The following is a 56650-nucleotide window of genomic DNA, read 5'->3' on the forward strand; positions in this document are numbered from 1 at the left end:
CCCTGGGGATAACAGGCTTATCTCCCCCAAGAGTCCACATCGACGGGGAGGTTTGGCACCTCGATGTCGGCTCATCGCATCCTGGGGCTGAAGTAGGTCCCAAGGGTTGGGCTGTTCGCCCATTAAAGCGGTACGCGAGCTGGGTTCAGAACGTCGTGAGACAGTTCGGTCCCTATCTGTCGCGGGCGTAGGAAGTTTGAGGAGAGCTGTCCTTAGTACGAGAGGACCGGGATGGACGCACCGCTGGTGCACCAGTTGTCACGCCAGTGGCACAGCTGGGTAGCTATGTGCGGACGGGATAAGCGCTGAAAGCATCTAAGCGTGAAGCCCCCTCCAAGATGAGACTTCCCACAGCGCAAGCTGGTAAGACCCCTCATAGACGATGAGGTTGATAGGTTCGGTGTGGAAGCGTGGTAACACGTGGAGCTGACGAATACTAATCGGTCGAGGACTTATCCACACACTCTTAGCAAACATGCATATTCAGTTTTGAAGGAATGACCTTCAATGTTCCTCGGTAGCTCAGTTGGTAGAGCAATCGGCTGTTAACCGATCGGTCGGCGGTTCGAGTCCGTCCCGAGGAGCCATATTCATGCTCCTGTAGCTCAGTCGGTAGAGCGTTTCCATGGTAAGGAAGAGGTCGCAGGTTCGATTCCTGTCGGGAGCACCATTGTACAAACGTTATGGCCCGTTGGTGAAGCGGTTTAACACAGCAGCCTTTCACGCTGTCATACAGGGGTTCGAATCCCCTACGGGTCACCATCATGGAGGCTTAGCTCAGCTGGGAGAGCATCTGCCTTACAAGCAGAGGGTCGGCGGTTCGATCCCGTCAGCCTCCACCATTTACTTCGTTCCTGGTTCCGGCTTCGGATCTCACCGTTCCGGTTCACCCTCGGAGTAAACTCTTAGGAGATATGCTCGGGTACATCAGATCTTGCTTGCCAGCGTAGGGCATTCGACGCAGTGGCGCAAGTAGGATGCGATCCCGTCAGCCTCCACCATTTAATCAAATATGGGGAGATAGCGAAGTGGCTAAACGCGGCAGACTGTAAATCTGCTCCCTCTGGGTTCGGCGGTTCGAATCCGTCTCTCCCCACCATGTTTTTTCTTTTTTTGCTTATTGGGGTATAGCCAAGCGGTAAGGCAACGGACTTTGACTCCGTCATTCCTAGGTTCAAATCCTAGTACCCCAGCCACTTGCACGAGCCATTAGCTCAGTTGGTAGAGCATCTGACTTTTAATCAGAGGGTCGAAGGTTCGAGTCCTTCATGGCTCACCAGTATTTACCTCCAGTTGGAGTATGACAATAGAATCATGTGCCCTTAGCTCAGCTGGATAGAGCGTTTGACTACGAATCAAAAGGTCGGGAGTTCGAATCTCTCAGGGCACGCATTTATCCTTCGAAAGTCCTGTATGCGCAGGTTTTTCTTGCCATCTGTACTCTTTCGGGATATGATTAATGAATCGGGAAGTAGCTCAGCTTGGTAGAGTACTTGGCTTGGGACCAAGGGGTCGCAGGTTCGAATCCTGTCTTCCCGACCATTTTTTGCGGGTGTAGTTCAATGGTAGAACTCCAGCCTTCCAAGCTGGTCGCGTGGGTTCGATTCCCATCACCCGCTCCATCGTAAAAAAGAAAACGAGTAGCCTACAGCTGCTCGTTTTTTGTTGTTCCATAATCATCCCGAGTAGGTTATTTATGCAAGATCCTGTCGAGTTGAGTCAATTCTCTTTTCGAGGCTACAATAGAACTGTTGAAGTTAGGTTGTAGCTGAGGGAAGGGGGCACGTTTATGAACAAAAACATTAGCATTGTCGGAGTACCCATGGATTTAGGTGCGGACCGGCGTGGAGTAGATATGGGACCGAGCGCTATTCGTTACGCAGGTGTGGTGGCCCGTTTGGAACAGATGGGTATGAACATCCAGGATCGCGGTGATATTCAGGTCGCACGTCCTCATCAATTTTCTGAAACCGAAAATCATAAATATCTGGATGAAGTGGTGGAGGCCAATGCCAAGCTGTCCGGAGTTGTAAGCGAAATCATGCAGGAAGGACGCTTCCCTTTAGTATTGGGCGGAGATCACAGCATCGCGCTCGGCACCATTGCCGGCGTAGCGAAGCACGTGAAAAACCTGGGTGTCATTTGGTTCGATGCTCACGGCGATTTGAACACAGGTGAGACCTCTCCATCTGGCAATATCCACGGAATGCCGCTGGCTGCCAGTCTCGGATTTGGACATGAGCGTCTGGTGAACATCGGTGGCTATGCACCGAAGCTCAAGCCGGAAAATGTGGTCATCATCGGTGCTCGCGATCTGGATGCAGGAGAGCGGGAACTCATCAAGCGCATCGGCATGAAAGTCTTCACCATGCATGAGATCGACAAGCTGGGAATGGCACGAGTCATGGAAGAAGCGATTGCCCATGTGTCCAAAAACACGGACGGCGTGCATCTGAGTCTCGACCTGGACGGTTTGGACCCGCATGATGCACCAGGAGTGGGTACACCAGTCATCGGGGGTATCTCGTACCGTGAAGGCCATGTATCCTTGGAAATGCTGGCGGATGCAGACATTCTGTGTTCTGCGGAGTTTGTGGAAGTGAATCCGATTCTGGATAGCGAAAACCGCACAGCACGCGTGGCAGTTGCTCTGATGAGCTCCGCTTTTGGAGATAAATTGCTGTAGTACCACCCATAACCATAACAAAAGAGAGGCTTTCGCAGCCTCTCTTTTTGTTGTTTCCGTGTCTTTACATTGTTGGAAGAAAACAGTACATTCTAAGGATGGAGATGCAGTTTATTTAGGAGATGGTCTAGCCGCACACTTAGCTCCAACAGCTCTGGAGTGATGGAGGCCTGTGCTTTGTACTGATCATTCAGTTCTTTTCTCAGCCTTTCGATCTGGAGGAGAACATCTTTATTTGTCATCTGGCCCACTCTCCTTTACAGCGTCAGGATAAAAGAGCTACCATCACTAATATATAGAGGGTAAAGGTACGCTTATTCCTGTATTTCCCAACAAATTACCCGCACAAACATGAAAAAGATACGAAACCATTTGCAGTATCATCCGTATATAGGATTACGGTATTGTGGGGAGGATCGCATGGATTTTGTAGAGAAACGGTTGACTCAACGAGCGAAGCGTGGAGATCGTGAAGCCTTTGCCGAGTTGATCGAGATTTATAAGGATAAGATATTCCAGCTAGCGTATCGTATGGTGGGAAACCGCCAGGATGCTGAAGATATCGCGCAGGAGACCTTTCTGCGGGTATATGCCAATTTGCATACGTACGATGAAAGCTACAAGTTCTCCACCTGGATCTACCGTATTGCGACCAATTTATGTATCGACCGTGGCCGTAAGAAGCGGCCGGATTTCTCATTGGACGAAGAAACAGAGCCAGGGCAAGGCTTGGACTGGTACTCACGCTTGTCTTCAAACGAGCGTACGCCGGAGGACAAAGTAGTGACGCAGGAGCTGCAGGAGACCGTACAGGATGCGTTGTCCCATTTGCAGCCGAAGTATCGATCCATTATGATCCTGCGCTATATTGAAGATCTGTCGCTGCAGGAAATCAGCGATATCGTGAAATTGCCTGTGACGACGATCAAAACGCGAATTCACCGGGGAAGAGAAGCACTGCGCAGCAAGTTGCGATTGATGTAAGAAAGGAGAAAAACAAGATGGAATGCCGGGATATGATTATTCTCATCCATGAATATCTGGATGGGGACACTGACGAGCTAACCAATCAGAATTTGCAAACTCATATGAGAACCTGTGTGAGCTGCCGCCAGCACATGCATGAATTACAACGAGCCATTGCCTTTGTGCAGAGCGCTTCTCATATTCATGTCTCCTCTGATTTTACGGCTCGTGTACTGGCCCAATTGCCTGCTGAGACGAAAAAGAACTTGTTTTCGGGCTGGCTTAGGAGGCATCCGTTCCTTACAGCAGCAGCTGTCTTTCTCTTTCTGATGACAGGCAGCTTGTGTGCAAACTGGTTTGATCGGGACAACATCTTGCAGGTTTCCTCGTCCAACATGGATAAATTAAAAATCGACCGAGAAAGAAATGTTGTCGTCGTACCGGCTGGAACCAGCATTGATGGTGATCTGGTCGTGCGAAATGGAAATGTCGAAGTGCAAGGTCAAGTCAAAGGAAACGTGGTTGCAATCGAAGGGAAAGTGTTCGTGGCATCTACGGCACAAGTGGCGGGAAATACAGAATCGATCGAAGCCATCGTGGACTGGATCTGGTATGAGGTGAAAAATATTGGAAATGACTTGCTTCCAGTCTTGCCATAAGAGAAAATAGAGAGTACAGCTATCTACAGCACGGCAGCGCAGCCGTGCTTTTTCCACAGGAGATAGACTGACTTCATTGAGATGGAGCGAGATATGGGGGCTTCGTTATGATATCGTTGGACTATGGGGATTTGCTACGGTATGGAACGGACATTTTACTCGTTACATACGTGATTTATAAAATAATTATGCTCATTCGCGGGACACGCGCAGTACAATTGTTGAAGGGGATCATGGTCATCGTGATCACCTGGCTCCTCAGCAAATATTTTCAGCTCACCACGTTGCACTGGCTGATGTCACAGGCATTTACCTTCGGGGTATTGGCTGTCGTCATCATTTTTCAGCCTGAATTGCGGCGTGCCCTCGAACAATTGGGACGGGGGAAGCTTTTTTCTCGTTCCAGCACCATTCAGGACGACGATGTGGTGAATCGTCTGGTGCAAGAAGTATGCAAATCCGTCACGTATATGGCAAAACGCAGGATTGGCGCCCTGATCGTCATCGAGCGTGAAACAGGTTTGAATGATTACGTAGAGACGGGGATTGCGATCAATGGCCGGGTGAGCTCCGAGCTGTTGATTAATATTTTCATTCCGAATACCCCTCTGCATGACGGGGCGGTCATTATGCGCAAAGACGTCATTTTGGCTGCTGCCTGTTATTTGCCGCTGTCCGAAAACAACTCGATCTCCAAGGAGCTGGGGACGCGCCACCGTGCTGCAATCGGTGTCAGTGAGGTATCCGATGGAATGTCGATCATCGTTTCGGAGGAGACGGGGCAAGTATCTTTTGCCACACATGGCACGATGAACCGGAACTTGACGGAAGAGCAGCTGGCGGAAATGCTGACAGAGCAGCTCCAGCCTCTGTCAAAGGGCAAATCCATGGGAAGTCGTTGGCAATGGAGGCGAAAACATGGATAAATGGTTAAATAGTCATTGGTTTGCTCGCGCAGTCGCGCTACTTTTGGCAGTGATGATGTGGATGGTCGTGAATCTCGAACCGGAGCAGGCGACGACCCCCGAAGCCAGTCAGCCGGTGTTTATTGATGGCGTCAATCTGCATGTCAAATACGATACGGACCGCTATCAGGTGGTCAAGCAGCAGAGGACCGTCAAAGTGGCGCTGGAGAGCAGTAATCCGTTCTACCGCCACAATTTCTTCCCTGCGGATTCGTGGGAAGTCTACGTTGATGCTACGGGACTAGGCAAGGGAACGCATAAAGTCCCTGTCCAATACAAGGGCTTCCCCGATGAAGTGAAGGTGGGAATTATCCCGAACATCGTGGAAATTACCCTGGAAGAGAAAAAGACGGTGGAGCGGGAAGTCAACGTAGAGATGCTGGGAGTCGTCGCGCCCGGGTATACCGCTGGGGAGCCGATCGTAAAGCCTTTCCGCGCGCTTGTGCGCGTACCGGAAAGCCAAGTAGACAAAGTAGCTGCCGTAAAGGCATCCGTCGATCTGGAAGGGGCGACATCCGCCATCAAGACCACCGTACCTTTGAAAGTGGTGGACAAGTCGGGGAATGTGATACAAGGTGCTGATGTGGTGCCTCTCACCGTTGAGGTGAACATCCCTGTCACCAGTCCGTTCGTGAAGGTGCCTGTCAAATTAAACTTGACGAATGAAATGCCAAATGGCTATAGTTTGGCTAGTGTGGATATGAATGTGGACGAAGTGACCGTATATGGGCCGAAGGAAGTCATAGATGCGATGAAAGCAACTACGTACCCTGGCCCGGATATTGATCTGAGCAACATTACATCAGATCGTCTGTTAGAGCTAAAAATACCGGTAATGGATAGTATCGTGAAGGTAGAACCCGAGTATTTAAAAGTTTCACTGAAGGTCGTACCTTCTACCACGAAGCGTATGGAAAAGATCCCGATTCGCATCAGTGGGTTATCAGAAAACCTGCAAGCCAAGGTGCTATCGACGGCAGGCCAGGAGATGTCTACAATTGATTTTGATGCCGTAGGGGCGGCTCAGATCTTGAATCAGCTGAGACCGGAAGACCTGCAAGTCGTAGCCGATGTCAGCAATATGCCGGCTGGAGTGTATGAGATTGCGTTGAACTACATCTTCCAATCCGATTACCTGGGGCCATCAGAAAGCGCACCCAAGAAGGTCACAGTAGAAATCACGAACAAGCAAAGGTAGACATAAGCTGTTGTGTGCACAAGGAAGGAAATGAGGGACAAACATGGGGAAGTATTTCGGAACTGACGGTGTACGCGGTGTGGCAAATGCACAGCTAACACCCGAACTGGCATTTAAAATCGGACGCGTTGGCGGTTATGTTCTCACGAGACACAAACAAGAAGGTAAGCCAAAAGTAGTGATTGGGCGCGATACGCGCATTTCCGGCCAAATGCTGGAAAACTCGCTTTTGGCCGGCCTGCTATCGGTCGGAGCAGAAGTAGTCAGATTGGGTGTCATCTCTACCTCGGGTGTGGCTTACCTCACACGAGCGTTGGGAGCAGATGCGGGTGTCATGATTTCCGCCTCCCACAATCCGTTTCCGGATAACGGCATCAAGTTCTTCGGCAGCAACGGCTTTAAACTGTCCGACGACGTAGAAGCAGAAATCGAACAATACCTGGATGCGACAGAGGACACACTGCCTCGTCCGACAGGTGAAAATATCGGAACGGTACTGGAGTTCTTGGAAGGTGGACAAAAATACCTTTCCCACTTGAAGAGCACAGTATCTGAGCGCTTTGACGGATTGAAGGTCGTTTTGGATTGTGCAAACGGAGCGGTTTCTTCTCTTGCGGCACGTCTGTTTGCGGACGTGGACGCAGAAGTAATCACCATCGGCGCCAATCCGAATGGCGTGAATATCAACGATCAATGCGGCTCTACTCACCCTGAGCGTGTTCAGGAGGAAGTACTGAAGCACAAAGCTGATCTCGGTCTTTCCTTTGACGGTGACGCTGACCGCTGTATCGCGGTGGATGATCAAGGTGAAATCATCGATGGCGACTACATCATGGCGATCTGTGCACGTGCTTTGAAGGCTAAAGGAAAGCTGAACAACAACACGATCGTAACGACCGTCATGGCCAACATGGGCTTTTTCAAAGGTATGGAGGAATGCTCCATCAATACGACCAAGACGGCCGTAGGAGATCGCTATGTCGTGGAGGAGATGCTGCGTGGCGGCTACAACCTCGGTGGCGAGCAGTCCGGACACATCGTTTTCCTGGACTACAATACGACTGGTGATGGCCTGCTGACGGGCTTGCAGCTTCTCAACATCATCAAGGAGTCGGGGAAACCATTGTCCGAGCTCAAAAACGTCATGGTCAAGTACCCGCAACTCTTGGTCAACGTGCGCGTTGAAGACAAGTCCAAGCTGAACGGCAACGAAGCAATCGAACAAGCTATCCGTGCAGTAGAGGAAGAGCTGGCCGGAAATGGTCGCGTGCTGGTGCGCCCGTCTGGAACAGAGCCGATCGTCCGTGTCATGGCAGAAGGCCCGGATGCGGATCAGCTGGAAGGCTTGGTCCATCGGATCGTTGACGTCGTGAAACAGGAACTCGTGTAAATATATGTGAAGGGGAGTGGTGCAGAGCCGCTCCCTTTCGCATATATGTAAATGATAAAGAATGATTGTCGCAATCAGCGAGATGTGTTAAAGTGTTCATGTGCATCTGGCTGTTGCACAATCAAGAGCGGGAGAGGGAGGCGAGCGCGGAACCGACTAACTATCACGAATCGAATGAATACTTGTTGAAAAGCGCCAGCGCTGCGGCAGAACGGAAATGAAGCCCAGTGGACGAGGTGGAGGTTTATCGAAGGTTTCGGCGGATACCTCCCGGGAGCTGTATCACTACCGTGGAGCGCAGGTACAAAATATCAGAGAGATCTGGTGGACAAAAGCCTGTGCATGATACGTCTTTTCTGTCTTTGGACCGTAAACGATGAACGAAAATGTGAATATATAAAATAAATGGAATGGCGGGGGCACACCCCCGTACCATTGGCATTGGGTTGTGTCCCCGCCTTATTTGGAAGGGGATCATCAATTATGTGCGGAATCGTTGGATACATTGGAAATAAACAAGCGCAGGATATTATCATCGGGGGTCTTCGCAAGCTGGAGTATCGTGGATACGACTCGGCTGGAGTAGCAGTCATCAACGAAAAGGGATTGGAGCTGGATAAAGCACAAGGCCGTCTGGCTGTGCTGGAAGAGCGTCTGGAATCTCAGCCGTTGGGTGGTTTCATGGGGATCGGGCATACACGTTGGGCGACGCACGGCAAACCGTCTGACGAGAATTCCCACCCTCACACAGATGCAAAGCATTCCTTTGCTGTCGTTCATAATGGAATCATCGAAAACTTCCTGCCGATCAAAGAAGAGCTGCTGAGCAAAGGCTACACCTTTACCTCCGAGACCGATACAGAAGTCATCGCGCACTTGCTGGCGGACATGTATGATGGCGATATCGTTTCGACTGCACGCAAAGCGGTGAAACGCATGCGTGGTGCATACGCATTGGGAATCATGACCGAGCATGAGCCGGATAAACTGGTGGCAGTTCGTCTGGCAAGCCCACTGGTGGTTGGCGTGGGTGACGGCGAGAGCTTCATCGGCTCCGACATCCCGGCGATCCTGGAGCACACACGTGACGTGTACATTTTGAACGAAGGCGAAATGGCTGTTCTCACCCGCGGCGGCGTCGAGCTGATGGATGCTGAGACAGGTGCAAAAATCGACCGTGAGCTGTTCCATGTAGAGTGGGATCTGGTGCAAGCAGAAAAAGGCGGATACGATTCCTTTATGCTCAAAGAAATCCATGAGCAGCCACAAGCCGTTCGTGAAACCATGGGCGCACGCATCGATCAGGACACCAAGCGCATCGTAATGCCTGAGTTGAAAATGACCGACGCTGAGCTGGCCAAATACGATCGCATCTATATCGTGGCATGCGGTACTTCCATGCACGCAGGTCTGGTAGGGAAAGACGTCATTGAAAAGTGGACTCGTGTCCCTGTAGAAGTAGCTGTTGCATCCGAGTTCCGTTACCGTGATCCGATCTACACGGACAACACCCTGATGATCGTGATCAGCCAATCCGGTGAAACGGCAGATACTTTGGCCGCTCTGCGTGAAGCGAAGAAGAGCAATGTCAAAGTCATGGCCATCACCAACGTGGTAGGCAGCTCGGTAGCACGCGAAGCCGACGAAGTCATCTTCACATGGGCAGGCCCAGAAGTAGCGGTAGCGTCCACGAAGGCGTATACGTCCCAAGTGGTAGCCCTCTATCTGTTCAGCCTCTACCTGGCACAGGTAAAAGGCACAATGGCAGCTGCTGAGGTAGCAGAAGTGGTGGATCATCTGCAAGAAATTCCGGCGCAAATTGCTTCCTTGCTGGAAGACGCTGAGCAGGTTCGTCACTTTGCTGAGAGCACCAAAGGTGTAAACAGCCTGTTCTTTATCGGACGCAGCCTCGACTATGCGGTATCCCTGGAAGGCTCCCTGAAGCTCAAGGAGATCTCTTATATCCATTCGGAGGCGTACCCTGCTGGTGAACTGAAGCATGGTACTCTCGCGCTGATTGAAGATAATGTACCGGTAGTGGCACTGGCTACTCAACCGGATATCTACGAAAAAATGGTGAGCAACATCGTGGAAGTCAAAGCCCGCGGCGCACGCGTACTGGGCTTTGCGATCGAAGGCAACAACGATCTGGCGAAGAGCGTAGACGAAGTCATCTACCTGCCATCCACGCTGCCGATGCTGGCACCGATTTTGACCGTCATTCCATTGCAATTGCTGTCTTACTTCGCATCCGTCGCTCGCGGGCTGGACGTGGATAAACCACGGAACTTGGCGAAGAGCGTGACGGTGGAGTAAGGGAAGTCTGTGTTCACGCAAAATAAAGTTTGTGTTCAATGACATTAGAGTTGGTAAATTTACATTAGAGTTAGTAAGTATTAATTGCATTCGAACAGCCCGATTTTAGTTAGAATCGGGCTGTTTCTTTTTTTGCCAAATAAGTAAAGTGCAAACTAAATATTGGGGTATTGCACTAACGGGCAGAATTGTTTAATTTACCATCCTTCGTTAAATTAAATTTGTATTCTGTCAGGCCAGGACTGTGCACATTAGCAATCCATGAGAAACCGGAAATGCTGTTGGACGATAAAATCTAGACATAAAGGAGGCTGCATATGGAACGTGTAATCTTGATGATGAATGTGCGAGAAAACCAGGGAGGAGAGTCAGTCGCATGGCAAAGATCGTTTTCGCATTGAACCAGTCTCTGGACGGATTCGTCGACCACGACCACACGGCATTTCAGCCCGACCCCGTGCTATTCCGTCATTTCATCGACGACGTGCGCGGCCTGGCGGGCTGCCTGTACGGGCGCTGCATGTACGAGACCATGCGGTATTGGGACGGCGACCATTTTGAATGGGATGCGCCGGAACGGGAATACGCAGAGGCGTGGCAAAGCAAACCGAAGTGGGTGGTGTCGAGGACGTTAAAGTCCGTCGGTCCGAACGCTTCTCTGATCGAGGGCGACCTCGCAGCGGCCATACGTGGGCTGAAGGCTCAGCATGAAGGGGAGATTGAAGTTGCCGGGCCGGAGTTGGCCCACAGTCTAACGGAGCTCGGTCTCGTTGATGAGTATCGACTCTATCTCCATCCAGTCGTGCTGGGTCACGGCAAGCCGTTCTTCGCCGGTCCGCGGCCGCCGCTGCGCCTCGTGGCAAGCGATCGAATTGGCGAGAGGGTGATCAGGTTGACCTACGTTCCAGTTTAGTTGTGCGGTTGATCCAGCGGCCTAAAGGGCACGTTACTTTAATAGGGATTCTCCGGCTGTAGCGACAGTCAGAGGATCCCTTATTCGTTCAGTTATGCGAAATGACATAGTTATTTATGGAATTGACGATTGACCTAACGGGATCGATAGTGGAGCAAACACAAATAGAGGCTGCTGGTGTTAATGCCTGTAGCCTTTGCTTAATTAACGGGCAGAATAGTAACGATATGTGGTATTACATGACTGTGCTAATGTCCGAGTTACTTCAATTAGTACGGGGAGGCCGGACAAGAAAACGGGTGGTTCGTGGACTTTATACCGACAAGCCGAACCTGCTCGTTGCCGTAATGGTGGAACGGATGCAGCAGCGAGACGGAAGCCATTATTTGGCCGCGAAGTTTAAAGCATTGTTTAAAGGAATTACACCACCATTTTAACTTTTTTCCCGAGTCACTTTATGTGAGCTCGGGCTATTTTCTTTTATCCTCCATTTCGTGAGCACTTGCAAGTAAGGAGGTATGACTTCTACGCGAGTTTTTTGTTATGATCAATTCACGACGCTTATTGTTTTCTGCAACCGAATGTTAGGGGAAGTTGGACTTCATGATTACGTTTCACACGGGGTCCCTTTTGCTTTCATAATGAGACGCAGCGAACCGGAAGGAGGAATAAACGGATGACGTATACCGTGAATATCATTCCCAAGCAGGATCAACAAACGAGCCGGTGGTCGGGTGGGACCACGACACAGCTCTCTATTTATCCGAATCATGCCGATTACGGCCAGCGTAACTTCATCTGGAGGCTCAGCTCGGCCGCTGTAGAGATCGAGGAGTCGGAGTTTACCCGGCTTCCGGGTTATTGGCGCCACCTGATGATTTTGGAAGGGGAGCTTGACATTGAGCATGAAGGGCATCATCGTATCCGTCTCAAGCCTTTCGAACAGGATAGCTTCAGCGGAGACTGGTCCACGCGCAGTTTCGGCAAAGTTAAAGATTATAACCTGATGCTGGCGGAAGGCTGCCATGGAAAGCTTGAGGCGATTCGTCTTGAGTCAGGGTCCACCCGTACCATCGAATGCTCTTGGCCCGAAGGATCCCTTGTGCGATGGGAAGCTATCTATGCCGCTGCGGGGCAGATGCGAATTCGGATGAATGGCGGAAGGGAGCTGGACTTGGCGGAAGGTGAATTGCTGCTCGTGACTAGTGACGATCCGAATGAGCACAGCGTCCGGATCGAGTTGGCCGGTGCTGCATCTGCAATCCGAGCGAATTTGTTTATGCTGAGTTAATAGGAATGTAGGACGATTAGGACCCGGGGATGAAGTTTCGGTATTTGTTGATCGGATGCTTTTTTCTACGACTGAATCTCATGAGATATCTACTATCACAAATTGGTTACCCGATAATCTCCGCATGTGCGTCACATCTTGAGTTCAATAATTATTATATGGACTCGAAATGGTCGTTTGTTGAGACGAAAAAGGGAATGAATATTTGGAAGCTTGAACCAGACTTACTTTCTGAGTCGCCCTTTCCAAATTGAGAGCGTCCTGGAAATTATACGGGACGCTATTGGAATATTATGAACGAAAGACTTCCTAACAGAGCCCCAAACATCATGAAATTTAGGGTGCGAGTGGGAATAGGCATTAAAAATTCCTATCCAGCAATATCCCTGTTTGTTCTGCCATGTCACGTGGCGGTACAGGCATTCCATTCTTGAACCACCATTCCACTGCACCCACGATAGCGGCCCCAAAAAATTGAAGAATAACGTCTTCATGTATGCCTTGATTTTTCCCCTCGGTTACATCTACTTCAGCCTTATACTCTTCAACGACTAAACCCAGGAATCGACTACGAAAATAAGCTGCACTTTTCGTATTTAGCATGGTTGAAAAGAACAGATGATTGTCCGCAAAATATTCGAACCAAACATAGTTTCCTTCTTTGAAAGTCATATCAGATGCAGAATGGCAAAGTTCACGGAGATTGCTGATGTGTTCCTCGATAATTTTATCAAGCAAGTCATATTTATCCATGTAGTGGAGATAAATGGTGCCTCGATGAACATTTGCCCTGTCGGAAATATCCCGGATCGTAATGTCATCGAAGTTTTTTTCAACCATCAGTTCAAGAATTGCTTTCTTGATTGCTGTTTGAGATTTGAGTACTCTTCTATCCACTTTAGTCATCCGAATGTCACCCTTCTAAAATAATAGACAAATATGGATGGGGTGTTGATTACTCTACATATTGCGAGGTATTGAACATTGATAGCACGATATTTTTGCTTAGAATTATAAACGTGAGTTGACTAAACGATCAATGTTCATTTTTTAAGAGTTACCGGAAATAGTAAGGCCGATCGTTAGACACTTTTATAGAAAGAGTAGAATTCTATCTCAATATCAAGCTTTAAGGAGGCCGCAATTCATGGGTACATGGTCGAAAGAAGAACGAAACAAGATTTCTGAAGCTGATGACCTACACATCTCGCCGTTCCGTGAAGACGGAGTAACCTACGGCACCCTGACGTGGATTTGGTCCGTTGTAATTGGCGACTCCCTCTATGTACGTGCGTACTTCGGGCAGGACTCCCGTTGGTACCAGGCAGCAGTTAGGCAGAAGGCAGGGCGGATTACTGTCGCTGGCATGACGAAGGAAGTCACTTTTGAACCGATCGATGGGCAGATAAACGACCTCATCGACAATGCGTACCGTGCGAAATACAATGACAGCCCCTATCTGAACTCGATGATCAGCTCGCGAGCTCGTTCTGCGACAGTCAAGGTTTCGCCGAGAGAAACCAATGCCTGATGCATACGTATAAAGTTGCCCATTTGGCCCTTATTTAAGAAAAGTAAGGGAGGAGCAATGAAATGAATGATTAGCAAACTTGGGAAAACTGGCTTGGTGTCTCTATCTGCCGCAAAAAAACAAGCAGGAGGCTTAGGTATGAATCGAGCGGAAAAGAGCCAAGAAATATATAAACAGCTATTTGGTGATGGAGTGCCGGCAGCATATGCTACAGATCCTGATTTTCAGGACAACCTGAGCCAATTCATTTTTGGGGAAGTTTTTGATCAAGGCGACCTGGATATGAAGCAGCGTGAGCTTATTACCCTAGTGGTGCTTGCGACAAATCAAACCTTGCCGCAACTAGGGGCGCATGTACATGCCGCGCTGAACGTTGGACTAACACCGGTGGAAATCAAAGAAGCCATTTACCAATGCGCGCCGTATCTTGGATTCCCCAAAGCACTGAATGCCGTCACTGCGGTCAACGAAGTCTTTAGAGCAAGAAATATTGCATTGCCGCTTGAGAGCCAAAAGCAGGTCGAAGAAGAGAATCGCTTTGACAAGGGGCTTGCGGTGCAAGTAGAAATCTTTGGAGAGGTCATAGCAAAAAATCGGGAGAATGCCCCGATCAATCAAAAGCATATACAGGACTATCTTTCCGCTTTTTGTTTCGGAGACTTCTATACTCGCGGCGGGCTTGATTTGAAAACAAGGGAGCTGCTAACGCTCTGTATCATCAGCGCGTTGGGAGGTGCTGAAGGTCAAGTGAAGGCACATGTGCAGGGCAACGTAAATGTAGGCAATGATAAGGAAACATTGATTACGGCTATTACCCACTGCCTTCCATATATAGGCTTTCCGAGAACGCTGAACGCAATCGCATGCGTTAATGAAATGATTCCTGAAATTTAGGTAAGGTCAAAAAACATAACCATGCAAAGGAGACAAAAACAGTTTAACGAAACCTTCAAATTATCAAATGGTATAGAAATTCCAAAATTGGGCCTTGGTATCTGGCTGCTTGACGATGAACAGGCAGCACAGGCAGTGCGTGATGCGGTATCTATCGGATATCGCCATATTGATACTGCGCAGGCTTATATGAATGAAGCTGGTGTAGGCGAAGGGATCCGTTCCAGCGGTGTCGCTAGAGAAGAACTTTTCATTACGACAAAAGTTGCTGCAAAAGCAAAGAACTATGAGGCAGTTATGCAGTCCATTGATGAGTCTTTAGCAAAAATGGCACTGGATTACATTGACCTTCTGATTATCCACTGCCCACAGCCTTGGAAGGAGTTTCGTGAGGAGAACCGCTACTTCGAGGAAAACAAAGAAGTATGGAAAGCAATGGAGGATGCTTATAAGACAGGAAAAGTAAAGGCAATCGGTCTTTCTAACTTCCTTCAGGATGACATAGAGAATATTCTTGCAAGCTGTGAGATCAAGCCTATGGTAAATCAGATATGATATCCAGCTTGGTCTAGTAGTAATTCCTAAGACGGCAAATCCAGATCACATGAGAATCAATGCAGAGCTTCATTTTGTTATCAGCGATGCGGATATGGAGTCTTTGAAGAATGTAGAACATATCCAGAATTATGGTGAGCATAGCTTCTTTCCCGTATTTGGAGGGAAATTAAAGCAATGAGTGGAGGTTTTCTCCAGCGATTGATCAGACTGAGGATGCAAATAGTGGCTACTTATCGGAGGGGACCAAAATGGCGAAATATGAAGAAGTAAAAAACGGCGTTATATTCCCAGCGGGCGAAAAAAATGAAGCATATGCACACTATTTTGTGGGACAAAGTTATCTTAAAACATTAATTGCTGATCCTAAAGTGAGTGTTGGCGTTGGGAATGTAACCTTTGAACCAGGATGCAGAAATAACTGGCATATTCATCGTGCTGGATTTCAACTTTTATTAGTAACGGGAGGCGAAGGTTGGTACCAAGAAGAAGGAAAACCTGCTCAATTACTAAAAGCCGGTGATGTAATTGTCACCCATGATGGTGTGAAACACTGGCATGGTGCTGCAAAAGACAGCTGGTTTGAACACATTGCGATCACTGCAGGTACCCCAGAATGGTTTGAACCAGTAACAGATGAGGAATATAACAAATTAAAATAATCGTTAAGGATAGGAATGGCCCTGTTATACAGGGCTTTTTTTATTCAGCGATTAATCTCCGCAGCGCTGACCGCAAACCAGCCGCTCAGCAATGTCCTATCCAGATTTCGGCACAGTTTTTACCAACACTCCATTGCAAATTGTCCCATAAGATAGATTTGCAACGATATACCACACATAACAAATCAAAATGTTGACAAAGTAAAAATGTGATGATAAATTTATTTGAAAATACAGAATTTTACGGAGGGATAAGCATGCAACAAACCCAAAGCCATCCTTGGATCAATGCAGGTACACTGACGTCGATCCAAGAGAAGGGGCACAAGTTAATCCACGGCGGGATTGCAGTGTTCTATCATGAGGAGCAGGTATATGCCGTAGACAATCGCTGTCCACACTTGGGATTTCCCCTGCATATGGGTAGCTTGTGCGACGGTATACTGACCTGTCATTGGCATCATGCACGCTTTGACGTCTGCAGCGGTGGAACGTTGGACCCATGGGCGGACGATGTTCCATCCTATGAAGTGAAAATTGAAAATGGAGTAGTGTGGGTGAATCCGCATCCAAAACAGACGAACAGCATCGAGAAATACAAACTTCGGTTACGAGAAGGCCTAGAGCAAAATCTGGGTCTCGTGATTGCCAAAGCTGTCGTCGGATTGGTGGAAGCCGGCGTTCCAGCAGCGGAAGTAGTGGAGGTCGGCATCAAATTCGGCACCGTATACGGAAGAGGCTGGAATTCGGGGCTCACTATCCTTACCGCGATGGCTAATGTGCTGCCGAAGCTAGATAAAGCAGGAACGATCCTTGCTCTTTATCAAGGACTGCTCCATGTTGCTCGCAGCAGTTCCGGTGCTGCTGCGCGGCATTTGCTAAAGCCGCTACCGGGGGCTGATGTTCCGTTCGAGCGGCTCATGGAATGGTACCGCAACTGTATCGAGGTTCGCGACACGCAAGGGGCTGAAAGAGTATTGCTCACGGCAATCCATCAGGGGACTTCCTTGGAGCAGCTTTCGGAGATGATGTTGATAGCGGCGACCGACCACTTTTATCTGGACGGTGGCCATACGTTCGATTTCCACAATAAAGCCTTTGAAGCGATTGGCCTTATCGGCGAAGAGGACACCGAGCAGACGCTGACCTCACTGGTTCGACTCCTCGCCAATCCTACCCGGAGTGAGGAACTTCATCAGTGGCAGTCGCCAGTGAATCTAGTTGCTCCGCTGAAGGAAGCTTTCGCTCAGCTGGAAAGTCTCCCTCTGACAGAGTCTTATACCGAAATTTCCGCCGTAGACGAGAAGAAAATCATGGAACAGCTGTTAAGCGACGAACCACTGGAAACGGTGAAGCTTGTGACAGAGATCTTGAAATCCGGCGCACATCCCGCCCAACTGGCCCAACTAGTTGCTTTGTCTGCAGCGGAGCGGATCGTACGCTTCCATACCCAGAATGATTTCGGGGATTGGATCTCCGTTTTGCATACCTTTACCTATACCCATGCTGTGCATGAGCGTTTGCGTCACTCGACCCATCCTCTGCTCATCAGGGCGATCTATCACGGGATAATCAGCATTTATTTGGAGCGCTTTTTAAATATCCCAGCGGCAAAACGTCCGGATGGATCGACCGTCCCCGCCGTCGACACTACCAATCCGGAGCGGCTGCTGGAAATTTTGGATCAGCGCCAGCAAGTGAACGAAGCGGCGCGCTGGACAGCCGGCTATCTGCACGCCGGCGGCGACCCTAACGCTTTGCTAAATATTTTGGGCCATGCGCTCTTACGCGAAGATGCCGAATTCCATTCGTTTCAAATGTACGAAGCGGCGGTCGCCGAATATGAGCTATGGACAACGCGCAACGACGCCTTTGCCGCTCACGCTGGTGAAACGATGCTTCTGGCTGCGGCCCGCTATTTGGCGGCCCATGCGCCAACCCCACGCGAACAGCCACATATCGCCCGCATTGCCACTCGACTGCACCGGGGCGAGCGACTATTCGAAGAGGCGTAATCCTAAGATAAGCTGTGATTGAAGAGAGGACTTCCTTGTCATCTCATTTGCAGTCAGGAAAGGCGCGCTGCGGCATGATAGAGAACCGAATCGCTGAAATCGGAGTTGAAACAGGTCGTCAAGGTTAGTGGGGGGAAGTACCTTATAAGTTGCAGTTAGCCCCCGGTTGCGCGGGGGCTTTTTCTCTTTCACGATCGACGGGCTCCGTTTCGCCCCGCCAGCATCAATGCCAGCGGCAGGATGAGCGCACTGGCGGCGGCCAGCACATAAAGGCAAATGGTAAACGCGGCGGGATAGGCGGAGACTGAGCCGGTATGGGCTCCGAGAGCGCTAAGCCAAACGATGCCGATCAGGGCAATTCCGATCGTAGTGGCGATCTGAATGCTGGTTGTCATAACACCGGATGCGGAGCCGATGTCCGTCGTGCGGACTTTCGCCAAAACGATATTAGTCAGGGGTGCGGCGACGAAGCCTTGACCGATGCCGAGCACAGCTAGAGCAGGGATCCACACGCCGATATCGGATGAAACCCCGGTCGTTCGGACCGCCCAGCTAAGCAGCAGGTAACCTGCTGTCGTCAAGATGGAACCGACGGTCAGCACATGGGCTCCAAGCTTCGCAGCGACTCGGGAAGAGAACAGCGATGCGAGGAAATAGCCCATTCCCATCGACCCGATTACAAGCCCTGCTTGCAGGGCTGAGAAATGAAGCCCAAGCTGAAGCATGTAGGCGGAGACAAGGAAGAAGGCGCCCTGCGACGACATTAACAGCAACACGACGAGAATACCGAACGTGAACACCTTATGTCTAAATAGCTCGACATTCATAAATGGGAGTCGCCCGTGGCGCAACAGACGTCGTTCGTACCAGGCGAACAAAACCAACACAGGAGCCGACAAGAGCAGACTGACGATGAGGCCTGCTGGCCATCCTTCACGCTGTCCCTGCACGAGCGGATAGACGAGCATCAGCAAGCCGGCAGCGGCGAGTGCTGCTCCAATCCAATCCAGTTTGGCGCGATCCGGCGAGCCGGATTCCGGAATAAACGGAATCAGTACCAATATCAGAGCCCCGAGCAGGACGCTGATCAGGAACACCATTCTCCAATCCAGATCCCACAAATTCATGCGGAGAAGCAGCCCTCCGATTATCTGCCCGGCCGTCGCCGCGATTCCCTGGGTCGCTCCATACATGCCGAAGATCGCACCTCGACGTTCCGGAGTATAATTGGCTTGAATGAGGGACAAAACCTGCGGCATGAACAGAGCGGCGCCGACGCCTTGCAAAACTCGAGACGCAATGAGCATAGTGACGTGGGGAGATAAGCCGCATAACAGAGAAGCGATTGTGAATAAGGCTACTCCGATGAACAGCATTCTCCTGCGTCCAAACCGATCGCCAAGCCGGGCGCCGATAATCAGCAGAACGGCGAACGTAAGAGTATACCCGGTAAGTATGAATTGTACATCGGCGAAGCTGGCCCCAAGCCCTTTCTGGATCGAAGGGGTGGCTACGTTCACAATGAATGCATTCGACACTGCCATAAATACAGGCAAAAGCAGAGCCGGCAGCATCAGACGCGATCTGCGTCCGTCTCCTTTGGAGAGGGAGTCGCGAGTCCGCGCCAACTGGGCGGAAGCGTCCGAAAGTGTATTGGGCATAGAAAGTTCCCCTTTCTCACTACTCGCTCAATTGACAGGAGGCGAGAGGATTATATAAAATGGATGAGACAGGTCTGTCTCTTCTGTTGTATGGAATGATACAGACAGATCTGTCTCGTGTCAATACACTTTTCACCAAACCTTTAGAGACGGGGGTCAGAGATGAATAAAGAATCTGCTAGAGATCGTATCCTGCGGGTCGCCTCCGAATTGTTTTACATGGAGGGAATACGGGCGGTCGGCATCGATCGGATTATCAAAGAATCCGGCGTTGCCAAGGCAAGCTTCTATCGAAGTTTCGCGACGAAAGATGATCTGACGGTTGCTTATCTCGAAGCCAGGGATGAACTAAAAGTAGAAAAACTGGAAAAACTGAGGCAGCTGTATCCGAGCTCCCCTAAGGAACAGCTCGGCGCCCTCATTCGCGATGTGACCGAACAGATGGGGACGCCGGATTACCGGGGGTGTCCGTTCTTGAACGCGGCGGTCGAATTTCCGGATCCGGATCACCCCGCCCACGTCAAATTGCTGGACATTCAGAGGAGCTTCTGGTCTCGGGTTCAAGAGCTTGCAAGGGAAGGCGGGGCACGACAGCCCGAGGAGCTGACCGCGCAGCTGAGGATGTTGTATGAGGGATTCGTCATGAAGAGGTACTTGGATAAGTCCGAACTTGATTCGGAGTATTTCCGAAAGGCTGCGGAGTTGCTCTTGGAGAATCAGCTCGCTGCCGACAATCATCGCGGGTAACGGACGAAATTCATTCCGCGGCCCGTAAGGTAATCGCGATAGCTTACTATGCACCAGAGGCTGCTGGATAAGGTCCGGCAGCCTCGTTAACTCTTTGGCAGGATAGTTGAGAAATTCTTATTTAACACAAGCTCAATTGTGCATAATGAGGGGCTATTGTTTCTCCGATTCGAAGTCTGGAATGCCGGAATCTGGATCAATGACAGAAAAAAGCTTACCCAAGAACAGAGGCAAAGCTTTTGTGTTGATGGGATTTTATGGAAGAGGGTGAAACATTTACATACCCCTTAGCGTTTCATTTATGAATAAGGAGGTATTACCAATGTTAAAAAAGAGCATTCTCGTTACAACAAGCGTAGTCATGTTGTTTCCATGTCTATTCGCTCCATCCATTCAAGCAGCTCAAACAGGGTCAGCCACATACCGAGTGACCTATAAAATGCCTACTGTCAACACGATGGAAGAAGAAGAAGAATTTCAACAAATCTTGAAAGAATCACTTCAAGTCAAAAATCCATATGTGCCCACTATCGTAGAAAAAAACAGGATGAGTGCAATAGAAATCGTATCAGATCTATAGGTAAAACAATAAAACACTTCCTAATCGCATGTAGTCCATATGATTAGGAAGTGTTTTCGTTTAGGAAAATAGGTGTCTGAAAACTTAAAATTTATCCGGAAACTGTTTAACAATGCCTTCTGTCAGGATGTCTGCTAAACGGATCATATGGATCTCGTTTTTGTCCGTTGCAGCAATATCACCTTTCCAATCACCTTTGAGACAAGCAAGGACAATTTCAGTAATCAACTGAAGGTGCGTATAAAGCATATCTTGCAGTGTTTTAAACTGCCAATTCGGGTTCGCAGCACTCAAAAATTTGGCGATTTCATCGGCATTTTTATGCCAATCTGCCTCAAGCCTTTTCACATCCGCCTGATTGCCCGATTTGGCTGCTGCTACAATTTTCACTGCGATCAAGATATGCTCTCTCAAAAGCTCAGCCAGCTTATTCCCTGCTGCTTCTCCGTAATAGGGCTTAATTACATTCCCAATGTCCTGCTGGTTTTGCAAAAGCCGATCCAATACGGCTTGCTGATCTTGGCGATTCGATATGGCGCTGACAATATAGCTCCTGGTCCATATCGTATGGTCGATCCAAACCTTCTGCATATCACCTTTCAGTTGCACCATTTTTGGGCTGAGGCAAGCCGAATCCTTCTTCTCGACTTCCTTGGCTTGAACAGGTGCTACTGCCGGCATCATACAAAAAACGAGCGCTGAGGTTAACAGTAAGGAAAGCATCCATTTGTTTTTCATAATCATCTGCTCCTCTGTACGTTTGGGGATCGATCAGGTCATGCGATTTTTATTATGGTTGAATTATCCGATTTTATGCAGAACTGTAAGAGCCAACCGTTTCATCGGCCAATGTAAATGCGGTAGCGGACGGCGCGGCAAAATTCTGCGTAGCGCTGCTGGCGGAACACATGCTCAGCAGGGAGAGAAAAGCGGAGCTGATTGCCGCAGGGGAAGCAAAATGGCGAGATTCACAAGGGGTTGTTGAACATGACTTCTGTGAAGGGCACAGGCGCTGCTGCAAGGATCTCCTGCAGCTGCTAGCGGGGCTGGGCTTGCTGTGCGGTTTTATCGTGGTCAATGCCGGTCTCGTCTTTCTGCGCCAGCCAAAGCTTGGTCGTCAGGTGCTGCAGACAATGCTGCTGTTCGGAGCCGCGGCATGCATGTTTTTGGCCTATCCGCTAGGCAGCAGCTGGCAGGCGTTTTGGTTGCTCGCGGTCGTGGCGGTTTTTTCGGCAGCCAGCATCTGGTTCATTCCTCGGCCGACTCCTCCACATAAATCCGAAACAACCAAACATACAAGCCAACACTGATGAGCGCAAACACCAAGATGATGCTGAATATCCCCATAGGAGGAACCCAATTGGACAGAGTAACCGTCAGCGGCGCTAAAAATTTGCCAATCGTTCCTTGCAGGCTGTCAGCTCCCATGTATTGTCCTCTGGCATGCTCGGGGGCGTAGCGGGCAATAAAGCTCTGCGTCACCGGAGAGCGTACCATCTCTCCAAAGGTGAAGATGATCGTGACGATAAACAAGAACCAGAAATGAGTGTTCAGCCCGAGGGCGAAGGTTCCCACTCCGGACAAGAGCGAGGAGAGAATGAAGACATTGCGGTCTCTCCAGTGCTGGAGCCATTTCGTAACCGGAAGGATAAACAGGACGAACAAAAGACCGTTAAAGCCCAGCAGCCATCCATAGATCTCTGTGCTGGATAACAGGGGGGAGTCACCATGCCAGGGGAACAGCGGTTGGGCGGGCACGTGGTGGATCACATACACGGATAAGTATAGGTCCAGTTGCATAATGGGAACCAAGGCAAAGATGCCAGCCAACGTATAAATCAGGAATACGTGATCGCGGAAAATGATGCCGTAGCCTTTCCACTGCTCCTTCCATACGTTCGCAATCGTAGTCGAATCAGCCGGGTTTTTTGCCATGGTCATGCGCGGAAAGGTTTCGTGCACGGTGGTGAAAAGCGCAATCGTGTACAGCAGCAGGACGGCAGCGCAGGTCCATAACAGCTCCTGCCGGTAGTGAAAAAAGAAAACGGCTCCCAGCGCTGGCCCGAGTACGGAACCGACGTTATTGGCTGTTACAAACGTCGCGAATACCTCACGACGATGCTGAGTGGGAACCAGATCTGCGACCATGGCGGTGCTTGCAGGCCGATAAAAGGCTCCGCCCAGACCAATGCCGATAAAGGCGGCATAATCGATCCAGTGAGAGGAGGACACGGCGAAAAGGGCAAACATCACCGTTTGGAGTGACGCCCCCAGCAGCATGACGGGGCGCCGTCCTAATCGGTCGGCTAGCGCTCCTCCGAGAAGACTTCCGAGCAGACTGAAGATTGGCGGGATGGCCATCAACATGCCTGCAATGTGGTTGCCTAAAGCGGCACCAAAATAGACGGTGATAAAGGGGAAGTACATCCAAAACAGCATGTTAAACAGCGCTTCCCCGATTAACCGGACCTTTAAATTGTGATTCCATAACCGGATTTGCATGATACCCTCCTTGCTTCTGTTGCTGCCACCCCGGCCGGGTATACCTAACAATAGAGCATGATCCGGTTAAAATATAGACTTAACATTCAGAATCGGTTATACTAATAATATGAAAGCCGAGAATACCCGCGTTTACTTGAAATGTTTCGGAAAAAGAACATATGTTCTGAAATGATAAAGACGCTCCCTTGGGAAGCGTCTTTTTTGATTCCTTGTGTGGTTCGGTTTATGGCTGCATGGCATCTGCCGCAGGGGCAGGATGTGCTTTTAGATACTCAATGGCGCCGTAAATGAGCTCAGCTGCTTCGCTGCGGCTGATCACATCTTTGGGATGCATGTTGCCCTCGGCATCGAGCTTGGCGACACCAAAAGCCAGAGCCCTTTGAATGGCGCCCTGATAGCTTGGATCGAGCGCATCCCCGTCGTTTATTTCTACGGGAACGATGTTGATCATAGGGAGATTCACATGCTGCTCAACGGCTGAGACCAGCTGGTAGATGAATTCTTCGCGTGACCATTCCTTGTCCGGGTCCAAGTCAGCCGGGAGTTTTAATCCATTGTTCGCGGCAATAATCAACGCAGGGGCATACCACGCATCGTTATCGGCCTTTGCGAAATAATTCGTTGCTTTCGGTTCTTGAATGAAGCGAATACCATCGATGTTCAAATCAAGCGCATTGACGATCAGCTGGATGCCTTGGGCCGCTGTAATGGTAGCTTCAGGTTGGAATTGCTGATCCGTTACACCGTGCAGGTAACCCCTTTGCTGCAAAGAGGTGATGATCTCCTTTGAGGCCACTTGACTTACATCTGTAAACGGCGCTGTTGCTGCAAAAGCATGCAGGTTCGTAGAAAGCGCTAGAAATCCAAAGGTAGAGAGAACCAGTACTGTGCGTCTTACATTCATCACATTCACCTCAGCTAGATGTCTGATCGTACATACCTTTTGACGAGCGATCTGGAGGAACGTTTCAAAAGGAATAGATTTTCAGGTAGATGCTATAATGGCCATACTACAATTCCGGGGAGGGGCAGCGCATGGGAAAAGCGAATCAATGGGATGCTGATTGGGAGATCTCTGATGAGCTGGTAGGACAGCTGATCGATAGCCAGTTTCCTGAACTAGGCTCCAAAAGGATCAAGCGTTTGGGCAATGGGTGGGACAATACCGTGTACCAGATCGGAGACGAGTATGTATTTCGGTTTCCGCGCAGAACCATTGCTGTGGATCTGATCAAAATGGAAGGTCAGCTCTTGCCCAAGCTTGCAGAGTATGTGACCATTCCCTATCCCAAGCCACTCTTTTACGGGAAAGAGACGGCCGAGTATCCGGTTCCTTTTCTGGGCTATCACTATGTCACAGGCGAATTTCCTCTCGGTGTGGCCGATGAGCAGCGTGCCCTTTCTGCAGCTGCACTAGGTCGTTTTTTAAAACAGTTGCACAGCTTTCCGACTCAGCTGGCCAGAGAGAGCGGAGCCCCTCATGACCACCGCAGGCTCAGGGATATCGCGACGCGGAAAGAAAAAATGGAGAAGTTTTATTCCGATTTAAGTCCACATATGCGAGAGGAAGAAAGGCGCGCCATGACGGCTTATTTGAATCAGGTGGTGCAGCCAAAGGCATTGCCGCAAAGCGACGTCTTCTTGCATGGAGATCTCCACTTTAAAAATATGCTGGTGGACGAGCGAGGAAGAGTGTCTGGCATCATCGATTGGGGCGATATGAATGTAGGCCATCCTGCCGGTGATGTGAGCGTCGCCTACAGTTTTTTGCCTCCACAGGCCCGTTCGGCATTTTTCGCAGCTTACGGGGAAGTGGACGAAACGACCAAGCAGCTGGCTCGCATGATGGCGATCTACATTCCTATGCTGATTTGGATGCAAGCCATCGATGACGGGGATGAAAAAGTCGCAGAAGAAGCGAGGGCAACGATCAATCGGGCTCTGGCGGACTAACGAAGCGAGATTAAACTGCGAGTTTTGAACCCTTCGTTACTTTCGTGTCATATTACCTAACATCAGGTGTTGAGAGGGACGGAATGGCGTGCTACTATGAAAGAAAGAACAAGGCGTCGCCCGCATCCTATTTTGACTGGAGATGTTTAGACTATGATCAGCCTGATGAGAACCTCTGCCGATCATCCAGACTTTCATGGATTAGTGGAATTGCTGGACAAAGACCTGTGGAACCGATACCCGGAAACGCAGCAATCCTTTGCACCGTTCAACGTCATCAAGCTGGATGCCAAGGTCGTTGTCGCCTATGCCGATCACATTCCGGTAGGGTGCGGCTGCTTTCGGGAAAGGGCAGAGAATGGCGTCGTGGAAATCAAAAGAATGTACATCAAGGAAGAAGCACGCGGAAAAGGGATCGCCAAGCAAATCCTGAGGGAACTGGAGGCGTGGGCGGTGGAGATCGGGAAAGAGCGCGCGATTTTGGAGACAGGAACCAATCAGCCTGAAGCGGTTTCCCTATACGACAGCGTAGGCTATGCCATCATTGATCGATTTGAACCTTATGTGAACAGCGAGGAAAGCATTTGCATGGGCAAGACGCTTTTCAGCAAATAGAAGCTGCACCCCTCGATACTGCCAGATACGCTCTGGCAGTTTTGTTATGGAAAGGGGGGATCCCGTCCTTTGAAAAACAGCGACACGCTTTTTGCAGTCATAAACCGCCGGGGTGAGAAGTAACTAAAAGAGAGGACAACACACCGGATCAAAGGAAGGGATCGGCGCATGCATACGAGCTTGTACGATTATCTGCTCCTGACGCTGACGGGACTCTTGAGCGCTCCTCATTGCATCGGCATGTGCGGAGGTATCATGTCTGCCTGGACTCTCCAGTCCCAATCTTCCATGCTGCAAACGGTCATGGCCTATAATCTGGGCAGGATCGTGACGTATATGGGAGTAGGGGCGTTCATGGGGGTGATCGGCTCGTTCGTGGATGCAGCAGGGGCGATCGTCGGTTTTCAGGGAATCGCGAATGTGGTGGGGGGGCTTTTGATCTTGCTCTGGGTCTTCAAGAAGGTCGCTTTGCCGCTCAGTCAGTGGTCCATTCTGCAGGTGCCTGTCGCACAGAGGTGGCTGGAGGAGCAAAAAGCCCGCCCCGGCGTGCTGCCGGTATTCTTCAGCGGGTTGCTGCTCGGGTTTTTGCCTTGTGGGTTGACCTATACCATGCATATGAAAGCAGCCGCCTCTGGCAGTGTGTTGGAAGGGATTCTCACGCTGGCCTTTTTTGGGATCGGCACATTGCCTGCCCTGCTGCTGATGGGGATCTTTTCCGCCGTGTTATCCAGAGCGCTGCGTTCCAAAATCCTGCTTTTCGCCAATCTGCTCGCGATCTATATCGGAGTGGTCACGATCATGCGCGGACTGGTGATTAATGGCTGGGTTCCGCATGTGAATCCTTGGCTCTGGTAGCCATCAGGGCTCAGCTGCAAAGACATAAGACACCGTAGAGGATTTGTCCTCCTTTTCGAAAGTAATATCAGCTCTCCAATCCCCTACCATTGTAGGGACGATGCTCGCGACAAACTCTCCTGTTTCCTTGTACTCGGCCGTCGCCTGCGTATTTCCATGATCCATGCTCGGCATCGACAAGGTGACCGAGACTTTGGCATTTTTCCATGCGTCCGCCTGATCACTGGGGAGGACGATATGCAATTCGCTCTCTTTGAGAATGTTGGGTGGGTCGGGTTGAACGTACACGTGAATGGGCAAAGAAAATTCCTGCAAGGTCAGCTTCCCTGACTTGGAAGCGGGCGGGGAAGCTTCGGGGTGACCGGAATGAGAAGAGGAGCATGCCGACAGCGACAGAATGGCAGCAAAGAGCAGGACAAGCAGGCGAAAAGCTCGTTTCAAAGGATCACCGCTTTCTCTCCGTAATGCAAGCACCATATCGTATTCGGAAAACGAGCGTTCCATTCGAAATTTCGCCTGGCGGCAGTGCAGATTCGTTTTCATTTCTATTTCCCTTTGGTCACGCATACGTATTACAGCGGGACATGCGGTCGGTACAAAAGGGGTGTTCAATGGATGACCACGAGACAAACCTATCAGGTCACGGGAATGACTTGTGCAGCCTGTGCGAGTCGAATCGAAAAAATACTGACCAAAACAAGTGGAGTCATAGATGTCCAAGTCAGCTTGGCCACGAATAAGGCTCGCGTGTCGTATGATGATCAGCAGCTGGACGATCAAGCGATCATTGCGAAGATCGAAAAGCTAGGCTATCAGGCAAAGCCGGAGGAAGAGGGAAATGCGCATTCAGAAAAGGATGACTTGTTCCGCCGCTTTTTCATTTCTTGCATCCTTACGATTCCGTTTCTGTGGGCAATGGCAGCTCATTTTTCCCTGTCCTCGTTCATCTGGGTGCCTCCTCTCTTTCTCCATCCCTACTTTCAATTAGCGTTGGCGTTCCCCATTCAGTTTTGGATCGGCTATCCGTTTTATGTCGGGGCCTGGAATGCAGTGAAGAATAGGTCGGCCAACATGGATGTTTTAGTGGTCCTGAGCACATCGGCAGCCTTTTTTTATAGTCATTACGTTACTTTCAACGCTTCGTATGCACTCCCCCACCTTTCCCTCTATTACGAGACTTGTGCCGTCATTTTTACCTTCTTATTGCTGGGCAAGTATCTGGAGGCGATGGCCAAGGATCGGAGCAGAAATGCAATCCGGAAGCTGCACCATCTGCAGCCAAAAGTAGCCAACGTGGTGCGTCCGACCGGCATGATGACAGTTCCCGTGTCTCAGCTGGTCGTCGGGGATATCTTTATCGTCAAACCAGGCGAGCGGATTCCCACGGATGGACTCGTCATCGAAGGACAATCGACGGTAGATCAGTCTATCTTTACGGGAGAAAGCTTGCCGGTCGAGAAAGGAAGCGGACAGACGGTCATCGGAGCGACCTTGAACCAGAACGGGTGGCTGAAAGTAAAGACGACCAAGGTAGGCAATGAAACGGCGCTCACGCAAGTCATCAAAACGGTAGAGGAAGCACAGATGTCCAAAGCCCCGATCCAGCGCATGGCAGACGAGATGACGGATATTTTCGTGCCGATCATCATCACGATCGCGGTGATTTCCTTCTTGGCCTGGTACTACCTGTTTACGATGCAGGATTTTGGGCAATCGCTGGAAAAGGCGATTGCCGTACTGATCATCGCGTGCCCATGTGCTCTGGGGCTGGCCACGCCGATGTCCATTCTGGTCGCGTCCGGTCGGGCGGCTCAGCTGGGGATCTTATTCAAGCAGGGGAAGTTCCTGGAGACCCTGCAAAAGGTAGACACCGTCATACTGGACAAAACCGGCACCCTGACAAAAGGCAAGCACGAGGTCATCGACATACACACGGGAAGCTGGCCCAAGGAAGAGTTTATGCGTCTGGTGGCTGCAGCCGAAACCACATCGGAGCATCCCTTGGCCACTGCGATCGTCACCTACATGAAAAATCGAGGGGCGACGATACCTGCTCCGACCGACTTTACCCCATTGCCAGGGTATGGAATCATGGCCAGCGTCCATGGTCATTCTGTCATCGCAGGCTCTGCGAAGCTCATGAAAAGCCATCGCATTGACGTATCGCCTGTGCAGGAACGCATACTGGCACACGCAGCTGAGGGGAAAATCATCATGCTGGTCGCGATCGATAATCAGCTCGCGGGCTACATCGCGCTGTCTGATCCGTTAAAAGAAGATGCCGAGCTCGCGGTCCGTCAATTGAAAAGACTCGGGAAGGACGTCCTCATTATTACGGGGGACAATGAACAGACTGCATCGAGCATTGCCAAGCAAGCAGGAATTCAGCGAGTACATGCCGGAGCGCTGCCTGCAGAAAAGGCGCAAATCATTTTTGAGCTGCAAAAGCGAGGGAGAACGGTCGCTATGGTCGGAGACGGAATCAATGATGCGCCGGCTCTGATGGCTTCCAATATCGGGATTGCGCTGGGGACAGGAGCCGATATTTCCAAAGACTCCGCTGATGTCCTCATTATGCATGGAGAACTGATGGGAATCGTCCAAGCGTTCCTTCTCAGTCAGCAAACGATGAAGAACATCCGTCAAAATTTATTCTGGGCACTCTTGTACAATACTGTGGCGATCCCGGCAACGATGATCGGCTTCTTGGCTCCGTGGGTTGCGGGGATTGCGATGGCGTTTAGCTCGCTATCCGTCGTTCTAAACGCGCTGCGGCTGCGAGGAACTAGACTGTGAGCGGCAAATAGAGGAGGAACCGTTCCTTTTTTACAGGGACCGGTTCTTTTTTGGCCTGCCAGTCAAAATAGAAAAGGAGTGAAAAGCGAAACCATTCCCTTTTTGAGGCGTCTGTAAAAATATGGATACAAAGAGGGGGATGCATATGAAAAAGTTTCTCGCATGGTTCATGGTCTGGGGGCTCCTGCTGGCATGCGCTTTGGATGCGCAAGCGATGGAACAAGCGTCGGCTGCTCCAAAGCATAACGTGCAGCACATGCAAATCATGACCAAAAGCTCGGAGGGCATCATCATCGCAGACACCTGGCAGGACATCCAGCAAAAGCACACCCGAATCGATATCGTCGAATATGTGCTGGCAGACGAAGCTGTAAAGGCAGTCAATCAGCATCGGTCTGTTGTTCTCTACCAAAAAGAAAAGATGTTTGAAGTGTCCCGCAGCCAAGGAAAGGAAGAAGAATTCAACAGGGACATCCTCGACCCGTACAATATACGGAATAATAAAAATCGGCTGTTTGAAGCGACTGTCAGGTGGTACAACGGTGCTCGCTGGGAGCGCACGGGCACGACGATGTTCAATGGCAGACAGGTGAATGCCCTGAAGAGATTGTACAAGACAGGGGACGGTCTGACTGCGGTGAATGTTGGTTACGTTGACCCGAACACAGGTCTGCCGATAAAAGAAGAGTATTACTTCGGAGAAAGCAGCACTCCGACGATCACCAAGATGTATGTATTTGAGGAAATCGATGATCCAGAGGGGGTTCTTTTCACGAGTGCAGCCTCTTCCTTGCTCGAAAAGGATGCAGCCGATTGGCTTTGCGTGGCTTTTGATGCAGTGATGCCATTGGATGATGCTCTCAATTCCAAGATGAAATACATCGCCTGCGACGTGGGCGATCTGCCGGGGCTGGATGCTGCGGCAAAGAATCAAGTGTTCCGTTATTTTGAAAAGTACAAGACAAGGACTCTGGAAGCGTCATTGGAAGAGCTGAGAGAAAAAGGCATGTTCAATCCCGACACAAAAGTGCTCGATGGACCGTTGCTGCGCGTGTATAAAGTGAGGATCTCGGATCAGAAGGCTGTTCTATATACTTCCAAGTACGCTTCAAGCGAAGGGGCTATCGGAGTGGCAGTGACGCTGGAATGGCTGGGAGGGAAATGGCAGGCGACAAATTCAGCTCTAGTGTGGGTCAGTTAACAGTGCGACGCAATCAGCAAAAACTAGCCTCGTATAAAGAGAAAAACCGAGTCGTCCGTCTGGGTGACTCGGTTTTTGGCTATTACATATGGTGTTTGCCTTCCGTATAGAGCTGGAAGGACACTCCGAACTTGTCCGTCACAATTCCATAGGCTGGGCTGAAGAATGTTTCTTGAAGGGGCATGATGACAGTGCCGCCATCTTGCAGAGCATCAAAAAATTGTCTGGATTTTTCAGGAGAATCGGTAGAGAGGCAAATGGTGACCTGATTTCCGATTTGGACAGGCTGACCTGGGAATGTATCCGAGAACATCATCTCGGATTCTCCGATCTTGATCGTTGCATGCGAAACGCGATCGCGGGCTGCTTCTGGCAGAGGAAATTCAGGATTTGGCGGCATTTCTCCAAATGTTTGCTGGAAGAGAACCTGGGCTTCCAGTGCATTTTGGTAAAACGCGATGGCTTCTTTTGCGTTGCCATCCATCATCAGGTAGGGAGTCAGGCGCATTGTCATGATCATTCAGCTCCTTGGCTAATTAAAATGGGTCTTACCGTTCGTTGCGAGAATGGGTCTCTCTCCCAGTGTTGCCCGCAAATTGATTATAAAACTGAGAACGTACGTTTGTAAAAGAAAACCTTGTTTTTTTACCCAACACCGCAATCGAGAAGAAATGTCCTTCTTTATTTCAGGCTAGAATGGGGGAGCTGAAATTTCTGCGTGTTTTTGATATGGGTGGGAAATGCGATCCATTCAACACGGAAAGGGGTACGATTGTGGACACACAGCAGGACTTGAAACATGCGGGAGGGACTTTTGGGAGCAAAGGAAACTTCATGGTGGTCATGGTGATGATTCTGGGCGTGTTCGTGGCGATTCTCAATGAAACGCTTCTGAATGTAGCGTTATCCAAAATCATGGCGGACCTCGGGATTTTGCCCAGCACCGCTCAATGGCTGACTACGGGATATTTGCTCATCATCGGTGTGCTCATCCCCGTAACCGCCTTTTTACTCCAGAGATTCACGACCAGAGCGCTGTTTTTATCAGCCATGGGCTTGTTTACACTCGGAACACTCGTTGCCGCGATTTCACCAAGTTTTTCCCTGCTGGTTTTGGGAAGGATTCTTCAGGCATCCGGTACAGGTCTGCTTTTCCCGCTGCTGACAAATGTGGTGTTTGCCATTGTTCCGCTCGAAAAAAGAGGATCCGCCATGGGGACGATCGGAATTGTCATTACCTTTGCTCCGGCAATTGGTCCGACATTGTCCGGAATCATCGTGGAGCACTTCAGTTGGCGATACCTTTTTTACGGAGTGCTGCCGATCGCTGTCTTCGTGATGATATTTGCCTATTCCAGACTGAAAAACGTGACAGAGACAACGAAGCCCAAGGTCGATCTGGCATCTCTGCTTCTCTCAACCCTGGGATTTGGGGGAATTGTGTACGGATTTAGCAGCGCGAGTGAAGGACATGGAGGGTGGTCAGGCTATGGGGTCCTGCTGCCCATTGCGATCGGGGTCTTGTCGCTTGTCTTCTTTACCTTCAGGCAGTTAAAGATAGCGGAGCCGCTGCTCGACCTGCGTGCATTCCAATACGGGATTTTTCGTATTTCGACGCTGATCATGATCATTGTCATGATGGCGATGTTTTCTGCGATGATGCTATTGCCGATCTTTCTCCAGAATGCCTTGGGCTACAGTCCGTTTGAGGCTGGATTAGTGATGCTGCCGGGCGGAATCATCATGGGCATCATGTCACCCATTACCGGCAGGTTGTTCGATAAATTCGGAGCGAAGTGGCTTGCGATCGTGGGCCTCATCCTGATCGCCAATACTCTCCTGCAATTTGCGTTCATTACCGTGACCATCTCTTACAGCACGATCATGGTGCTCAATACGCTTCTGATGCTGGGCATTTCGATGCTGATGATGCCGGTGATGACCAATGCGCTGAATGAACTCCCTCCACCGATGTACCCGCATGGCACGGCCATCATCGGGACGCTGCAGCAGGTAGCTGGAGCAGTCGGAACAGCACTCTTGGTGACCGTGATGATGAATGGCACCAGTCGCTATATGCAAAATCCCGCACCTGGGCAGGACGATTCAACGCTGCGCATGCTGGCGATGATCGCAGGCATGAAAAGCGCGTTCCTTTTGGCTTTTGCTTTGGTTGTCGTGGCTTTGCTCGCTTCCTTTTTCCTGAAGCGTGCGGTTAAGCCGGAGCAGCACCGCGCTGCAGAGCAAGTATCACCCAACTGAGCTCCAACAAAGACCATCCCGCAAAAATAGCAGGGATGGTCTGTCTTTTCAAAGAATAAAAAGATGCAGTTGACAACGTGGAAAATTCATCATACAATTATCTCGAATTAAAGATAATTTATAAAAGGATCTGGTTCTGTGAGAAGAGACGATGGCCATAACGACGAGCTCTCGTTAAAGCTGTTCGTGATCCTGTCGAGAGCGTATCGCTCCATCAGCGATGTCGTGACGGAGGATATGAAACGATACGGATTAAATCCATCCGAGTTTATGGTGCTGGAACTTTTATATCACAAAGGCGAGCAGCCCATTCAGCACATCGGCAAGAAAATCCTGCTGGCGAGCGGCAGTACGACCTATGTGATCGATAAGCTTGAATCCAAGAAGCTGCTTGCGCGAAGGCAATGCCAGGAGGATCGACGGGTCGTTTTTGCTTCCATCACGGCAAAAGGGAGAGAGCTGATGGATGAGATCTTCCCACAGCATCGCGCCGTTATCCAGATGCTGTTTGAAGGCGTAAGCGAGGATCAAAAAATGACGCTGATCGAGTTATTAAAGGAGACAGGACTTCGAGCAGCTAATTTGAAAAAGTGATTTTTTTTGCTGGTATATCTCAAATTAAAGATATATGATTTCAGGATAATTCACCTATTGGCTTAAAAAGATTGGGAATGATAAGGAAGTCGTGGTAGCAGGATCAGGCTATCCGGACTTATCGGCTTGCGATCAGTAGCCGAGTGGGTGAAAAAAGGACAGCAGTAGCAGCGGGAGCAATCCGATTCACGTGTGGAAGTGTGGAGATTCGCTTCTCCATATTTCCCTAAAATCTCAAAATAAAGATATATGATATCGAGGGGAGATTGTCCCATGAGTGAATTTATGAGCCTGGTGAAACAAAGGCGGTCCGCAACCAAATTTATGCCGAATGTAGAGATATCCGCAGAAGAGCTAGATGAGATTCTCTCACTTGTGAAATTTGCTCCTTCGGCTTTTAACCTGCAGCATGCGCATTACGTCATCGTCACGGATGCAGAAATGAAAAACAGAGTATACGAAGCCGCCCAGAAGCAATATAAAGTGAAAACCTCATCTGCAGTGATCCTGGTGCTGGGCGATACAGAGGCACATCAGCAAGCAGGGAAGATCAATGAAGGGCTCCTTCACTTGGGAGTTATCGATAAACGGGAATACGAGGACACTGTGTCCTCCATCCACCGGTTCTATGAAAAAGGGGGCGAGCCGCTAATGCGGGATGAAGCCATACGATCTGCGAGCCTGTCCGCGATGCTGTTCATGCTGGCAGCGAAGGAGAGGGGGTGGGACACCTGCCCGATGATCGGCTTTGACCCTGAAGCGATTCGCGAGATTTTGAGCATCCCGGATCAGTACGTGCCAGCGATGATGATTACGATCGGAAAAGAGGATCTTTGCAGCCAACGGGTAAGGGGCTATCGCAAGCCGGTAGGAGAGTTTGTCAGCTATAACCAATTTACTTTGAAGTGACCAAATAGGGGAGGAATATACCATGAAACAGCAAACTGCAGGAATTCATCACATCACCGCTTTTGTAAAAAATGCACAGGAGAACGTCGATTTTTATGCCGGCCTGCTCGGGCTGCGCCTCGTAAAAAAAACCATCAATTTTGACGCGCCAGAAGTATATCATCTGTATTTCGGAAACGAAGTGGGCAGTCCGGGAACCGCGATCACCTTCTTTCCTTGGGCGACTTCCCGCAAAGGGCGCATCGGCGGCGGTCAGGTGGGCTATACGACCTTTATGGTTCCGGTGGGCGCCTTGGGCTTCTGGGAAGAGCGACTGAACAAATTTAACGTTTCCTATAACCGAGTCGAGCGTTTTGGGGAGACTTATCTGCAATTCGCGGATCAAGACGGGCTGCAGCTGGAGCTGGTAGAGCGCGAAGGCGGACAGATGAGTAAATGGTCGTTTGGAGGCGTGCCTGCTGACAAAGCGATCAAAGGGTTCGGCGGTGCGATCCTGTATAGCGTCCACCCTGAAAAGACGATGGAAGTGCTCCAAGATCTGATGGGTCTGGAGCGGGTAGGTGAAGAAGGAGGCCTCGTTCGTTTCCGTGCGGTAGGAGATATTGGCAACATCATCGATGTCAACGCCAAACCGATGCTGCGCGGCGCAGGGGGCGCAGGGACCGTCCACCACATCGCCTGGAGAGCGAAAGACGATCGCGATCATCGTCAGTGGCAGGAACATGTGCGCGAGTATGGCCTGCAGCCAACGGATATCGTCGACCGGCAGTATTTCAACGCCGTTTACTTCCGGGAATATGGAGAAATCCTCTTTGAGATCGCGACTGATCCTCCAGGCTTTGAAAAGGATGAGACCTTTGAGGAGCTGGGCGAAAAACTGATGCTTCCGGAATGGTACGAACCGCATCGCGCACAAATTGAGGCTGGCTTGGTGCCAATCACGGTACGTGTGCTGGAGGGGGACAAGTAAATGAAACATGTATTTCGAAAAGGGACTGACCCGAATGCACCTACCTTGCTGCTCTTGCACGGAACAGGTGGGAACGAGAACGATCTTTTGCCGTTAGCTGCGCGGATTCATCCGGGTGCAGCAGTCCTGAGCGTCCGGGGGAACGTGCTGGAAAATGGCATGCCGCGGTTTTTTAGAAGGCTGGCGGAAGGTGTCTTCGATGAGGAGGACCTCATTTTCCGCACCAAGGAGCTTGCTGATTTTCTGGATCAAGCTGCGATCGAATATGAATTTGATCGCGACAATCTGGTAGCTGTCGGCTATTCCAATGGGGCCAATATTGGAGGAAGCCTATTGTTCCACTACCGGGATGCCTTGAGAGGTGCGATCCTCTATCATCCAATGGTGCCGCGCCGAGGCATTCCTCTTCCGGATCTGTCTGGTGTACCGATCTTTGTGAGCGCAGGAACGAATGACCCCATTTGTCCTCCTCAGGAAACGGAAGAACTTCAGCGTTTGTTTGAAGGAGCTGGTGCGTCTGTTTTGGTGCACTGGGCATCGTATGGACACCAGCTCACCGGCATGGAAGTGGATGCTTCATCCGAGTGGTTTCGGAAGACATTCGACCAGGAATAAGGGAGCTGCCGCCCTTCAGTGCAAGCGAACGGGCCCCATGCTTCAAGACTGATGAATAGGTAACAAGCAAAACAGCAGGGATCGAACTGCTGTTTTTTGCGTTGGGAAAGAACAAATCTGTGGCGGCAATGACCCGGAAAAGCCGATGCAGCTCATTTACTTAAACGTTTGTTTAGCAATTCTCCCGGTTTTATAACCGCCCATGTCTGTCGGTATCGCTAGTCTTTATAGCTTTTCCTCGCATTCAACAGATTGTCGGCGCGATCTCGTTAGCAGAGAAAAAGAGAGTGACGGCACTTGCATTTCGGATGGTACTCCGTTTCCATTTGGGTCTTATGAGTTTTTAAGAATGATTTAATAATTCTTTTTATATTTAAAATTATAAAAAAACGAAAGTACAATGTGGAGGTAAGCCAAAACGAATATAGGGGGTATTCATTTGAGCCAACTGGGGACTACTGCAAGCACACAGCCAGGGAAAATGTCAAAAGCAAGATGGATTTACATCGGTTTGCCGCTGCTCATTCTATTCACGGTGTCCATGATCGACAAGTCAAACATCAACGTTTTGCTTGCGAACAAACCTTTTCTCCAAGACCTGGGGATCAAAGATGGTGCAATTAAAGGTTCATTGAGCAGCATCTTCTTGATCACCTATGCCATCGGACAGTTTGGTTGGGGTTTCGTCGTTGACCGTATTGGTGCGTTTAAGAGTGGTCTCATTGGTATATTCTTTTGGGTCGTTGCGATGGTTATGGGTGGGTTGGCTGAATCCGTATCTGCATTGTTCTGGTCCCGTTCCATTCTCGGCTTGAGTGAAGGCGTACTGTACCCAATCGCGCTGACACTGACTGCTAAATGGTTCCCAAGCAATGAACAAGCAAAAGCACAAGCTCTCTGGTTTAATGGTAACTCGCTTGGTCCCGTAATCGGTTTGCCGATTATTGCGATGGTTGCTCAAAGCTATGGCTGGAGAGAGAGTTACCATGCACTTGGTGCCGTATCCCTCCTTTGCTTGATCATGTTCTGGGTGATGGTTCGAAATAGTCCAAGCTCCCACTATGCGGTGAGTCATACGGAAAAAGAATTCATCGAAAATGGCGCGGGAAGCAAGAAAGAGCTTGCCAATACAGGTGAAGTAAAAGCTGTCCTGAAAAACCCTATCTTCTGGATGCTCGTTGCGGTATACGGCTGTATTTCGATTGGTTTCTATGGAATCTCCACGTTCCTGCCTAGCTATTTGACAGAAGCGAAGCAAATCCCGTTTGTTCAATCCGCGTTCATCAATGCAGCTGGTTACGGTTTGGCCATTATCGTGCAAATGAGCTCAGGTTTTTGGTCAGACAAGATCATGAAACGGGCAGTATTCGTTGGTGGTGCAAGCGCTCTTATTATCATCTTCTTGCTTTTGGCGATGTTCACATCTAGTCCAGTGGGTGCACAAGTCTTGACGATCCTGCTGATCAGCGTATTGCTGATGCCTGCTGCATTGACAATGACGATGTTGCACAAGGTGGCGTCTCCGCAAGTAATGGGACGCATTGGTGGTATATTTGGCTGTATTTCGTACGTCTTAGCTGCGATCGGCCCTATGGTGGTGGGGGCAGGTAGCCAGTTGAGCGGTTCGTACACAGGCGGATTCTTGGTGCTCTTGGGCTTTATCGCCGTACCGCTTGTTCTTTGTCTGGTATTGATGCGCAAAGGTTACTAATTAATCAGGAAATGGACAGCATGAGGATAACACGAGGAGGATGCCGACATGTCACGTTTACAAGAGTTTCGGGAAGTGATGAATCAGATCAAGGCAGCTTGGCAGGATGGTCATAAGACCGCACTGCTCATGCTCATGAATGTACAAGGGTCAGCCTACCGATTGCCAGGCACGAAGGTGATGATGGCAGAGGATGGGCGAATCTTTGGCACAATAAGTGGGGGCTGTCTGGAGGGTGATCTGTTCGGCTGGGCTGAAAAGGCCATGCAGTCAGGAGAACCTCGTCTGCAGCGATACGACCTGAGCGAAAGTGAAGTGTGGAGTCTGGGCATCGGCTGCAAGGGCTCGCTGGAGGTCGGCATTCTACCTGTGGATCCGCATGATCGCTTTTGGCAGCAGACGGATGAAGCCCTGCAGCAGAATGAAAGTGTCTCATTGATCATCGAAATCCTGAACGGGGCTCGAGCACTGCTGAAACAGGATGGATCCGTCGCGGGAGAGCTGGACATGCTTCCGAAAGAGGTGCTGGAGCACGCGAGACAGCGCTTCGCTATGCAGACGCGGGCAGAAATATGGGAACTAGGGGAGCGACGATTCTATATTGATGTTGTGAGACCGAGCGAGCACTTAGTGGTGGCTGGCGCTGGACTTGATGCGCGTCCAGTCGTTGAATTGGCGTCACGTATGGGCTTTTCCGTCACCGTTCTGGATCCGCGCAGTGGATTTAATACGCCCGAAGCTTTTCCTGCTGCACGTCATGTTGTCCAGTCAGCAGCAGAGGTCGCCCCCTGTACGCTGCGAGACAGCTGGTGGGTCATCATGAATCATCATCTGGAGCGCGATCAGGCATCGCTGGACCTTGCTTTGCGGTGCGAACCCAAATACATCGGCGTATTGGGCCCACTGACGCGAACAGAAGACATGCTGGCTCAAATCAATCGCGAGCTTTCCAGCGGGCCGATTCATGCGCCGATTGGCCTTGATCTGGGAGCCGAAACCATGGATGAAGTGGCGTTGAGCATCGTCTCGCAGCTGATGGCGGTAAGAAACAGCAGGCAAGCCCTCCCTCTGCACGGAAAGAGCAAGATCCATGCTTAGGGTCGGAGCGATTGTTCTGGCTGCAGGGCAGTCGAGGCGAATGGGCAGTGCGAAACAGTTTTTGCCGCTGCGAGGAAAGCCGCTGTTTCGTCATGCGGTTGAGAGGGCGGCCGCATGTCAGCTGAGCCCCATTCTATTAATTGGTGGAGAGCACAGTGAGAGATTGCGTCAGCTGACAAGGGATTTGCCAGAAGTAGAGGTGCTGGACAACCGTGAGTATGCGACGGGAATGGCCTCCTCATTGCGTAGGGGAATGGAAGCAGTGGCTGGCCGCGTGGATGCGGTGCTTGTCTTTTTGGCTGATCAGCCGTATGTTCCGGATCAGGTCGTGCAGTCGCTGATTCAGACCTACGCTGATCATCGGGCGGAGGGAGTCAAGATCGTCAGACCGATCTATCAGAATACGGCGGGACATCCTGTGCTGTTTGACGCAGCCCTTCTGGGGGAGTTCACCTGTGTGACAGGGGACCAAGGCGGGAAGGACATCATCGACAAGTACAAGTCCCATCTGAAAAAAGTCCGCTTTGCCCGTGCCGATTGGAATCTCGACATCGATACGCCGGATGATTATTGCCGTGTTCAACAAGCAATTCTTGCGGAGCCGTGTGAATAGCAAAAGAAAAAGGATTTATCCCGGGATGCCTCCATGGGTAAATCCTTTTTTGCTGCGAGAAGAAAGCGCTTCCGATATTCGCGTTAAAAAGTGGGAATTTTTTGGAAAATCTCTACATGGATTCTTTGTTGAGTTCTTCGAAGTAACGAATGGTGTAATCTCGCAATTCTCTCGCAGCCATGGTCAGATAGCGAGCTTTGACCCAAGACAGACCGACGACGCGTTTGGAGTAGTGATCCACGATCGGCAAGTAGACAGGGGTTTCCCGTTTTTCGGGCGAGTTGGCCGACCAGTGATCAGGATGGGCCCACCAATGCTCGGGAACGAGGGCGACACCCAGTCCGTTGTGCACCATTCGCAAAATCACTTCGGCATCGTTGCATTCAAAGGCTATGTTTGGAGTAAATCCGGCTTGCAGGCACATGTTCGTAGTGGTTTCAGTCAGTTCGTAGGTTTTCGTCAGGCTGATAAATGTTTCCCCGGCGACCTCGCTGAGAGAGACGTTCGTTTTATCGGCCAGCCGATGATCTGGCGGTACGGCGAGAAACATGTTCTCGGTTAACAACGAAACGCTTTGCACCCTTTCCTCCTGAATCAATGGATGGGTGATGGCGAGATCCACTTCTCCTCGTTCCAGAAGATTTTGACATTCTTGCGTAGTGCCTTGCAGCAATTTGACATTGACGTGAGGATGGCGCTTGAGAAAGGAACTGAGCAGCTCAGGCAACAGGCGGCCAGTAGCCGCTGCCAGGTAAACTTGTCCGCGCTCCAAGCCTGTGAGGTCAGCCAGTTCATGCTGGCCTTCTTCGAGCTCAGCGAATACTCGCTCGACACGTTTGAGGAAGGCTTGTCCAAAGCGGTTCAGACGGATTTGTTTCCCGTGACGGTCGAACAGAGGGACCCCCAGGTGCTTTTCCAGTCGGCTGATCATTTTGCTTAGGGAAGGCTGGGAAATATGAAGTTCCTCTGAGGCACGCGTCATATGTTCTAAGCGAGCGACGACTTGAAAATACCTTAATTGAAGCAGATCCACAGGCATCCCACTTTCATATGTCGATTTGTCTATTGATTTATAAATGATTATGTATTTTTAAATATATAAAATCAAGGCTAAACTGTAGGAAACGGCAACATGGTGCCAGCGGGGAGTGAAAACGATGAATTTAGCAGGTGAGGCGAAGTTTAAAGAATCGAGTCAGAATATTTGGGATGCTTTGCATAATCCGGAAATTTTGAAGGGCGCGATTCCCGGCTGCGAAGGATTGATTCTCAAGGAAAACGGCGAATACGATGTCGTTTTGAAGCTTGGTGTAGCGGCTGTAAAAGGTGAATATATCGGACAAGTAAAGCTGGAGGATGTCGAGGAAGGCTCTCACTACATCCTGCTGGCAGAAGGCAGTGGCTCTCCAGGGCACGTCAGAGCAAAAATGGACTGCAAACTGGTGCAAACAGATAAAGGCTGTACGCTGATTTGGGATTGTGACGCCGAGGTAGGCGGCATGATCGCGAGCGTGGGTAGCCGTGTATTGGGCGGCATCGCCAAGTTTATGGCAGGTCAGTTTTTCAAAGCGATCGAAAAACAAATCAAGAGTGAGGGAGCGTAAATGAAACCAGCCGCGTTTGAATACCTGCGCCCGTCGAGCTTGCAGGAAGCGCTTCAATTTCTCGCCGATCTGGGCGAAGATGCGAAGATCATCTCAGGTGGACAAAGCCTGATTCCGGTTTTGAACATGAGACTTTCGACTCCAAAGTATCTGATTGATATTGGCAGAATCGAAGAACTGTCCTATATACGCGAAGAAGATGGATACCTCGTCATTGGCGCATTGACCAAGCACCGCGACGTGGAATTTTCTCCATTGGTCCAAAAGTTGTGTCCGCTATTGGCGGAGGCGGTTCGCTGGATCGGTCACCCGCAGATTCGCCAAAGAGGAACGATCGGCGGAAGCATCGCCCATGCGGACCCATCGGGAGAGCTTCCCTGTGTGATCGCGGCCCTGCGAGGAGAGATTGTCATTGCGCATGCTGATGGCGAAGAGACCGTAACACCGGAAGAGTTCTTCCTGACGTACCTCCTGACATCCCTTCAGCCTGATCAAATGGTAAAAGAGCTGCGTTTCCCGATTCTCCCCGAAACGAGCGGGTATGAATTTACCGAAGTCGCACGCCGTCACGGTGACTTTGCTCTGGTAGAAATCGCAGCTGTCGTCGATCTCGACGAAAATAACCAAATCACCTTGGCCAGACTGGCTGCCGGCGGAGCAAATCCCGTACCTTGCGTATTGGAAGATGCCGAAGAGTTCCTGATCGGAAAAGTACCGACGGTTGATGTGCTGGAAGAGGCGGCGGGACTGGCAAGCGAACAAGTAGAGCCGGACAGTGATTTGCATGGCTCCGTGGATTACAGGCGCTCTTTGGTGAAGACATTGACCAAGCGCGCTCTGCAAACAGCCATCAAACGGGCGGGAGGGAATGCGAGATGAAAACGAGAGAAATTACGGTCACCGTAAACGGAAAACAGCTGACGGAAACAGTAGAGACACGCCTGCTGCTGGCGGACTTTATCCGCGATCATTTGAATCTGACCGGTACACACTTGGGCTGTGAGCACGGTGTCTGCGGCGCATGTACGGTCCTGGTGGACGGCAAGGCTACCCGTTCCTGTCTGATGCTCGCGGTGCAAGCAGACGGCTCCAGCATCGATACGGTGGAGTCCTTGGTACACGAAGATGGCACGCTGCATCCTCTTCAGCAGGCTTTTTCCGACAACCATGCCCTGCAATGCGGGTTCTGTACGCCTGGTTTCATGATGACCCTCGTCGATTTCTTGAACGAAAACCCGAATCCAGGCGAGCAAGAGATTCGCGAAGCCATTTCCGGCAACTTGTGCCGCTGCACAGGCTACGCCAACATAGTCAAAGCTGTAGAGCAGGCTTCAGAGGCGCTTGCCAAACAAGGAGAGTGAACCGATGGCAACTCTAGTTGGACAAAGCTTGAGACGTAAAGAAGATTACCGCATGGTCACGGGTACAGGCCAGTTCGTAGCGGATATCAAAAAGCCAGGCATGGTAGAAGCCACGTTTGTTCGAAGCACACATGCGCATGCGAAGATCAAGCATATCGATGTGGAGGCAGCAAAAGCGATGGAAGGCGTATACGCTGTCTACACCGGGGCGGACTTGGTGGGAAGAGTGAAACCGCTCACGCAGATTGATTCCCACTGCCGGTTGCCGAAGCATATTGAAGAGCAAATCAAGCCGTTCATGTTTCACAATGAAGAGCCGGTTCTCGCGCAGGGAAAAGTCATGTACGTGGGACAAAGCGTAGCGGTCGTCGTAGCGCAAAACCGTTATGTCGCAGAAGACGCTGCAGCTCTGATCAAAGTGGAATACGAACCGCTCCCGGCTGTCGTCGATCCGTTCAAAGCGCTGGAAGAGGGAGCTCCACTCGTACAGGACAGCATGGAGAACAACCTGCAAGCGTATTTCCACTTGCCGGTAGGTGACTACGATGAAGTTTTGAAAAAGGCTGACCACGTACTGAGCGGTCGCTTTATCTCTCCACGGGTTTCTTCCAACCCGATCGAAACGCGCGGTGTCGTGGCAGATTACGAAAGCCGCTCAGATCAGCTGCATATCTGGTCCTCTACCCAAATGCCTTTCGAGATACGTCATTATGTCGCAAAACTATTGGGGCTCGTTGAACAAAACATCCGTGTTACCGCCCCTGACGTTGGCGGCGGTTTTGGTCCAAAAGGCGGTCTCTATACCGAGGAAGTCATGCTGGCTTTCCTGGCGAGAGAATTGAACCGTCCCGTTCGCTGGATTGAAGACCGTGTGGAGAGCATGAGTGCCGCTCGCCATTCCCGCGACCAGATCCACGATCTCGAAGTGGCCTTCATGAATGATGGTACGATCCTCGGCCTGCGCGATCATTTCGTGCTGGACGTAGGGGCGATCAACTATTTCGCCTTCACGTGCGCCTACAACAGTGCCGCCCATTTCCGCGGCGCTTACAAGATTCCGGTATTTGACCTGACCTGCAAGATTGCCCTGACCCACAAGACGCCCAATGTACCGTACCGTGGCGCGGGAAGACCGGAAGTCGTATTGGCGATGGACCGGATGGTGGATAAGATCGCCCGCCATTTGGGCATGGATCCGGCAGAAGTCATGCTGAAAAACATCATTCCGGCAGAAGAAATGCCGTACAGCCAAGGAATGTACTACAAAGACGGCGGCGAGCTGATCTACGACAGCGGCGATTATCCGGAAGCGTTCCACATGGCGCTGGAGCTGGCAGGCTATAAAGATGTTCGCGCCAAGCAGGAAGCCCTCCGAAAAGAAGGCAAATACATCGGGATCGGGATTTCTTCCAACGTTGAAGGGACGGGGGCAGGTCCGTTCGAGGGAGCGAAGGCAGCCATCGATGCTTTTGGTCAGCTCATGATCCACACTGGCTCTTCGCCGCAAGGACAAAGCCATGAGACCGTCTTTGGACAAGTCGCAGGCGACGTCATGAATGTCGGACTGGACAAGGTGACGGTAAAATGCGGGGATACGGCTCTTCTCGGCTTTGGGGCGGGCACGTACGCGAGCCGAAGTGCTGTAAATGCGGGCTCTGCCACGCATTTTGCGACGGAGAAGCTGCGCACGAAGGTGCTGGCGGTTGCAGGGCTTGTCATGGGCATATCTCCTGATGAATTGACGATGAAAGACGGTGTCGTATACGCCGAGAAGGCGCCGGAGCAAAAAATGACATTTGCCCAAATCTATGAGGCGGCAGCTCCCGGTCCGCGCTGCAAAGTTCCGGAAGGCATGGAGCCGGGATTGGAAGCAACCCATTATTTCGTACCGCCTACCGTGACATACTCTTCTTCCACCCACATAGCCGAGGTAGAAGTGGACATCGAAACGTGCTTTGTGACCATCAACAACTACGTCATCATCCATGACAGCGGCCGCGTGATCAATCCGATGATCGTAGAAGGTCAGGTCCAAGGCGGTTTCGCACAAGGATTGGGTACGGCTCTGTACGAGGAAATCGTATACAATGAAAACGGTCAGCTCTTGACCGGTACGTACATGGACTACCTGATGCCGACAGCGATGGAAGTACCAAAAGCAAAACAGGGCGAGCAGGAGTACCTGTCCACGCGCAACCCGCTTGGCGTCAAAGGGGTAGGGGAGAGCGGAGCGATATCTTCACCTGCAGCGATCGCCAATGCGGTGGTAGACGCGCTGTCTCCATTCCATATCAACGTCGACCGACTTCCGATCAGCCCGAATCGCGTATTCAGCCTGCTGCAGGAAAGCAAAGAGGCATAAACGCAAGCAACCTTTATTGAAGAAAAAGGGGCGCATCCATCCGTGAGCGTCTCTTTTTTGTTTTTTTCTCGAAGGGGGATGCTCGTTCTATCTTACACTCCTCTAACATAGCATGGGATGGAATACAGATACGCCACAAGCAAAAAAGATAGAAGGGTGATTTCGGTGAAGCTCTCCATCAGCTTGAAAACGGGTATTGAAATGAAGTATGTGGAAGCCGGTCCGCCAGATGCTCCGGTCCTGATTCTTTTGCACGGTCTCACCGATTCCAGTCGTTCATGGTCGCTTTCATTGCCCAAGCTCGCTGAGAATTATCACGTGTACGTACTGGACCAGAGAGGGCATGGTGATTCCGATGCCCCAGACAGTCCGTATCGGCTGTCCGATTTTGCAGAAGACGTCATTTCTTTTATGGATGCCCTGAGCATTGAAAAAGCGTCTATCGCCGGACACTCGATGGGGAGCTTTGTTGCCCAGCTCATAGCGATCACACACCCGCAGTGTGTTACCAATCTGGTTCTCGTAGGTTCAGCGGACAAGACGGCAGGGAATGAAACACTGGACTGGCTGTGGGAGAACATTCAACAGTTTCAAGGCAAGGTGGATCCTGCCTTTCTAGAGGAATGGACCTCGACGCCTACACCGGTTGACCCTGAGTTTTTGGCTCGATTAAAAGAAGAGACGGCGGCTGTCCCCGTCTACGTGTGGAAGCATGCTACACAGATGTTGATGACGGAGGATTTCAGTGCGCATCTCTCTGAAATAAAGGTCCCTACGTTTATCATCTGGGGAGAGCAGGATGCCGTCTTCCCTTATGAGGATCAAGTGCGCTTGCAAGCAGCGATCCCTCAAGCGAAATTTCAATCCTATCCAGACGTCGGCCACAACATCCAGTGGGAAATCCCCCAGCAGATCGGGGAAGATATCGCGTCGTTTGTAAAAGAGAATCTGTAGCGTGAGTAAACAAAAAAGGATTTCTCCACAATGAGCATGGAGGAATCCTTTTTACATGCAATGCGTTGTCATCCGTTAGTGTCGGTGGGCACGGGAACCCTTTGTTCCTTGGCGTGTTCGACGCCCGCCAAGATGAGATGGCGAACATGGTCATCATCGAGGGAGTAAAAAACGAGCTTTCCTTCTTTTCGGTACTTGGCGAGGCCCATATTGCGCAAAAGCCGCAGATGGTGAGACGTATTGGCAATGGAGCTTCCGATGATTGCGGCGATATCACAGACACAGAGCTCGTCTTCCAGAGACAGGATGTGGATGATCTTGGCGCGCGTATCATCAGCCAATGCCTTGAAAATTTTTGCGACTCCAACCGACTCGGCAGCGAACGGCTTCAAGCGATTTACTTTTTCATCATCAAAACACTGAACTTCGCAGATATCGTCCTGTTCTTTTGGAGACACCGGAATTCACCTCTTGCCTCATTACAATGTCCTATTATTATAGTCATTCACAGGAAAACTGGGAAGGAAAAACGACATTTTGATGACGCTGTAGTTTCCCTCCATTATTTGGTGTAAGATTGACTTGTTCGACGGAAAGCTTCACTGGAAAGGAACTGGGAGATATTCATGAACGTACAGCAAAAATGTCCAAAATGCCGTTCCAAAAAAATTGATCTCACTGAGTCGATCAATCGACTTCTTTATACCATCAACTACGCATTGGTCTTGGCAGTGCTCGCCTGGATCGGGATTTCCGTAAAAGGAACACCGGTTATTTTCCTGTTCCTTGGACTGTCTGGTGCGTTCGTGCTGTTTGCCATTCGCTTGGCGCTGGAGAAACGCAAAGTGATCAAGTGTCTCTGCCTCGACTGCGGAGAACGCTGGCAAACCGTACCGAATCCAAAAGAAAACGCGGCTCGCTAAGATTTCGGAGGCTTCCTGCAGGGAGCCTCTTTTTTGTGATTTCGGGAGAAGAAGGTCATGATCGCTGCGTTTGCGTATAAATACGAGGAGCCATACGAAAAATAGGCGGAAAAATCAAATTCTATTGTTGAACCGAGTGAACGGCTGGGATACTATAATAATTAAATATTCGTTTGAATGTTGATGAGTGAATCTGGACAAAATCGTGAATTGGAAAATAGGTGAGAGCAGATGTCTGAGGACGAAAAAAAGAATACCTGCTGTAGCGATCATCACCATGGACATTCAGATATGAAACTGCTTCCTGTCATCGGTAACGAAGAGACAGCAGCTGCCAGAGCCATCAGTATGGATCATTTCTCCGAGGCTGCCGTGTACCGGATCATCGGCATGGATTGCAGCTCTTGCGCCAAATCATTGGAAAAACATATGAGGTCCATAAAAGCAGTGCAGGAAGTCAGCGTGAATTTTTCCACGGGGAAAATGCAGATTGTCCAAGAAGGGCTCTCGGACGAGGCGATCGTCAGCGAGGTAGCCAAGGCAGGGTATGCAGCCAGTCCCCTCTCCAAGGGAAAAACGAATAAGGCGGAACAAAAGGACGGTGTGGGCACCAAGCTTGCTGTCATATCCGGTATTCTTCTCGCGCTAGGCTTTCTGGGTTCGTTCACGAGCGTGCCTGAGGGCATTTTGATTGTCTGTTACGCTTTGTCCATGATCATCGGGGGGTATCGGCCTGCCCGCAGTGCCTTTTACGCCATAAAGAGCGGCTCTCTGGACATGAATGTGCTGATGTCTGTAGCCGCGATCGGGGCTGCCATGATCGGAGAATGGCTGGAAGGGGCGACCGTCGTCTGGCTGTTCGCCATCGGAAATTGGCTGCAAACCAACTCCATCGAAAAGACGCGGGATTCGATCCGCACGCTGATGGATCTCGCACCTGCCGAGGCTTGGGTGAAGCAGGGCGTGTCCATGGCCAGAGTTTCCGTGGAAGACGTGCGCATCGGGGATATCATGGTTGTCAAACCAGGAGAAAAGGTTCCGCTGGACGGGGAAGTCCTCTCAGGTATCTCCAGCGTCAATCAGGCCCCGATTACCGGGGAGTCCATTCCGGTCGACAAACTGGCAGGCGATTTTGTATTTGCAGGAAGTGTGAACGAAAGCGGTTCGTTGGAAGTCAAAGTGACAAGGCTCGTGGAAGATACGGCGATTGCGAAAATCATTCATCTGGTCGAGGAAGCCCAGGAGAAAAAAGCCCCTACTCAGGCGTTTGTCGATAAATTTGCCGCATGGTACACACCGATCGTCCTCGTCCTGGCCTTGCTCGTCATCGTGTTTCCTCCTTTATTGGGTTGGGGAACGTGGGGAGATTGGTTCTATAAAGGACTGGAGCTGCTGGTTGTGGCATGTCCGTGTGCGCTGGTCATCTCGACGCCCGTTGCGATCGTCTCCGCTATCGGAAATGCAGCGCGAAACGGCGTTCTGATCAAAGGAGGCGCTTTTCTGGAAAAGGCGGGGGCCATTACCGCCATTGCATTTGACAAGACAGGTACGCTGACGGAGGGCAAGCCGCAGGTCTCCCGGATCGTGGCGCCTTTTGGCAAGGAGGACGAAGTGCTTGCGATCGCACGCACGATCGAGGAGCACTCCCGCCATCCGATTGCTCAGGCGATCTTGACGTATGCCGACGGAAAGAAAGTCGCTTCCTTGGCTGGCAAGGATTTTCGGGTCCTGGTGGGAAAAGGGGCGGAAGCGACAGTCGAGGGGCAAACCTATTACGCAGGAAAGCCGGGTCTTTTCGCCGAACAAGGCATTTCCCTGGCAGCATGGGCAGATCAGATCGAATCGCTGCAAAAAGAAGGCAATACGATTGTCCTGATCGGTAACGCTCGATCGGTTCTCGGGCTGATCGCCGTAGCCGATACGATTCGCGATATTTCCGTGAGTGCCATCGGAGGGCTGAAAGCAGCAGGTGTAGACGAAATCGTCATGCTCACAGGTGATAACGAAGGAACCGCAGCGAAGGTGGCAAAGCAGACAGGAGTCAGCCGTTACTTTGCGGAGCTGCTGCCAGAGGACAAAGTGGCGGCCATCCAAAAGCTGCAGCAAGAAGGCAAGTCCGTCGCGATGGTCGGAGACGGGATCAACGATGCACCAGCGCTGGCCACGGCCGACCTCGGGATCGCCATGGGTGGCGCGGGTACGGATACAGCCATGGAAACGGCCGATATTGTGCTCATGGCCGACAATCTGGAGAAGCTCCCGCACACGGTGAACATCAGCCGCAAAGCCCTGCGAATCATCCAGCAAAACATCTGGTTCTCCATCATCGTCAAGCTCGCGGCTCTCATCCTGATCTTCCCCGGATGGCTGACCTTGTGGCTGGCTGTGCTGAGCGATACAGGTGCGGCGCTGATCGTGATCTTGAACAGCATGCGGTTGCTGAGAATGAAATCGTAGGAGAATAGCAGAGTGGAGACCCTTTCGGCGCAACCGGAAGGGTTTTTGTATCTCCAGCGTTTTCTTCGTTTCCGTGCAGAAAGGGCTTTCGCTCTATCACGTTTTTATGAAGAAAGCTCCCAGAGTCACCCCGCGTACCCAAAGCCTCGCTAGGAAAAAGGAGAAAAAAGCGAAGGTATTAGGGGCACAGCCCAGGCGGAGTGGAAAAAGAGGAACCTGCCTTTAGCGTCCACCTAAGAATCACTCCCTGAAGCTGCTGCTTTGGACGCGGGTTCCGCTTTTGTAGCGGAGCCGTGCAGGAAAGACCTCCGAGCAAGTGCCCCTACTAACCTGGAGCGTTTTCTCCTTTTTCCTCCCCGCACAAGCAGCCACTCTAATACGCCATCGCTTTCCCATTCCAATTTCTCCAAACGATGGTACCCAAAGCACCCACTTGTTAAAATAGGGAAAAAATACGAGCGATACGAAAAAGGGGGAAAACATGTCCAAAACGGATAACATGCTGTCAATCCTGTGGCTGCTGCAGACAGGAAAGCGATTGACGGCCAAGCAATTGGCCGAGACGTTGGAAATGAACATTCGCACCGTCTACCGTTACATCGATGCTCTGTGCGCGAGCGGTGTGCCCATCGTTGCGGATGCCGGCCATCACGGCGGGTACAGTCTTCTTCAGCCGTTCACCGACGCCCCTCTGCTCTTTGACTTGAACGAACAAAAATCATTGATCCACGCAGCCATATTCGCTCAGGAAGCCGGGTACCCGTTTGGTGAGGATCTGGAACGCGCCATCTCCAAGCTCAAACGATATACCAATGAAGAACAGAGAGGTGCCATAGAGCGTCATAGCAGAGGCTTTGACGTGATTTTGCCGCCAACAAACCCATTGATTGCCCAGAACCTGAAAGAGCTGGAAATATCCGTCGCGAATGAGCGCACCTTGTTCATCGACTATCAGAAAAACTACCAGAACCAATGGCAAACCAGGCAGATCGACCCCTATGGACTGGTTCACTGGCGGTCCAATTGGTATGTTGTCGCTTTCTGTCATCTGAGAGGGGAGATTCGCAGCTTTCGTGTCGACCGGATCGGAAAAATGACTCGAACCGATTCGACATTTCAACGACCTGCGCTCTTTTCGGCTCGACAATATTTTTTGACCAGCCTGTTATCCGACGCCGATCAGCAGGAAAAACCGATTTCCGTCCGAATTACGGGCAGAAAACAAGCCATCAATGATTTGTGCAACCACTGGTTTCTCGGTCGTACCTTGGTGGAGCGATCCCACGAGCATGCCCATTTCCAAGTGGATGAGCAGCTCGTCCATACCCAGGTTCCGCATTTCCTGCTCCCGTTTGGAAAAGCCATACGGGTAAAGGAACCCTCCTTTTTAAATGAGCGTCTGGCTGCCATCGCGGCAGATTTGCACAATTATTATCAATCCCCCTAGCTTCCCTGACTGAAGATGTCAGGGAAGAGGTGATAGGATAAAACTATCCCTATGAAAGTGAATGGAGGTAGTTTTCATGAAGCATGATTCCCTGCGCTTGTATGAGTACAATCTGTGGGCGAATGAAAGGGTATTCCAGCGCTTGCAGGAGCTCCCGCCTGAAGTCTGTGACCAGGAAATCCAAAGCGTGTTCCCGACTATCATGAAGACGCTAAAGCATATTCTCTTGACCGATCACGTGTGGCTGCTGGCAATGAAAGGGGACAGCTACGAGAATGTAGGGAAGACGGTGGGGAGACTTTCCCAGGAACTGGAGGGGAGGTGCCTGGAGGAGATCCACGCCGGGTTTCTAGAGGTAGCGGAGAAATTCAAAGACTTCTTTTCGCAAATCGATCTCGATGCTACCGCTCCTTATTCGCATCCTGCCATGGGAATCATCCAAGCCCCATACAGCGACATTATCCAGCATGTCGTCAATCATGGCACCTATCACCGCGGCAACATTTCAGCCATGCTGCGTCAGCTGGGGCATGCCGGAGCCTCACACGACTACATCTACTTCCTTTTTGAAGAGTGACGCTAGCTTGCATACAAAAGAAAGCTCCGCCTACGAATGGCAGAGCTTTTTTCTATTTACTTCGATGCTTTGAAGAGTTGATTGATTCGTTCAGGCAGGCCACTCCAAAACTGCGCAATGCTCGGCTTCGGATCACCGATGATGCTGACTCCTTTTTGCCCAAATTCATAGATGACATCCTGGTTTTCCTGCAGGACGGCCATATACGCCTTTACGATCTCGGCTGATTTGCTGTCCGGGCGGGTCTTTACGAAATCGCGGTAGCTTTTCTTGACAGCCGGAAGCAGCTTCATGGTGCTCTCGTCGATGGCTTCGTAACGGTAATCGGACAAATATGCTTTCACATATTCCGTGTAAAGTGCTTGCACCTGATCTTTTTTGAGCCCTGCAGGGTGAGCAGTCAGATAGTTTTCGGCAGTCATCATGCGCTTGCCCAATTCCTCTCGGGAAATTTGCAGCCCGCCATCACCCGAATATCCTTTCTTTCCTTCGGTTACCTGAATCGCGAGGTAGTCCTTCAAATCGGTGGTTAAGGAATCTGCGTAGGCGGCTTGCAAGGCTTCGTAATCCACCTGCCAGTATAAAGACATGTCGGAGGCAGCCGTGAGCCGCAGTTTTCCAGCCGTTTGAGCGAGCAGCCATTGCTTGAGGCTGTCGTCGTTTTGGATTTGGTTGAAGTCATAAGGGGAGTCGAGGGCGTACAGCTTGTCCGTCACTCCCGGCTGCTGCAAGAGGCTGCGGAACTGATCATTCACAGCCGGGACATGGCTCTCATAAAAAGACTCCAGTGCTGCAAACATCTGATCCGCGGTTTTGGCATCTGCCTGCTTCAAATGTTGGTCCAAAAAGGCGGTCACTTCTCGTGCTTCCTTTGCTTGTGAAAGGGTCACCTGCAGCTGCTGGAGGGGCTCAGAACCTTTTTGATCGGGAGTGCCCTGTGGAGCAGGATTCGGTTGGACAGTAGGTTGCTTGTCGACGCTTCCGCAGCCAGTCAAGAAGGCGAACACGAGAAGCGGGATGAGGGTATATCTGTAACGTTTCATGGTATGTTTCACTCCGTTTTTTAAGAAACTCTTCCCTTATGAGGTAAGGCGAAAGATCGGCATATGCCCGCCACGACCTGGAAGTGGCGATCACTCTCACTCACGATACGATATCACGATCAGAGGAAGAGGGACAAATACTAGGCGACGCTTTATTGGAAATGAAAGACGAGTATTGGCGATTTTTTCTTGAACAGGTGATTTGTGTATGATATGCTGTGAGCATTCTAGCACGGAAGGGTGACCATTAAGCCAATGATCTACTAAATCCTATTTCCAAAAAAGCATTCGAATTTAAAAACGATGCGTTTTTCTGGATAGGATTAGTATGTGCATATTGGCAAATAGATGGTAGCTCCCGTTTTTTCGGTGCCGGGAGATCTATGTCTTTTTGTGATGGTATGCGATGCCTCCTGTCCAGAGAAAATGGATAAGGAGGTTTTTTGATGTCCGGATTGTTTCAAAATCGCTACGTACGGGCCATCTTGCTTTCGGGTCTGTTCTTACAAATTGGGATATGGGTACGAAATATCGCCATTTTGCTCTACGTCATGGAGCGTACGGAGGGAGATGCTCTCGCCATCTCCATGATCTCCGTCGCCGAGTACGCGCCGATCTTTTTGTTCTCGTTTTTGGCCGGGACCTTTGTGGACCGGTGGAGACCCAAACGAACCATGGTCTGGAGCGACCTCATCAGCGCCGTATCGGTGGTAGCCGTTCTCCTGACATTTGTTTACGGAACGTGGAAGGCCGTCTTTTTTGTGACGTTGATTTCTTCGATTTTGTCACAGTTTTCCCATCCGTCCGGGATGAAGCTGTTCAAGCTCCATGTGCCAGCGGAGCAGCTGCAGGCAGGGATGTCGCTTTATCAGACGTTGTTCGCCATCTTCATGGTGCTGGGACCGATTTTGGGGACGTTCGTGTTTCAGACCTTTGGTATGGAAGCTGCAATGGTGATCACAGCTGCTGCATTCTTGCTCTCCGCACTGGTGCTGTTCTTTCTGCCGCCTGATCGTGTGGAGGCTTCCTCGGCAGAGCCTTCTGCGCTTTGGTCAGAGATGGTTAGCGGGATACGCTATGTAAAGCAAAATCGTGTACTCTCCTTGCTCGGTCTTTGCTTTATGGCCGCCGGTCTGTCGATCGGATTGGTTCAACCCCTTGGCATTTTTCTCGTCACGGAACGCCTGGGATTGCCCAAAGAGAGCTTGCAATGGCTGATCACGCTCCAGGGAGTGGGGATGATCGCAGGAGGAGCCTTGACGATGACCCTGGCCAAAACGATCGCACCTCAAAAGCTGCTCTCCGCCGGCTTGTTGGGGAATGCGATCGCGCTAGCCGTTTGCGGCGTCTCCACACAGCTGTGGCTGACGCTCGCCGCGCAGCTGCTGAGCGGATTGCTGCTGCCCTGTATTCAGATCGGGATCAATACGATGCTCCTGAAGCATACCGAAAGCTCCTTCATTGGAAGGGTAAACGGAATTCTGATTCCCATGTACACAGGTTCGATGGTAGTCACGATGAGTGTCGCAGGGATGTTAAAAGAGCAATTCTCCCTGGTGTCCATCTACATGCTCTCTTCTTTGCTCTTTGTTGTAGGTACGCTGTTTATCCTGCCGCTTTATCGGATGCAAGAAGGAAAGTCAGTAGAAAAAAGGGAACAGGTAGGGTAAGACAATTCGAAAGTGAGTACAGGAGGGATTCGTTAGATGGGACACCAACCGATTACTTCAAAAGAAGGTCTGGCGCTAGTCGATCAGGTCAGGAAGCTGGCGATGCGACTGCCCGAGGTATCTGAACAGGTAGATGCGTTTGGGCATACGTCGTTTCGGGTGAACGACAAGCCGTTTGTCATGCTGGGTGAGGGCGGTGCGGAGGGTCCGTCCCTGTCCATCAAGACGCTTCCCAGCACGCAGGAGCATCTGCTGCAGCAAGGGAATTTTTACAAAACGCCATACATCGGCCAGCACGGTTGGGTCTCCATCTTGGGGAAGAACGTGACGGAGTGGAAGGAAATCGAAAGCTATTTGGTCGAGGGTTATCTGCGGTCGGCACCGAAGCGATTGGCAAAGCTGGTTCAACCGACCTGACCCACTGTTCGTTCCGCTTTTGCGTTCATGCCCTTGATGCCCTGTTATAATTCAAGCTAAGAAACTGCCGGGATTGGAGGAGCCGTTTTGGATTGGAGTCTCGAACAGATAAGCAAGCTGCTGGAGGTTGTCTTTGAAAACGCACATGAACCCATGATCGTGACGGATAAGGACGGAAGGATCCTCCTCCTGAACAGGAGCTACCGTGAGTTCTTGAATGTCCAGGATGTCATCGGAAAGCCGGTAACGGAGGTTATCGAAAATACGCGAATGCATATCGTGGGTCAGGCAGGCGTGGCGGAGATTGCTGACATCCAGCAGATCAAGGGACAGAGCATGATCGCCCATCGCATCCCGATCATCCATGAAGGGAAAGTCATTGCGGTTCTAGGGACGGTATTATTTCAGGATGTGCAGGAGCTGGCATCTCTCGCAGCCATGGTCGGCCAGCTCAAGGATGAGTTGACCTACTACAAAAAGGAACTGCGCCGCAGGATGGGGGCGATGTATCATGTCGACCAGATTGTCGGTTACAGTCTAAAAATGCGGGAGCTCAAGCAATTCTCGCAAAAAGTGGCGAAAAGCGATTCGACGGTACTCATCACGGGTGAGAGCGGGACTGGAAAGGAGCTGTTTGCCCACGCCATTCATGCCGAAAGCAAGCGGAAGATGGGGCCTTTCATTCGGGTGAACTGCGCTGCGATCCCGGACACCCTGCTCGAATCGGAGCTGTTCGGCTATGAAGAGGGTGCGTTTACAGGAGCGGTGCGGCGCGGGAAAAAAGGGAAGTTTGAGCTGGCCAATCACGGGACGATTCTGCTCGATGAGATCGGAGACATGCCTCTGCCCTTGCAGGCAAAGCTATTGCGTGTCTTGCAGGAAAAAGAAGTGGAGCGGGTCGGTGCGGTACGGACGACACCGATCGATGTGCGCGTCATCGCTTCGACCAACCAAGACATGCTGACCAGTATCAAGGAGGGCAAATTCCGAGCCGACCTCTACTATCGTCTCAACGTGGTATCCCTGTCGATTCCGCCGCTTCGGGAGCGGCTGGAGGATCTGCCTGAGCTGGTATCCAATCTGCTGAAGCAGCTGACAGAGTCGACGGGAGTGACTGTCAGAGCGATTGATGACGATGTTTGGGCGGTGATGAGGAGCTACTCGTGGCCGGGGAATGTACGGGAGCTGCGGAATGTCCTGGAGCGTGCGCTGCACTTGATGGAAGACGATGTGCTGAAAAAGGAGCATATCTGGCTGCCAGCATCTTTCGAAGAACCATCCGAGACCGTTTTGGTGCGTCCATTGAAGGAAACGCTGGAGTTTGCGGAAAAAGAAGCGTTGCAACGTGCGATGAGGGCAGCGGGAGGGAACAAGCAGGAAGCGGCCAAACTCCTCCAAGTCAGCAAGTCGAGCTTTTATGAGAAGTGGGAAAAGCATCGAATGGAAAAGTAAAAGGAACGGGAAAACCCGAGGGCTGGCTGATGTGCACCCCTTAAAGTAGACATTGGAAAAACCCCTACGGTTTACCGATGAAAACTTTAGGGGGTGCATTTTTATGCCAGCAAAGAAAGGCCAAAAGTTTAAACATTATTGTGAAGAGCTAAAGTTGCAGGCGGTTCAGATGAAATTAGATGGTGTTTCCCATCGAGAAATAGCAGAGAAGTTACATATCCATGATGAAGGACGAATTAAGATTTGGATGCGGAAGTATAAGAAACTCGGAGAGTTTGGGCTTCTGGATCAACGTGGCCGCCGTAAGGAATACATCGATTCGAACCGATATCTGGAGAAGTTAGAGAGGGAAAATAAGATGCTAAAAAAGTGTTTGGAAATCTGGATGCAGGAGGTGCAGTCCATAAGTATGCAACGATCAAACAAGTAGCTGGTGAATATACCATAAGTGAACTTTGCAAGTTGTTTAGAGTCTCAAGAAGTGGATACTATGCTTACCTAAAACGACAAGTAACGGATAGGAACAAGCCCGTAAAAGACTTCATCCAGGCAGTGTATAGGAAGTATGACGGAAAATATGGATATAGACAAACTCAACTATTTCTCCTGCAAGATTGCGGGGTGTGGGTCAATCATAAGAAGGTACTTCGACTAATG

General features: G+C 50.6%; 56 protein-coding genes, 10 tRNA genes and 1 rRNA gene (2 of these 67 only partly in view). 56 read left to right on the forward strand and 11 right to left on the reverse strand.

Annotated features, from left to right (window positions below):
* The 12 genes from JNE38_RS01655 to rocF all read left to right on the forward strand — a co-directional run.
* A 23S ribosomal RNA gene (locus tag JNE38_RS01655) occupies positions 1-460 on the forward strand (it extends 2468 nt beyond the left edge of the window).
* A 51-nt stretch (positions 461-511) separates the two neighbouring features.
* A tRNA-Asn gene (locus JNE38_RS01660) sits at positions 512-587 on the forward strand.
* Between the two features lie 7 nt (positions 588-594).
* Positions 595-670: transfer RNA gene (locus JNE38_RS01665), tRNA-Thr, on the forward strand.
* A gap of 15 nt (positions 671-685) precedes the next feature.
* Positions 686-762 (forward strand) — tRNA-Glu (locus tag JNE38_RS01670).
* A gap of 4 nt (positions 763-766) precedes the next feature.
* Positions 767-842, forward strand: a tRNA-Val gene (locus JNE38_RS01675).
* Between the two features lie 172 nt (positions 843-1014).
* Positions 1015-1099, forward strand: a tRNA-Tyr gene (locus JNE38_RS01680).
* Between the two features lie 22 nt (positions 1100-1121).
* A tRNA-Gln gene (locus tag JNE38_RS01685) sits at positions 1122-1196 on the forward strand.
* A gap of 7 nt (positions 1197-1203) precedes the next feature.
* Positions 1204-1279 (forward strand) — tRNA-Lys (locus JNE38_RS01690).
* A gap of 37 nt (positions 1280-1316) precedes the next feature.
* Positions 1317-1390 (forward strand) — tRNA-Arg (locus JNE38_RS01695).
* A 75-nt stretch (positions 1391-1465) separates the two neighbouring features.
* Positions 1466-1542 (forward strand) — tRNA-Pro (locus tag JNE38_RS01700).
* A 6-nt stretch (positions 1543-1548) separates the two neighbouring features.
* A tRNA-Gly gene (locus tag JNE38_RS01705) sits at positions 1549-1622 on the forward strand.
* A 167-nt stretch (positions 1623-1789) separates the two neighbouring features.
* Positions 1790-2686 carry an arginase gene (gene rocF / locus JNE38_RS01710; protein WP_203354968.1) on the forward strand — a complete coding sequence of 299 codons (897 nt, stop codon included), beginning with the start codon at positions 1790-1792 and terminating at the stop codon, positions 2684-2686.
* Positions 2687-2778: 92 nt separating this feature from the next.
* Here rocF and JNE38_RS01715 read toward each other — a convergent pair whose 3' ends face one another.
* Positions 2779-2928, reverse strand: a complete 150-nt coding sequence (locus JNE38_RS01715) for an aspartyl-phosphate phosphatase Spo0E family protein (RefSeq protein WP_203354969.1) — start codon at positions 2926-2928, stop codon at positions 2779-2781.
* Positions 2929-3106: 178 nt separating this feature from the next.
* Between JNE38_RS01715 and sigW the strand changes: the two genes are divergently transcribed.
* The 9 genes from sigW to JNE38_RS01760 all read left to right on the forward strand — a co-directional run bounded on the left by sigW (position 3107) and on the right by JNE38_RS01760 (position 12384).
* Positions 3107-3670: an RNA polymerase sigma factor SigW gene (gene sigW, locus JNE38_RS01720; protein WP_203354970.1), complete on the forward strand. Its 564-nt coding sequence runs from the start codon at positions 3107-3109 to the stop codon at positions 3668-3670.
* Between the two features lie 17 nt (positions 3671-3687).
* Entirely contained in the window at positions 3688-4311 is a 624-nt protein-coding gene (locus tag JNE38_RS01725) for a zf-HC2 domain-containing protein (RefSeq protein ID WP_203354971.1), read from the forward strand.
* A 107-nt stretch (positions 4312-4418) separates the two neighbouring features.
* On the forward strand, positions 4419-5237 hold the full coding sequence (gene cdaA / locus JNE38_RS01730) for a diadenylate cyclase CdaA (RefSeq protein ID WP_203354972.1): 819 nt from the start codon (positions 4419-4421) through the stop codon (positions 5235-5237).
* Positions 5230-6474, forward strand: coding sequence for a CdaR family protein (locus tag JNE38_RS01735; RefSeq protein ID WP_203354973.1), 1245 nt, complete (start codon positions 5230-5232; stop codon positions 6472-6474). Before cdaA ends, JNE38_RS01735 begins: the two co-directional genes overlap by 8 nt.
* Positions 6475-6517: 43 nt before the next feature.
* Complete coding sequence (glmM, locus tag JNE38_RS01740) at positions 6518-7864, forward strand: phosphoglucosamine mutase (RefSeq protein WP_203354974.1); 1347 nt, start codon at positions 6518-6520, stop codon at positions 7862-7864.
* 483 nt (positions 7865-8347) lie between these two features.
* Positions 8348-10180, forward strand: a complete 1833-nt coding sequence (glmS, locus tag JNE38_RS01745) for a glutamine--fructose-6-phosphate transaminase (isomerizing) (protein ID WP_203354975.1) — start codon at positions 8348-8350, stop codon at positions 10178-10180.
* A 376-nt stretch (positions 10181-10556) separates the two neighbouring features.
* On the forward strand, positions 10557-11093 hold the full coding sequence (locus tag JNE38_RS01750; protein WP_203354976.1) for a dihydrofolate reductase family protein: 537 nt from the start codon (positions 10557-10559) through the stop codon (positions 11091-11093).
* Between the two features lie 239 nt (positions 11094-11332).
* A complete protein-coding gene (locus JNE38_RS01755) occupies positions 11333-11530 on the forward strand; it encodes a hypothetical protein (RefSeq protein WP_203354977.1) in 198 nt (65 codons plus the stop codon).
* Between the two features lie 239 nt (positions 11531-11769).
* Positions 11770-12384, forward strand: a complete 615-nt coding sequence (locus JNE38_RS01760) for a HutD/Ves family protein (protein ID WP_203354978.1) — start codon at positions 11770-11772, stop codon at positions 12382-12384.
* Between the two features lie 360 nt (positions 12385-12744).
* Here JNE38_RS01760 and JNE38_RS01765 read toward each other — a convergent pair whose 3' ends face one another.
* Positions 12745-13290 (reverse strand): TetR/AcrR family transcriptional regulator, encoded by a 546-nt coding sequence (locus JNE38_RS01765; RefSeq protein WP_203354979.1) that lies wholly within the window; start codon positions 13288-13290, stop codon positions 12745-12747.
* A 241-nt stretch (positions 13291-13531) separates the two neighbouring features.
* On the opposite strand from JNE38_RS01765, the gene JNE38_RS01770 reads away from it, so the two are divergent.
* The 5 genes from JNE38_RS01770 to JNE38_RS01790 all read left to right on the forward strand — a co-directional run bounded on the left by JNE38_RS01770 (position 13532) and on the right by JNE38_RS01790 (position 18041).
* A complete protein-coding gene (locus tag JNE38_RS01770) occupies positions 13532-13915 on the forward strand; it encodes a DUF2255 family protein (RefSeq protein ID WP_203354980.1) in 384 nt (127 codons plus the stop codon).
* A gap of 66 nt (positions 13916-13981) precedes the next feature.
* Positions 13982-14809, forward strand: a complete 828-nt coding sequence (locus JNE38_RS01775) for a carboxymuconolactone decarboxylase family protein (protein ID WP_238933528.1) — start codon at positions 13982-13984, stop codon at positions 14807-14809.
* Positions 14810-14830: 21 nt separating this feature from the next.
* Complete coding sequence (locus JNE38_RS01780; protein WP_238933529.1) at positions 14831-15364, forward strand: aldo/keto reductase; 534 nt, start codon at positions 14831-14833, stop codon at positions 15362-15364.
* A 251-nt stretch (positions 15365-15615) separates the two neighbouring features.
* A complete protein-coding gene (locus JNE38_RS01785; protein ID WP_203354981.1) occupies positions 15616-16026 on the forward strand; it encodes a cupin domain-containing protein in 411 nt (136 codons plus the stop codon).
* 257 nt (positions 16027-16283) lie between these two features.
* Positions 16284-18041, forward strand: a complete 1758-nt coding sequence (locus JNE38_RS01790) for a Rieske (2Fe-2S) protein (RefSeq protein ID WP_203354982.1) — start codon at positions 16284-16286, stop codon at positions 18039-18041.
* Positions 18042-18229: 188 nt separating this feature from the next.
* Here the strand turns inward: JNE38_RS01790 and JNE38_RS01795 are convergent, their stop codons facing one another.
* Positions 18230-19702: an MFS transporter gene (locus JNE38_RS01795; protein ID WP_203354983.1), complete on the reverse strand. Its 1473-nt coding sequence runs from the start codon at positions 19700-19702 to the stop codon at positions 18230-18232.
* Between the two features lie 162 nt (positions 19703-19864).
* Between JNE38_RS01795 and JNE38_RS01800 the strand changes: the two genes are divergently transcribed.
* Positions 19865-20449, forward strand: coding sequence for a TetR/AcrR family transcriptional regulator (locus JNE38_RS01800; protein ID WP_203354984.1), 585 nt, complete (start codon positions 19865-19867; stop codon positions 20447-20449).
* A gap of 322 nt (positions 20450-20771) precedes the next feature.
* Positions 20772-21029, forward strand: coding sequence for a hypothetical protein (locus JNE38_RS01805; RefSeq protein WP_203354985.1), 258 nt, complete (start codon positions 20772-20774; stop codon positions 21027-21029).
* Positions 21030-21113: 84 nt separating this feature from the next.
* On the opposite strand, the gene JNE38_RS01810 is transcribed toward JNE38_RS01805, so the two are convergent.
* A complete protein-coding gene (locus JNE38_RS01810; protein WP_203354986.1) occupies positions 21114-21767 on the reverse strand; it encodes a glycosyltransferase in 654 nt (217 codons plus the stop codon).
* Positions 21768-21937: 170 nt separating this feature from the next.
* Between JNE38_RS01810 and JNE38_RS01815 the strand changes: the two genes are divergently transcribed.
* A complete protein-coding gene (locus JNE38_RS01815) occupies positions 21938-22339 on the forward strand; it encodes a YwiC-like family protein (protein ID WP_203354987.1) in 402 nt (133 codons plus the stop codon).
* On the opposite strand, the gene JNE38_RS01820 is transcribed toward JNE38_RS01815, so the two are convergent.
* Positions 22278-23531, reverse strand: a complete 1254-nt coding sequence (locus JNE38_RS01820) for an MDR family MFS transporter (RefSeq protein WP_203354988.1) — start codon at positions 23529-23531, stop codon at positions 22278-22280. The two genes, JNE38_RS01815 and JNE38_RS01820, sit on opposite strands and share 62 nt — an antisense overlap.
* Before the next feature lie 226 nt (positions 23532-23757).
* Positions 23758-24438, reverse strand: coding sequence for an S-layer homology domain-containing protein (locus JNE38_RS01825; RefSeq protein ID WP_203354989.1), 681 nt, complete (start codon positions 24436-24438; stop codon positions 23758-23760).
* A gap of 131 nt (positions 24439-24569) precedes the next feature.
* On the opposite strand from JNE38_RS01825, the gene JNE38_RS01830 reads away from it, so the two are divergent.
* From JNE38_RS01830 to JNE38_RS01840, 3 genes are all read left to right on the forward strand, one after another.
* Positions 24570-25487: a phosphotransferase gene (locus JNE38_RS01830; RefSeq protein WP_203354990.1), complete on the forward strand. Its 918-nt coding sequence runs from the start codon at positions 24570-24572 to the stop codon at positions 25485-25487.
* Between the two features lie 153 nt (positions 25488-25640).
* Positions 25641-26102 carry a GNAT family N-acetyltransferase gene (locus JNE38_RS01835; RefSeq protein WP_203354991.1) on the forward strand — a complete coding sequence of 154 codons (462 nt, stop codon included), beginning with the start codon at positions 25641-25643 and terminating at the stop codon, positions 26100-26102.
* 168 nt (positions 26103-26270) lie between these two features.
* Positions 26271-26957: a sulfite exporter TauE/SafE family protein gene (locus tag JNE38_RS01840; protein WP_203354992.1), complete on the forward strand. Its 687-nt coding sequence runs from the start codon at positions 26271-26273 to the stop codon at positions 26955-26957.
* A gap of 3 nt (positions 26958-26960) precedes the next feature.
* Here JNE38_RS01840 and JNE38_RS01845 read toward each other — a convergent pair whose 3' ends face one another.
* Complete coding sequence (locus JNE38_RS01845; RefSeq protein ID WP_203354993.1) at positions 26961-27500, reverse strand: FixH family protein; 540 nt, start codon at positions 27498-27500, stop codon at positions 26961-26963.
* Positions 27501-27572: 72 nt separating this feature from the next.
* Between JNE38_RS01845 and JNE38_RS01850 the strand changes: the two genes are divergently transcribed.
* Positions 27573-29753, forward strand: coding sequence for a heavy metal translocating P-type ATPase (locus JNE38_RS01850; RefSeq protein WP_203354994.1), 2181 nt, complete (start codon positions 27573-27575; stop codon positions 29751-29753).
* 145 nt (positions 29754-29898) lie between these two features.
* Positions 29899-30954: a hypothetical protein gene (locus JNE38_RS01855; protein WP_203354995.1), complete on the forward strand. Its 1056-nt coding sequence runs from the start codon at positions 29899-29901 to the stop codon at positions 30952-30954.
* Between the two features lie 82 nt (positions 30955-31036).
* On the opposite strand, the gene JNE38_RS01860 is transcribed toward JNE38_RS01855, so the two are convergent.
* Positions 31037-31468 carry a VOC family protein gene (locus JNE38_RS01860; RefSeq protein WP_203354996.1) on the reverse strand — a complete coding sequence of 144 codons (432 nt, stop codon included), beginning with the start codon at positions 31466-31468 and terminating at the stop codon, positions 31037-31039.
* Positions 31469-31728: 260 nt separating this feature from the next.
* Here JNE38_RS01860 and JNE38_RS01865 point away from each other — a divergent pair, with 260 nt between their 5' ends.
* From JNE38_RS01865 to JNE38_RS01900, 8 genes are all read left to right on the forward strand, one after another.
* On the forward strand, positions 31729-33216 hold the full coding sequence (locus tag JNE38_RS01865; protein ID WP_238933530.1) for an MDR family MFS transporter: 1488 nt from the start codon (positions 31729-31731) through the stop codon (positions 33214-33216).
* Positions 33217-33354: 138 nt separating this feature from the next.
* Entirely contained in the window at positions 33355-33810 is a 456-nt protein-coding gene (locus JNE38_RS01870; RefSeq protein WP_238933531.1) for a MarR family winged helix-turn-helix transcriptional regulator, read from the forward strand.
* 273 nt (positions 33811-34083) lie between these two features.
* Positions 34084-34719 carry a nitroreductase family protein gene (locus tag JNE38_RS01875; RefSeq protein WP_203354997.1) on the forward strand — a complete coding sequence of 212 codons (636 nt, stop codon included), beginning with the start codon at positions 34084-34086 and terminating at the stop codon, positions 34717-34719.
* Between the two features lie 22 nt (positions 34720-34741).
* A complete protein-coding gene (locus JNE38_RS01880; protein WP_203354998.1) occupies positions 34742-35689 on the forward strand; it encodes a ring-cleaving dioxygenase in 948 nt (315 codons plus the stop codon).
* Positions 35690-36304 carry an alpha/beta hydrolase gene (locus JNE38_RS01885; RefSeq protein ID WP_203354999.1) on the forward strand — a complete coding sequence of 205 codons (615 nt, stop codon included), beginning with the start codon at positions 35690-35692 and terminating at the stop codon, positions 36302-36304. It begins immediately after the preceding gene.
* A gap of 439 nt (positions 36305-36743) precedes the next feature.
* Positions 36744-38015 carry an MFS transporter gene (locus tag JNE38_RS01890; protein WP_203355000.1) on the forward strand — a complete coding sequence of 424 codons (1272 nt, stop codon included), beginning with the start codon at positions 36744-36746 and terminating at the stop codon, positions 38013-38015.
* Positions 38016-38063: 48 nt separating this feature from the next.
* Positions 38064-39113 carry an XdhC family protein gene (locus JNE38_RS01895; protein ID WP_203355001.1) on the forward strand — a complete coding sequence of 350 codons (1050 nt, stop codon included), beginning with the start codon at positions 38064-38066 and terminating at the stop codon, positions 39111-39113.
* Entirely contained in the window at positions 39106-39726 is a 621-nt protein-coding gene (locus JNE38_RS01900; protein ID WP_203355002.1) for a nucleotidyltransferase family protein, read from the forward strand. Before JNE38_RS01895 ends, JNE38_RS01900 begins: the two co-directional genes overlap by 8 nt.
* Positions 39727-39838: 112 nt before the next feature.
* On the opposite strand, the gene JNE38_RS01905 is transcribed toward JNE38_RS01900, so the two are convergent.
* Positions 39839-40759, reverse strand: a complete 921-nt coding sequence (locus JNE38_RS01905; RefSeq protein ID WP_203355003.1) for a LysR family transcriptional regulator — start codon at positions 40757-40759, stop codon at positions 39839-39841.
* Positions 40760-40883: 124 nt separating this feature from the next.
* Between JNE38_RS01905 and JNE38_RS01910 the strand changes: the two genes are divergently transcribed.
* From JNE38_RS01910 to JNE38_RS01930, 5 genes are all read left to right on the forward strand, one after another.
* Positions 40884-41330, forward strand: a complete 447-nt coding sequence (locus JNE38_RS01910; protein WP_203355004.1) for an SRPBCC family protein — start codon at positions 40884-40886, stop codon at positions 41328-41330.
* On the forward strand, positions 41331-42209 hold the full coding sequence (locus tag JNE38_RS01915; RefSeq protein WP_203355005.1) for an FAD binding domain-containing protein: 879 nt from the start codon (positions 41331-41333) through the stop codon (positions 42207-42209).
* A complete protein-coding gene (locus JNE38_RS01920; protein ID WP_203355006.1) occupies positions 42206-42691 on the forward strand; it encodes a (2Fe-2S)-binding protein in 486 nt (161 codons plus the stop codon). Before JNE38_RS01915 ends, JNE38_RS01920 begins: the two co-directional genes overlap by 4 nt.
* 4 nt (positions 42692-42695) lie before the next feature.
* Complete coding sequence (locus JNE38_RS01925; protein ID WP_203355007.1) at positions 42696-45053, forward strand: xanthine dehydrogenase family protein molybdopterin-binding subunit; 2358 nt, start codon at positions 42696-42698, stop codon at positions 45051-45053.
* 165 nt (positions 45054-45218) lie between these two features.
* Positions 45219-46007 carry an alpha/beta fold hydrolase gene (locus JNE38_RS01930; RefSeq protein WP_203355008.1) on the forward strand — a complete coding sequence of 263 codons (789 nt, stop codon included), beginning with the start codon at positions 45219-45221 and terminating at the stop codon, positions 46005-46007.
* A 68-nt stretch (positions 46008-46075) separates the two neighbouring features.
* On the opposite strand, the gene JNE38_RS01935 is transcribed toward JNE38_RS01930, so the two are convergent.
* Positions 46076-46471 (reverse strand): ArsR/SmtB family transcription factor, encoded by a 396-nt coding sequence (locus JNE38_RS01935; RefSeq protein ID WP_428993710.1) that lies wholly within the window; start codon positions 46469-46471, stop codon positions 46076-46078.
* Between the two features lie 162 nt (positions 46472-46633).
* Between JNE38_RS01935 and JNE38_RS01940 the strand changes: the two genes are divergently transcribed.
* The 4 genes from JNE38_RS01940 (at position 46634) to JNE38_RS01955 (ending at position 51411) form a co-directional block, all read left to right on the forward strand.
* A complete protein-coding gene (locus tag JNE38_RS01940; protein WP_203355010.1) occupies positions 46634-46930 on the forward strand; it encodes a hypothetical protein in 297 nt (98 codons plus the stop codon).
* Between the two features lie 231 nt (positions 46931-47161).
* Positions 47162-49387 carry a heavy metal translocating P-type ATPase gene (locus tag JNE38_RS01945; protein ID WP_203355011.1) on the forward strand — a complete coding sequence of 742 codons (2226 nt, stop codon included), beginning with the start codon at positions 47162-47164 and terminating at the stop codon, positions 49385-49387.
* 481 nt (positions 49388-49868) lie between these two features.
* Entirely contained in the window at positions 49869-50834 is a 966-nt protein-coding gene (locus JNE38_RS01950; RefSeq protein ID WP_203355012.1) for a helix-turn-helix transcriptional regulator, read from the forward strand.
* Positions 50835-50910: 76 nt separating this feature from the next.
* Positions 50911-51411, forward strand: a complete 501-nt coding sequence (locus JNE38_RS01955; RefSeq protein WP_203355013.1) for a DinB family protein — start codon at positions 50911-50913, stop codon at positions 51409-51411.
* Positions 51412-51467: 56 nt separating this feature from the next.
* On the opposite strand, the gene JNE38_RS01960 is transcribed toward JNE38_RS01955, so the two are convergent.
* Positions 51468-52454: a hypothetical protein gene (locus tag JNE38_RS01960; protein ID WP_203355014.1), complete on the reverse strand. Its 987-nt coding sequence runs from the start codon at positions 52452-52454 to the stop codon at positions 51468-51470.
* Between the two features lie 446 nt (positions 52455-52900).
* Here JNE38_RS01960 and JNE38_RS01965 point away from each other — a divergent pair, with 446 nt between their 5' ends.
* The 5 genes from JNE38_RS01965 to JNE38_RS01985 all read left to right on the forward strand — a co-directional run.
* Positions 52901-54124, forward strand: a complete 1224-nt coding sequence (locus tag JNE38_RS01965) for an MFS transporter (RefSeq protein ID WP_203355015.1) — start codon at positions 52901-52903, stop codon at positions 54122-54124.
* 36 nt (positions 54125-54160) lie between these two features.
* The gene (locus tag JNE38_RS01970) at positions 54161-54541 is read left to right on the forward strand and encodes an MmcQ/YjbR family DNA-binding protein (protein ID WP_203355016.1); all 381 of its coding nucleotides are present in this window, start codon (positions 54161-54163) and stop codon (positions 54539-54541) included.
* 87 nt (positions 54542-54628) lie between these two features.
* Positions 54629-55993, forward strand: coding sequence for a sigma-54 interaction domain-containing protein (locus JNE38_RS01975; RefSeq protein WP_203355017.1), 1365 nt, complete (start codon positions 54629-54631; stop codon positions 55991-55993).
* A 103-nt stretch (positions 55994-56096) separates the two neighbouring features.
* Positions 56097-56423 (forward strand): helix-turn-helix domain-containing protein, encoded by a 327-nt coding sequence (locus JNE38_RS01980; RefSeq protein WP_203354637.1) that lies wholly within the window; start codon positions 56097-56099, stop codon positions 56421-56423.
* A protein-coding gene (locus JNE38_RS01985) for an IS3 family transposase (protein ID WP_203354636.1) crosses the window boundary here: on the forward strand, positions 56363-56650 show its beginning. The gene runs 597 nt beyond the window's last position; only the first 288 of its 885 coding nucleotides appear in the window; the start codon lies at positions 56363-56365; the stop codon falls past the right edge of the window. Before JNE38_RS01980 ends, JNE38_RS01985 begins: the two co-directional genes overlap by 61 nt.

Source organism: Brevibacillus choshinensis (assembly GCF_016811915.1).
Lineage (GTDB): Bacteria > Bacillota > Bacilli > Brevibacillales > Brevibacillaceae > Brevibacillus > Brevibacillus choshinensis_A.

Coding starts and splice junctions, on each gene's coding strand:
- rocF (WP_203354968.1), top strand. CDS start 1,790: ATGAACAAAAACATTAGCATTGTCGGAGTACCCATGGATTTAGGTGCG.
- JNE38_RS01715 (WP_203354969.1), bottom strand. CDS start 2,928: ATGACAAATAAAGATGTTCTCCTCCAGATCGAAAGGCTGAGAAAAGAA.
- sigW (WP_203354970.1), top strand. CDS start 3,107: ATGGATTTTGTAGAGAAACGGTTGACTCAACGAGCGAAGCGTGGAGAT.
- JNE38_RS01725 (WP_203354971.1), top strand. CDS start 3,688: ATGGAATGCCGGGATATGATTATTCTCATCCATGAATATCTGGATGGG.
- cdaA (WP_203354972.1), top strand. CDS start 4,419: ATGATATCGTTGGACTATGGGGATTTGCTACGGTATGGAACGGACATT.
- JNE38_RS01735 (WP_203354973.1), top strand. CDS start 5,230: ATGGATAAATGGTTAAATAGTCATTGGTTTGCTCGCGCAGTCGCGCTA.
- glmM (WP_203354974.1), top strand. CDS start 6,518: ATGGGGAAGTATTTCGGAACTGACGGTGTACGCGGTGTGGCAAATGCA.
- glmS (WP_203354975.1), top strand. CDS start 8,348: ATGTGCGGAATCGTTGGATACATTGGAAATAAACAAGCGCAGGATATT.
- JNE38_RS01750 (WP_203354976.1), top strand. CDS start 10,557: ATGGCAAAGATCGTTTTCGCATTGAACCAGTCTCTGGACGGATTCGTC.
- JNE38_RS01755 (WP_203354977.1), top strand. CDS start 11,333: ATGACTGTGCTAATGTCCGAGTTACTTCAATTAGTACGGGGAGGCCGG.
- JNE38_RS01760 (WP_203354978.1), top strand. CDS start 11,770: ATGACGTATACCGTGAATATCATTCCCAAGCAGGATCAACAAACGAGC.
- JNE38_RS01765 (WP_203354979.1), bottom strand. CDS start 13,290: ATGACTAAAGTGGATAGAAGAGTACTCAAATCTCAAACAGCAATCAAG.
- JNE38_RS01770 (WP_203354980.1), top strand. CDS start 13,532: ATGGGTACATGGTCGAAAGAAGAACGAAACAAGATTTCTGAAGCTGAT.
- JNE38_RS01775 (WP_238933528.1), top strand. CDS start 13,982: ATGATTAGCAAACTTGGGAAAACTGGCTTGGTGTCTCTATCTGCCGCA.
- JNE38_RS01780 (WP_238933529.1), top strand. CDS start 14,831: ATGCAAAGGAGACAAAAACAGTTTAACGAAACCTTCAAATTATCAAAT.
- JNE38_RS01785 (WP_203354981.1), top strand. CDS start 15,616: ATGGCGAAATATGAAGAAGTAAAAAACGGCGTTATATTCCCAGCGGGC.
- JNE38_RS01790 (WP_203354982.1), top strand. CDS start 16,284: ATGCAACAAACCCAAAGCCATCCTTGGATCAATGCAGGTACACTGACG.
- JNE38_RS01795 (WP_203354983.1), bottom strand. CDS start 19,702: ATGCCCAATACACTTTCGGACGCTTCCGCCCAGTTGGCGCGGACTCGC.
- JNE38_RS01800 (WP_203354984.1), top strand. CDS start 19,865: ATGAATAAAGAATCTGCTAGAGATCGTATCCTGCGGGTCGCCTCCGAA.
- JNE38_RS01805 (WP_203354985.1), top strand. CDS start 20,772: ATGTTAAAAAAGAGCATTCTCGTTACAACAAGCGTAGTCATGTTGTTT.
- JNE38_RS01810 (WP_203354986.1), bottom strand. CDS start 21,767: ATGAAAAACAAATGGATGCTTTCCTTACTGTTAACCTCAGCGCTCGTT.
- JNE38_RS01815 (WP_203354987.1), top strand. CDS start 21,938: ATGCTCAGCAGGGAGAGAAAAGCGGAGCTGATTGCCGCAGGGGAAGCA.
- JNE38_RS01820 (WP_203354988.1), bottom strand. CDS start 23,531: ATGCAAATCCGGTTATGGAATCACAATTTAAAGGTCCGGTTAATCGGG.
- JNE38_RS01825 (WP_203354989.1), bottom strand. CDS start 24,438: ATGAATGTAAGACGCACAGTACTGGTTCTCTCTACCTTTGGATTTCTA.
- JNE38_RS01830 (WP_203354990.1), top strand. CDS start 24,570: ATGGGAAAAGCGAATCAATGGGATGCTGATTGGGAGATCTCTGATGAG.
- JNE38_RS01835 (WP_203354991.1), top strand. CDS start 25,641: ATGATCAGCCTGATGAGAACCTCTGCCGATCATCCAGACTTTCATGGA.
- JNE38_RS01840 (WP_203354992.1), top strand. CDS start 26,271: ATGCATACGAGCTTGTACGATTATCTGCTCCTGACGCTGACGGGACTC.
- JNE38_RS01845 (WP_203354993.1), bottom strand. CDS start 27,500: ATGAAAACGAATCTGCACTGCCGCCAGGCGAAATTTCGAATGGAACGC.
- JNE38_RS01850 (WP_203354994.1), top strand. CDS start 27,573: ATGACCACGAGACAAACCTATCAGGTCACGGGAATGACTTGTGCAGCC.
- JNE38_RS01855 (WP_203354995.1), top strand. CDS start 29,899: ATGAAAAAGTTTCTCGCATGGTTCATGGTCTGGGGGCTCCTGCTGGCA.
- JNE38_RS01860 (WP_203354996.1), bottom strand. CDS start 31,468: ATGACAATGCGCCTGACTCCCTACCTGATGATGGATGGCAACGCAAAA.
- JNE38_RS01875 (WP_203354997.1), top strand. CDS start 34,084: ATGAGTGAATTTATGAGCCTGGTGAAACAAAGGCGGTCCGCAACCAAA.
- JNE38_RS01880 (WP_203354998.1), top strand. CDS start 34,742: ATGAAACAGCAAACTGCAGGAATTCATCACATCACCGCTTTTGTAAAA.
- JNE38_RS01885 (WP_203354999.1), top strand. CDS start 35,690: ATGAAACATGTATTTCGAAAAGGGACTGACCCGAATGCACCTACCTTG.
- JNE38_RS01895 (WP_203355001.1), top strand. CDS start 38,064: ATGTCACGTTTACAAGAGTTTCGGGAAGTGATGAATCAGATCAAGGCA.
- JNE38_RS01900 (WP_203355002.1), top strand. CDS start 39,106: ATGCTTAGGGTCGGAGCGATTGTTCTGGCTGCAGGGCAGTCGAGGCGA.
- JNE38_RS01910 (WP_203355004.1), top strand. CDS start 40,884: ATGAATTTAGCAGGTGAGGCGAAGTTTAAAGAATCGAGTCAGAATATT.
- JNE38_RS01915 (WP_203355005.1), top strand. CDS start 41,331: ATGAAACCAGCCGCGTTTGAATACCTGCGCCCGTCGAGCTTGCAGGAA.
- JNE38_RS01920 (WP_203355006.1), top strand. CDS start 42,206: ATGAAAACGAGAGAAATTACGGTCACCGTAAACGGAAAACAGCTGACG.
- JNE38_RS01925 (WP_203355007.1), top strand. CDS start 42,696: ATGGCAACTCTAGTTGGACAAAGCTTGAGACGTAAAGAAGATTACCGC.
- JNE38_RS01940 (WP_203355010.1), top strand. CDS start 46,634: ATGAACGTACAGCAAAAATGTCCAAAATGCCGTTCCAAAAAAATTGAT.
- JNE38_RS01945 (WP_203355011.1), top strand. CDS start 47,162: ATGTCTGAGGACGAAAAAAAGAATACCTGCTGTAGCGATCATCACCAT.
- JNE38_RS01950 (WP_203355012.1), top strand. CDS start 49,869: ATGTCCAAAACGGATAACATGCTGTCAATCCTGTGGCTGCTGCAGACA.
- JNE38_RS01955 (WP_203355013.1), top strand. CDS start 50,911: ATGAAGCATGATTCCCTGCGCTTGTATGAGTACAATCTGTGGGCGAAT.
- JNE38_RS01960 (WP_203355014.1), bottom strand. CDS start 52,454: ATGAAACGTTACAGATATACCCTCATCCCGCTTCTCGTGTTCGCCTTC.
- JNE38_RS01965 (WP_203355015.1), top strand. CDS start 52,901: ATGTCCGGATTGTTTCAAAATCGCTACGTACGGGCCATCTTGCTTTCG.
- JNE38_RS01970 (WP_203355016.1), top strand. CDS start 54,161: ATGGGACACCAACCGATTACTTCAAAAGAAGGTCTGGCGCTAGTCGAT.
- JNE38_RS01980 (WP_203354637.1), top strand. CDS start 56,097: ATGCCAGCAAAGAAAGGCCAAAAGTTTAAACATTATTGTGAAGAGCTA.